The sequence below is a fragment of the Streptomyces sp. HNM0645 genome, assembly GCF_030056615.1.
GTDB classification, from domain to species: domain Bacteria; phylum Actinomycetota; class Actinomycetes; order Streptomycetales; family Streptomycetaceae; genus Streptomyces; species Streptomyces marianii.
Genome location: NZ_JASHLT010000047.1, coordinates 1 through 57671, shown reverse-complemented (window position 1 = coordinate 57671; position 57671 = coordinate 1). Strand labels below are relative to the sequence as shown.

The 57671-nt window shown below is 72.8% G+C and carries 49 protein-coding genes and 1 riboswitch (1 of these 50 running past the window's edge); of the genes, 18 read left to right on the top strand and 31 right to left on the bottom strand.

The features are described from left to right. Nucleotides 1–265 carry the beginning of a signal peptidase II gene (gene lspA / locus QMZ92_RS27865; protein WP_283300262.1) on the bottom strand. Its footprint begins 296 nt before the window's first position, so 265 of the gene's 561 nt are visible here — the first part of the coding sequence; the start codon lies at nucleotides 263–265; its stop codon lies off the left edge, out of view. A 103-nt stretch (nucleotides 266–368) separates the two neighbouring features. Then, entirely contained in the window at nucleotides 369–1583 is a 1215-nt protein-coding gene (locus tag QMZ92_RS27860) for a TraR/DksA family transcriptional regulator (protein WP_283300261.1), read from the bottom strand. Nucleotides 1584–2160: 577 nt separating this feature from the next. Here QMZ92_RS27860 and ileS point away from each other — a divergent pair. Further along, nucleotides 2161–5298, top strand: a complete 3138-nt coding sequence (ileS, locus tag QMZ92_RS27855) for an isoleucine--tRNA ligase (RefSeq protein WP_283300260.1) — start codon at nucleotides 2161–2163, stop codon at nucleotides 5296–5298. Nucleotides 5299–5640: 342 nt separating this feature from the next. Here ileS and QMZ92_RS27850 read toward each other — a convergent pair whose 3' ends face one another. From QMZ92_RS27850 to rsmH, 16 genes are all read right to left on the bottom strand, one after another. Further along, complete coding sequence (locus tag QMZ92_RS27850; protein ID WP_138055847.1) at nucleotides 5641–6723, bottom strand: DivIVA domain-containing protein; 1083 nt, start codon at nucleotides 6721–6723, stop codon at nucleotides 5641–5643. A 49-nt stretch (nucleotides 6724–6772) separates the two neighbouring features. After that, the gene (locus tag QMZ92_RS27845; RefSeq protein WP_017947448.1) at nucleotides 6773–7069 is read right to left on the bottom strand and encodes a YggT family protein; all 297 of its coding nucleotides are present in this window, start codon (nucleotides 7067–7069) and stop codon (nucleotides 6773–6775) included. 77 nt (nucleotides 7070–7146) lie between these two features. Continuing rightward, on the bottom strand, nucleotides 7147–7806 hold the full coding sequence (locus tag QMZ92_RS27840; protein WP_283300259.1) for a cell division protein SepF: 660 nt from the start codon (nucleotides 7804–7806) through the stop codon (nucleotides 7147–7149). Between the two features lie 134 nt (nucleotides 7807–7940). Then, complete coding sequence (locus QMZ92_RS27835) at nucleotides 7941–8660, bottom strand: YggS family pyridoxal phosphate-dependent enzyme (protein WP_283300258.1); 720 nt, start codon at nucleotides 8658–8660, stop codon at nucleotides 7941–7943. Beyond that, entirely contained in the window at nucleotides 8657–9382 is a 726-nt protein-coding gene (gene pgeF / locus QMZ92_RS27830) for a peptidoglycan editing factor PgeF (protein WP_283300257.1), read from the bottom strand. Before pgeF ends, QMZ92_RS27835 begins: the two co-directional genes overlap by 4 nt. A gap of 28 nt (nucleotides 9383–9410) precedes the next feature. After that, on the bottom strand, nucleotides 9411–10616 hold the full coding sequence (ftsZ, locus tag QMZ92_RS27825; protein ID WP_283300256.1) for a cell division protein FtsZ: 1206 nt from the start codon (nucleotides 10614–10616) through the stop codon (nucleotides 9411–9413). Nucleotides 10617–10896: 280 nt separating this feature from the next. After that, nucleotides 10897–11697, bottom strand: a complete 801-nt coding sequence (locus tag QMZ92_RS27820) for a cell division protein FtsQ/DivIB (RefSeq protein ID WP_283300255.1) — start codon at nucleotides 11695–11697, stop codon at nucleotides 10897–10899. 21 nt (nucleotides 11698–11718) lie between these two features. Next, nucleotides 11719–12807, bottom strand: a complete 1089-nt coding sequence (gene murG, locus QMZ92_RS27815) for an undecaprenyldiphospho-muramoylpentapeptide beta-N-acetylglucosaminyltransferase (RefSeq protein WP_138055840.1) — start codon at nucleotides 12805–12807, stop codon at nucleotides 11719–11721. A 6-nt stretch (nucleotides 12808–12813) separates the two neighbouring features. After that, nucleotides 12814–14190, bottom strand: a complete 1377-nt coding sequence (ftsW, locus tag QMZ92_RS27810; RefSeq protein WP_283300273.1) for a putative lipid II flippase FtsW — start codon at nucleotides 14188–14190, stop codon at nucleotides 12814–12816. A gap of 527 nt (nucleotides 14191–14717) precedes the next feature. Further along, nucleotides 14718–16145, bottom strand: coding sequence for a UDP-N-acetylmuramoyl-L-alanine--D-glutamate ligase (murD, locus tag QMZ92_RS27805; RefSeq protein ID WP_283300254.1), 1428 nt, complete (start codon nucleotides 16143–16145; stop codon nucleotides 14718–14720). Continuing rightward, the gene (gene mraY / locus QMZ92_RS27800; protein ID WP_138055838.1) at nucleotides 16142–17212 is read right to left on the bottom strand and encodes a phospho-N-acetylmuramoyl-pentapeptide-transferase; all 1071 of its coding nucleotides are present in this window, start codon (nucleotides 17210–17212) and stop codon (nucleotides 16142–16144) included. The genes murD and mraY overlap by 4 nt, the downstream gene beginning before the upstream one ends. Further along, nucleotides 17209–18645, bottom strand: coding sequence for a UDP-N-acetylmuramoyl-tripeptide--D-alanyl-D-alanine ligase (locus QMZ92_RS27795; RefSeq protein WP_283300253.1), 1437 nt, complete (start codon nucleotides 18643–18645; stop codon nucleotides 17209–17211). Before QMZ92_RS27795 ends, mraY begins: the two co-directional genes overlap by 4 nt. Nucleotides 18646–18648: 3 nt before the next feature. Continuing rightward, nucleotides 18649–20343, bottom strand: a complete 1695-nt coding sequence (locus tag QMZ92_RS27790) for a UDP-N-acetylmuramoyl-L-alanyl-D-glutamate--2,6-diaminopimelate ligase (RefSeq protein WP_502962156.1) — start codon at nucleotides 20341–20343, stop codon at nucleotides 18649–18651. Between the two features lie 17 nt (nucleotides 20344–20360). Then, nucleotides 20361–22319, bottom strand: coding sequence for a peptidoglycan D,D-transpeptidase FtsI family protein (locus QMZ92_RS27785; protein ID WP_283300251.1), 1959 nt, complete (start codon nucleotides 22317–22319; stop codon nucleotides 20361–20363). 4 nt (nucleotides 22320–22323) lie between these two features. Beyond that, complete coding sequence (ftsL, locus tag QMZ92_RS27780; protein WP_502962155.1) at nucleotides 22324–22908, bottom strand: cell division protein FtsL; 585 nt, start codon at nucleotides 22906–22908, stop codon at nucleotides 22324–22326. 60 nt (nucleotides 22909–22968) lie between these two features. Next, nucleotides 22969–23949 (bottom strand): 16S rRNA (cytosine(1402)-N(4))-methyltransferase RsmH, encoded by a 981-nt coding sequence (rsmH, locus tag QMZ92_RS27775; RefSeq protein ID WP_283300250.1) that lies wholly within the window; start codon nucleotides 23947–23949, stop codon nucleotides 22969–22971. 305 nt (nucleotides 23950–24254) lie between these two features. On the opposite strand from rsmH, the gene QMZ92_RS27770 reads away from it, so the two are divergent. From QMZ92_RS27770 to QMZ92_RS27755, 4 genes are all read left to right on the top strand, one after another. After that, on the top strand, nucleotides 24255–24797 hold the full coding sequence (locus tag QMZ92_RS27770; RefSeq protein WP_283300249.1) for a beta-class carbonic anhydrase: 543 nt from the start codon (nucleotides 24255–24257) through the stop codon (nucleotides 24795–24797). A 383-nt stretch (nucleotides 24798–25180) separates the two neighbouring features. Continuing rightward, nucleotides 25181–26233, top strand: a complete 1053-nt coding sequence (locus tag QMZ92_RS27765; protein ID WP_283300248.1) for an AAA family ATPase — start codon at nucleotides 25181–25183, stop codon at nucleotides 26231–26233. Further along, the gene (locus QMZ92_RS27760; protein WP_283300246.1) at nucleotides 26233–27576 is read left to right on the top strand and encodes a DUF58 domain-containing protein; all 1344 of its coding nucleotides are present in this window, start codon (nucleotides 26233–26235) and stop codon (nucleotides 27574–27576) included. The genes QMZ92_RS27765 and QMZ92_RS27760 overlap by 1 nt, the downstream gene beginning before the upstream one ends. Continuing rightward, on the top strand, nucleotides 27573–29990 hold the full coding sequence (locus QMZ92_RS27755; RefSeq protein ID WP_283300245.1) for a transglutaminase TgpA family protein: 2418 nt from the start codon (nucleotides 27573–27575) through the stop codon (nucleotides 29988–29990). The genes QMZ92_RS27760 and QMZ92_RS27755 overlap by 4 nt, the downstream gene beginning before the upstream one ends. Before the next feature lie 311 nt (nucleotides 29991–30301). Here QMZ92_RS27755 and QMZ92_RS27750 read toward each other — a convergent pair whose 3' ends face one another. The 3 genes from QMZ92_RS27750 to QMZ92_RS27740 all read right to left on the bottom strand — a co-directional run bounded on the left by QMZ92_RS27750 (nucleotide 30302) and on the right by QMZ92_RS27740 (nucleotide 32487). After that, on the bottom strand, nucleotides 30302–30694 hold the full coding sequence (locus QMZ92_RS27750) for an SCO2097 family morphological protein (RefSeq protein WP_283300244.1): 393 nt from the start codon (nucleotides 30692–30694) through the stop codon (nucleotides 30302–30304). A gap of 281 nt (nucleotides 30695–30975) precedes the next feature. After that, nucleotides 30976–31764, bottom strand: a complete 789-nt coding sequence (locus tag QMZ92_RS27745) for a methyltransferase (protein ID WP_283300243.1) — start codon at nucleotides 31762–31764, stop codon at nucleotides 30976–30978. A gap of 162 nt (nucleotides 31765–31926) precedes the next feature. Beyond that, complete coding sequence (locus QMZ92_RS27740) at nucleotides 31927–32487, bottom strand: SAV_6107 family HEPN domain-containing protein (RefSeq protein WP_283300242.1); 561 nt, start codon at nucleotides 32485–32487, stop codon at nucleotides 31927–31929. Nucleotides 32488–33098: 611 nt separating this feature from the next. On the opposite strand from QMZ92_RS27740, the gene QMZ92_RS27735 reads away from it, so the two are divergent. From QMZ92_RS27735 to QMZ92_RS27715, 5 genes are all read left to right on the top strand, one after another. Beyond that, nucleotides 33099–34046, top strand: coding sequence for an MASE1 domain-containing protein (locus QMZ92_RS27735; protein ID WP_283300271.1), 948 nt, complete (start codon nucleotides 33099–33101; stop codon nucleotides 34044–34046). 79 nt (nucleotides 34047–34125) lie between these two features. Then, nucleotides 34126–35265, top strand: a complete 1140-nt coding sequence (locus QMZ92_RS36535) for an ATP-binding cassette domain-containing protein (protein ID WP_502962154.1) — start codon at nucleotides 34126–34128, stop codon at nucleotides 35263–35265. Next, nucleotides 35237–37324, top strand: coding sequence for a YhgE/Pip family protein (locus QMZ92_RS27725; protein ID WP_283300241.1), 2088 nt, complete (start codon nucleotides 35237–35239; stop codon nucleotides 37322–37324). The genes QMZ92_RS36535 and QMZ92_RS27725 overlap by 29 nt, the downstream gene beginning before the upstream one ends. 28 nt (nucleotides 37325–37352) lie before the next feature. Then, nucleotides 37353–37961, top strand: a complete 609-nt coding sequence (locus QMZ92_RS27720; protein ID WP_283300240.1) for a TetR/AcrR family transcriptional regulator — start codon at nucleotides 37353–37355, stop codon at nucleotides 37959–37961. A 578-nt stretch (nucleotides 37962–38539) separates the two neighbouring features. Next, complete coding sequence (locus QMZ92_RS27715; RefSeq protein ID WP_283300239.1) at nucleotides 38540–40066, top strand: phytoene desaturase family protein; 1527 nt, start codon at nucleotides 38540–38542, stop codon at nucleotides 40064–40066. Between the two features lie 302 nt (nucleotides 40067–40368). Here QMZ92_RS27715 and QMZ92_RS27710 read toward each other — a convergent pair whose 3' ends face one another. From QMZ92_RS27710 to QMZ92_RS27685, 6 genes are all read right to left on the bottom strand, one after another. Then, nucleotides 40369–41274 carry a hypothetical protein gene (locus QMZ92_RS27710; RefSeq protein ID WP_283300238.1) on the bottom strand — a complete coding sequence of 302 codons (906 nt, stop codon included), beginning with the start codon at nucleotides 41272–41274 and terminating at the stop codon, nucleotides 40369–40371. A 52-nt stretch (nucleotides 41275–41326) separates the two neighbouring features. Next, nucleotides 41327–42244 (bottom strand): methylenetetrahydrofolate reductase [NAD(P)H], encoded by a 918-nt coding sequence (gene metF / locus QMZ92_RS27705; RefSeq protein WP_283300237.1) that lies wholly within the window; start codon nucleotides 42242–42244, stop codon nucleotides 41327–41329. 76 nt (nucleotides 42245–42320) lie between these two features. Then, entirely contained in the window at nucleotides 42321–42971 is a 651-nt protein-coding gene (gene thiE / locus QMZ92_RS27700; RefSeq protein WP_283300236.1) for a thiamine phosphate synthase, read from the bottom strand. Between the two features lie 118 nt (nucleotides 42972–43089). After that, entirely contained in the window at nucleotides 43090–43455 is a 366-nt protein-coding gene (locus tag QMZ92_RS27695; RefSeq protein WP_283300235.1) for an Rv2175c family DNA-binding protein, read from the bottom strand. 168 nt (nucleotides 43456–43623) lie between these two features. Then, nucleotides 43624–44808, bottom strand: coding sequence for an NAD(P)/FAD-dependent oxidoreductase (locus QMZ92_RS27690; protein ID WP_283300270.1), 1185 nt, complete (start codon nucleotides 44806–44808; stop codon nucleotides 43624–43626). A gap of 85 nt (nucleotides 44809–44893) precedes the next feature. Further along, nucleotides 44894–45235: an avidin-fold protein gene (locus QMZ92_RS27685; RefSeq protein ID WP_283300234.1), complete on the bottom strand. Its 342-nt coding sequence runs from the start codon at nucleotides 45233–45235 to the stop codon at nucleotides 44894–44896. A 52-nt stretch (nucleotides 45236–45287) separates the two neighbouring features. Then, nucleotides 45288–45400, top strand: a riboswitch (TPP riboswitch). Between QMZ92_RS27685 and thiO the strand changes: the two genes are divergently transcribed. The 5 genes from thiO (at nucleotide 45398) to QMZ92_RS27660 (ending at nucleotide 50489) form a co-directional block, all read left to right on the top strand. Continuing rightward, nucleotides 45398–46573: a glycine oxidase ThiO gene (gene thiO, locus QMZ92_RS27680; protein ID WP_283300233.1), complete on the top strand. Its 1176-nt coding sequence runs from the start codon at nucleotides 45398–45400 to the stop codon at nucleotides 46571–46573. It overlaps the preceding riboswitch by 3 nt. After that, nucleotides 46570–46785, top strand: coding sequence for a sulfur carrier protein ThiS (thiS, locus tag QMZ92_RS27675; RefSeq protein ID WP_283300232.1), 216 nt, complete (start codon nucleotides 46570–46572; stop codon nucleotides 46783–46785). The genes thiO and thiS overlap by 4 nt, the downstream gene beginning before the upstream one ends. A gap of 5 nt (nucleotides 46786–46790) precedes the next feature. Further along, on the top strand, nucleotides 46791–47588 hold the full coding sequence (locus tag QMZ92_RS27670; RefSeq protein ID WP_283300231.1) for a thiazole synthase: 798 nt from the start codon (nucleotides 46791–46793) through the stop codon (nucleotides 47586–47588). Nucleotides 47589–47700: 112 nt separating this feature from the next. Beyond that, nucleotides 47701–49620, top strand: coding sequence for a Stk1 family PASTA domain-containing Ser/Thr kinase (gene pknB / locus QMZ92_RS27665; protein ID WP_283300230.1), 1920 nt, complete (start codon nucleotides 47701–47703; stop codon nucleotides 49618–49620). A gap of 5 nt (nucleotides 49621–49625) precedes the next feature. Beyond that, nucleotides 49626–50489 carry a deoxyribonuclease IV gene (locus QMZ92_RS27660; protein WP_283300229.1) on the top strand — a complete coding sequence of 288 codons (864 nt, stop codon included), beginning with the start codon at nucleotides 49626–49628 and terminating at the stop codon, nucleotides 50487–50489. 53 nt (nucleotides 50490–50542) lie between these two features. Here the strand turns inward: QMZ92_RS27660 and QMZ92_RS27655 are convergent, their stop codons facing one another. After that, nucleotides 50543–51175 carry a sulfite oxidase-like oxidoreductase gene (locus QMZ92_RS27655; protein ID WP_283300228.1) on the bottom strand — a complete coding sequence of 211 codons (633 nt, stop codon included), beginning with the start codon at nucleotides 51173–51175 and terminating at the stop codon, nucleotides 50543–50545. A 156-nt stretch (nucleotides 51176–51331) separates the two neighbouring features. Here QMZ92_RS27655 and bfr point away from each other — a divergent pair, with 156 nt between their 5' ends. Then, nucleotides 51332–51811 carry a bacterioferritin gene (bfr, locus tag QMZ92_RS27650; RefSeq protein WP_269730900.1) on the top strand — a complete coding sequence of 160 codons (480 nt, stop codon included), beginning with the start codon at nucleotides 51332–51334 and terminating at the stop codon, nucleotides 51809–51811. Between the two features lie 57 nt (nucleotides 51812–51868). Here bfr and QMZ92_RS27645 read toward each other — a convergent pair whose 3' ends face one another. Both QMZ92_RS27645 and QMZ92_RS27640 read right to left on the bottom strand, forming a co-directional pair. After that, nucleotides 51869–52141: a (2Fe-2S)-binding protein gene (locus QMZ92_RS27645; RefSeq protein ID WP_283300227.1), complete on the bottom strand. Its 273-nt coding sequence runs from the start codon at nucleotides 52139–52141 to the stop codon at nucleotides 51869–51871. 163 nt (nucleotides 52142–52304) lie between these two features. Then, nucleotides 52305–53657, bottom strand: a complete 1353-nt coding sequence (locus QMZ92_RS27640) for a class II 3-deoxy-7-phosphoheptulonate synthase (protein WP_269730898.1) — start codon at nucleotides 53655–53657, stop codon at nucleotides 52305–52307. A gap of 102 nt (nucleotides 53658–53759) precedes the next feature. On the opposite strand from QMZ92_RS27640, the gene QMZ92_RS36530 reads away from it, so the two are divergent. Both QMZ92_RS36530 and QMZ92_RS27635 read left to right on the top strand, forming a co-directional pair. Then, on the top strand, nucleotides 53760–53816 hold the full coding sequence (locus QMZ92_RS36530) for a trp operon leader peptide (RefSeq protein WP_138057791.1): 57 nt from the start codon (nucleotides 53760–53762) through the stop codon (nucleotides 53814–53816). 94 nt (nucleotides 53817–53910) lie between these two features. Further along, nucleotides 53911–55830 (top strand): anthranilate synthase family protein, encoded by a 1920-nt coding sequence (locus tag QMZ92_RS27635; protein ID WP_283300226.1) that lies wholly within the window; start codon nucleotides 53911–53913, stop codon nucleotides 55828–55830. A 107-nt stretch (nucleotides 55831–55937) separates the two neighbouring features. Here the strand turns inward: QMZ92_RS27635 and QMZ92_RS27630 are convergent. After that, nucleotides 55938–57671, bottom strand: a 1734-nt coding sequence (locus QMZ92_RS27630; RefSeq protein WP_283300224.1) for an NlpC/P60 family protein, incomplete at its 5' end; no start/stop codon positions are given.

Below are 57671 nucleotides of genomic sequence, written 5' to 3'. Positions count from 1 at the left end.
TGACCGTGAACGCCTCGCCGAAGCCGAACGCCGCTCCGGGGTTGCGGACCGCCTCGAACCGCAGCCAGTCACCGATCACCTGGATCGGCTGGTGGTGCTCCAGCTTGGCGACGACCACCATCTTGGTGGCGAGGTCCAGCGCGTAGGCCACGGCGGCCACGGCGAACAGGGCGAAGATCCGGCGCCTGCCCCTGGGCCGCTCGGCGGGAGCCGCGGCCTCGTCGTCTACGTCCGGCGTACCGATGATGCGCTCCGCCTCTGCCACGTGAGTCCCTCAAAACCTAGGTGCTGACTGGTCACGAGGGTACGGCACACACGTGCGGGCCCGGCTCCGGACACCGTGCAGCGGCCCGGAGCCGGGAGCGGGCTCAGCCCCGACGCTCCTGCTTCTGCTTGTCCTCCACGCACAGCGTGGCCCGGGGGAACGCCTGCATCCGCGCCTTGCCGATCGGGTTGCCGCAGATCTCGCAGAGGCCGTACGTACCCGCGTCCAGCCGGTGCAGGGCCCGCTCGGTCTGCTCGACCATCTCGCGGGCGTTGGCGGCCAGCGCCATCTCGTGCTCCCGGGTGATGTTCTTGGTGCCGGTGTCGGCCTGGTCGTCCCCGGCGCCGTCCCCGGAGTCCCGCATCAGCCCGGTCAGCGCCTCCTCGGAGTGGCTGATCTCGGCCTGCAGCCGGGCCAGCTCGCTCTCCAGCTCGGCGCGCGCCTCGGCGACCTCCTCGGTCGTCCACGGGTCCTCCCCCGGCCGTACGGCGAGGTCTCCCGGTGCCGCGGCGACGCGGGCCTGCGGCACCGGCGACGCGGTGTCCTTCGTGGCCGTACCGGACCCGCCCGCGCTCTTCTTGGCTGCCACCGTCCTGGCTCCCGTCTGCTTCGCGGCCTCGACCGCTTCCCCGGCCGCCGTGGCGGCCTTCCTGGCGCCTGCCCTCGCAGTCGCCTTCCTGCCCGGCGCCTTCGCGGCCGCGGCCGCCGAGGGCGCCGCCGAGCGCCCCGCCGTCTCCGTGGCGGCCGCGGTCTTCCGCGCGGCCGCGCTCTTCCGCGTGCCCGCGGCGGTCTTCCTGCCCCCGGTAGCCTTCGAGCCGGCGGCCGGAGCCTTCGAGCCCGCGCCCGAGGCCCTTCCGGTACCCGTGGCCCCAGAACCGGCGCCGGCCCGCGCGGCGGCCCGCGCGGTCGCCTTCCTCGCCGCCTTCCGGCCCGGGTCCCTCGCCGGTGCCTCCACGGCTTCCTTCGCCGGCTCCGCGGCCGCTCCCGCCCGCCGCTTCCCCGCCTCCTCGGCCGGGTGCTCCCGGGCGCGGCCCTTCGAGCTCCTCGCCTCCTTCCCGGCGCCCGCGGACGGGCCGGCGGCGGACCGCTTGGCCGCCGCCGCCGTGGTCTTCCGCGCGGCCTTCCTGGCGGGTTCCGCCGGCTTGGCCCCGGCCGCGTCGTGCGCGTTCGCGCCGGAGGGGACCGTCTTCGTCACCCTCCTGGTGGTCTTCTTCGCGACGGCGCTCTTCTTGCCGTTCGTCTCCTTGGCCGCCGCCCCCGCAGCGGCGGTGGACCTCGCTGACGCCGTCTTCTTCACGGCGGTCTTCTTCGCCACCATGGCCGCGGCCCCTTCACATATTGTGATCTTGCTCGCGAATCGTGCTGGGACGATAAATCGACCCCAGCGCCGCGGCAACGGGGCACGCCGCCTGTCCGGCCCGCCCCGCGCCTTCCCCAACGCGAGCCTGCATCCGTTGTGCCCAGCTCCCCGCCCCCTAATCCGCCGGGCGAGTGCCACGCGGGACCCGCCGGGCCCCGTGTGGCCATTCGGGTCATACGCGGCCCGGCCTCCGGCCCGTCCGCCGGCCGGGAAATCCGGTCGGCCCCCACGCGCCCGGGCCCGTACACTGGGCGAAGCGAAAGGCGTGGATGGGGACGAGTAGCGTCGTACGCAGCCATGAGCGACCCGGGGACGGTGAGAGCCCGGGGGCGAGCGCGGTGCGAAGGATCACCCCGGAGCCGCCGGAAGAACGCCCTCGGGCAGCCCAGGGCCAGTAGAACCGGCATCGCGACCCCAATGAGGGGGCTGTCCGGCCGCGCGCCGGAGGGCCAAGGAGGGTGGTACCGCGGGAGCGCAGCGCATCGGCTCTCGTCCCTCCGACGGAAGAGACACACTCCGTTGGAGGAGCCCGTACATGACGCCGCCGCAGTACCGCCAGGTGCCCGCCCAGGTCGACCTGCCCGCGCTCGAGCACGCCGTGCTCGACTTCTGGCGCGAGAACAAGGTCTTCGCGAAGAGTCTCGAGCAGTCCGAGGGCCGCCCCGAGTGGGTCTTCTACGAGGGCCCGCCCACGGCCAACGGCATGCCCGGCGCCCACCACATCGAGGCCCGCGTCTTCAAGGACGTCTTCCCGCGCTTCCGGACCATGCGGGGCTACCACGTGGCCCGCAAGGCCGGCTGGGACTGCCACGGGCTGCCGGTCGAGCTCGCCGTCGAGAAGGAGCTCGGCTTCAACGGCAAGAAGGACATCGAGGCGTACGGCATCGCGGAGTTCAACGCGAAGTGCCGCGAGTCCGTGACCCGCCACACCGACGCCTTCGCCGAGCTGACGACCCGCATGGGCTACTGGGTCGACCTCGACGAGGCGTACCGGACCATGGACCCCGAGTACGTCGAGTCCGTGTGGTGGTCCCTGAAGGAGATCTTCGGCAAGGGCCTGCTCGTCCAGGACCACCGTGTCGCCCCCTGGTGCCCGCGCTGCGGCACCGGCCTGTCCGACCACGAGCTGGCGCAGGGCTACGAGACCGTCGTCGACCCGTCCGTCTTCGTCCGCTTCCCGCTGACCTCCGGCCCGCTCGCGGGCGAGGCGTCGCTGCTGGTCTGGACGACGACCCCGTGGACGCTGGTGTCCAACACCGCGGTGGCCGCCCACCCCGGGGTCACCTACGTGGTGGCCACGAACGGCGAGGAGAAGCTCGTCGTCGCCGAGCCGCTGCTGGAGAAGGCCCTCGGCGAAGGCTGGGAGGCCACGGGCCGGACCTTCACCGGCTCCGAGATGGAGCGCTGGGGCTACCGCCGGCCGTTCGAGTTCGTCGAGTTCCCGGCCCCGGCGCACTTCGTGGTCAACGCCGAGTACGTCACGACCGAGGACGGCACCGGTCTCGTCCACCAGTCCCCCGCCTTCGGTGAGGACGACCTGAAGGTCTGCCGCGCATACGGGCTCCCCGTGGTGAACCCGGTCCGCCCCGACGGCACCTTCGGGGAGGACGTGCCCCTGGTCGGCGGCGTGTTCTTCAAGAAGGCCGACGAGGCGCTCACCCAGGACCTGGACGCCCGCGGCCTGCTCTTCCGGCACGTCCCGTACGAGCACAGCTACCCGCACTGCTGGCGCTGCCACACGGCGCTCCTCTACTACGCGCAGCCGTCGTGGTACATCCGCACGACCGCGGTCAAGGACCGGCTCCTCGAGGAGAACGAGAACACCAACTGGTTCCCGGAGTCGGTCAAGAACGGCCGGTACGGCGACTGGCTCAACAACAACATCGACTGGGCACTGTCCCGCAACCGCTACTGGGGCACCCCGCTGCCGATCTGGCGCTGCGAGGAGGACCACCTCACCTGCGTCGGCTCGCTCGCCGAGCTGGGCGAGCTCACCGGGGCGGACCAGTCGGGCCTGGACCCGCACCGGCCGTTCATCGACGCCGTCACCTTCGCCTGCCCGCAGTGCTCCTCGACGGCGACGCGGGTGCCCGAGGTCATCGACGCGTGGTACGACTCCGGGTCCATGCCGTTCGCGCAGTGGGGCTATCCGTACCGGAACAAGGACATCTTCGAGAAGCGCTACCCGGCGCAGTTCATCTCGGAGGCGATCGACCAGACCCGCGGCTGGTTCTACACGCTGATGGCGGTCGGCACGCTGGTCTTCGACAAGTCGTCGTACGAGAACGTGGTCTGTCTGGGCCACATCCTCGCCGAGGACGGCCGCAAGATGTCCAAGCACCTGGGCAACATCCTGCAGCCGATCCCGCTCATGGACCAGCACGGCGCCGACGCCGTGCGCTGGTTCATGGCCGCCGGCGGCTCACCGTGGGCGGCCCGCCGGGTGGGCCACGGCACCATCCAGGAGGTCGTGCGGAAGACGCTGCTGACGTACTGGAACACGGTGGCCTTCCAGGCGCTGTACGCCCGTACCTCGGGTTGGGCACCGTCCGCCGCCGACCCGGCTCCGGCGGAGCGCACGGTGCTCGACCGCTGGCTGCTCTCCGAGCTGCACGCGCTGGTCGACCAGGTGACGCAGGCGCTGGAGGCGTACGACACCCAGCGTGCCGGCAAGCTGATCTCGTCCTTCGTGGACGATCTGTCGAACTGGTACGTACGCCGCTCGCGCCGCCGGTTCTGGCAGGGCGACGCGGCCGCGCTGCGCACGCTCCACGACGTGGTCGAGACCGTCACGCGGCTGATGGCCCCGCTGACCCCGTTCATCACGGAGCGGGTGTGGCAGGACCTGGTGGTTCCGGTGACGCCGGACGCCCCGGAGTCCGTGCATCTCACGACCTGGCCGGAGGCGGACCTCTCCGCCGTCGACCCGGAGCTGTCCCAGCAGATGGCGCTGGTCCGCCGGCTGGTCGAGCTGGGCCGTGCCACGCGCGCGGAGTCGGGTGTGAAGACCCGCCAGCCGCTGTCGCGGGCACTCGTCGCGGCCCCGGGCTTCGACTCCCTGTCGCCCGAACTGCACGCGCAGATCACCGAGGAACTCAACGTCTCCTCCCTGGCGTCGCTGTCCGAGGTCGGGGGATCACTGGTCGACACGACGGCGAAGGCGAACTTCCGGGCTCTGGGCAAGCGCTTCGGGAAGGGCGTGCAGGACGTCGCGAAGGCCGTGGCCGCGGCGGACGCGGCGGCGCTGTCTCTGGCGCTGCGGTCCGGCTCGGCCGTGATCGAGGTCGGCGGGGAGGAGGTGACCCTCTCCCCGGAGGAGGTCATCATCACGGAGACCCCGCGCGAGGGCTGGTCGGTGGCCTCCGACCAGGGCGCCACGGTAGCGCTCGATCTGGAGATCACTCCGGAGCTGCGGCGGGCGGGCCTCGCCCGCGACGCGATTCGGCTGATCCAGGAGGCGCGCAAGAACAGCGGCCTGGACGTCGCCGACCGGATCGCGCTCCGCTGGTCCTCCTCGGACGCCGAAGTCGCCTCGGCGCTCACGGACCACTCCGGGCTGATCGCGGACGAGGTCCTCGCGACGGACTTCGCGACGGGTGAGGGCGACGACGCGTACGGCTCCCCGTTCACGGACGAGGGTCTGTCGCTGACGTTCCGTCTCCGCAAGGCGTAACCCGCGCCGCGTCTCGCATCGTGGGTCCGGCCCCTTCGGGGCCGGACCCTTTCGCGTCGGGCGTCCGCGCGGCACGCGTCGGCGGCACCGGGCCTGCGACAAGGACCGTGGACCGGGGCGCGGCCCACCGTCCGCCGTCCGCGGTCCGTGGCTCCGCATGGCCGCAGGGGTCGCGCCTCGCACGGGGGACGTCAGGCCCATGTGCCCGGCCACGCCCCGGAACGCGGCGCCCCCCGCCGCACAGCCCGAGCACAAGAACGGGCCGGGCCCGGGACGTTGGTCCCGGGCCCGGCCCGTTTCAGCCTGCCGACGGCCGAGCGCGCTCCGCGCCGTGGCCCGCCGTCAGTTGTCGTCCTCGTCGATGAGGAAGCCGCGCATCGGCGACGGCGCCTGCTGCATCGGCTGCGGACCGCCCTGCGGCCGCACCGGCGCCATCGGCTGGGTCATCGCCGGAGACATCTGCTGCTGACCGCCGTACGACGGGGCGCCGCCCATGCCCTGGTTGCCGCCCATCGCCTGGTTCCCGCCGAAGGAGGGAGCACCGGCGCCGGCCGGAGCCATCGAAGGGGACGGGGGCAGCGACGCGGCCGCCGGGGTCCGCGGCGGGGCCAGCGAGTCGTCGGACTGGGTCTCCAGCTGGCGCAGCTGGCTCTCCAGGTACGACTTCAGTCGCGTGCGGTACTCGCGCTCGAAGCCGCGCAGGTCCTCGACCTTGCGCTCAAGCGTGGCGCGGGCGGACTCGAGCGAGCCCATCGCGACGCGGTGCTTCTCCTGCGCGTCCCGCTCCAGCGCGTCGGCCTTGGCGCGGGCGTCCCGCTCCAGGCCCTCGGCACGGGACCGGGCCTCGCCGACGATCTTGTTGGCCTCGGAACGGGCCTCCGCGATCGCCTGGTCGGCGGTCTGCTGGGCCAGCGACAGCACGCGTGCGGCGCTGTCGCCGCCCGGGCCCTGGCCCGGGAGCTGCGGGCCGCCGTGACCGCCCATGGGGCCGCCCATCGGACCGCCCATGGGACCACCCTGCATCGGGCCGGGCCCCATCGGACCACCCTGCGGGTGCCCCTGGGGACCGTGACCACCGGGACCGGCCGGCAGCTGAGGAGCTCCACCGGGCAGCTGGGGGGGACCCATCTGCGGGGGCTGCTGCTGGACCGGGGGTCCGGATATGGCGGCGGGCACGGGAGCGCCGGGACCGCGGCCGTCCTGCGGCTCCGGCGGCTTGCGCATGCCCTGCTGCTGCTGGTTCTGCGCGGCCGCACGGGTCGCCGCCGCCAGCTTCGCGCGCAGATCCTCGTTCTCTCGGAGGAGGCGCGTCAGCTCGGCTTCGACCTCGTCGAGAAAGGCATCGACCTCGTCCTCGTCATAGCCTTCTCGGAGGCGGACGGTCGTGAACTGCTTGTTCCGCACGTCCTCGGGGGTCAGCGGCATCTCTACTTCACCTCTACGTAGTCGTCGGCAGTCGGCAAGACCGTGTCGTTCACATCCCTCTCCCCACGCTGCTCACGACGGAGATCAGGATGTAAACGATGATCATCAGAACGAAGAAGGACAGATCGAGTGCCACGCCCCCGAGACGCAGCGGCGGAATGAACCGCCGCAGAAGCTTGAGCGGTGGATCGGTGACAGTGTAGGTGGCCTCCAGAACGACCACCATCGCCCTCCCGGGTTGCCACGAGCGGGCGAACTGGAAGACGTAGTCCATGACCAGCCGGAAAATCAGCACGATGAGGAAGCACATCAGAGCGATGTAGATCACCTGCAGTGCGACGCTCATCCCGCGCTTCCCTCTCCCCTGGCTCTCGTTGCCGGCCTTGCGGCCGGGTCGTTCCCTCGGTCGTGTTCTGGCTCGTTCTAGCTCTGGTTGAAGAACCCGCCCTCTGCGATGCGGGCCTTGTCCTCCGCCGTGACATCGACGTTAGCAGGCGAGAGGAGGAAGACTTTCTGAGTCACCCGCTCAATGCTGCCATGGAGGCCGAAGACGAGACCCGCGGCAAAGTCGACAAGTCGCTTCGCATCGGTGTCGTCCATCTCGGTCAGATTCATGATCACCGGGGTGCCCTCACGGAAGTGTTCCCCGATGGTACGGGCCTCGTTGTAGGTCCGCGGGTGCAGCGTCGTGATGCGGTACGGCTCCCGCTCGGACACAACCTTTGGCATGATCACCGGTGCGTTCTTCTCCAGACTGGGACGTTCAGGTGTGATGGATGCCACGGGGGCGATTCGTGCGGGACGTCCGGATTCCGCGGAGAGCGGAGTGGACAGTGGCGCGGACGCGGGCGCGGACGCGTGAGCCGGTCGCGGCGTGGACTCACGCGGCGCCGGGGGCTGGACCACGCGCACCGGCTCTTCCCGTTCCACCTGATGCGGGGGCTGGTGGCGCCGACGGTCCCGCTGGGGCTCCGGCTCCATCTCGGGTTCGAAGTCGTCGTCGGGGTCGAATCCCCGGCCGTCGTACCCATCGTCCTCCACGAGGCCGAGGTAGACCGCCATCTTGCGCATCGCGCCGGCCATTCTCTGAGTCCTCCGCTCTGTGGTGGATCGGCTTCGTTCGGCTACGTCACCAAGTGCCCGCGATCCACTCGGCCCGTCCGCCTTTCGACGGAAATGACCATATTTTCTACTGTGGTCCGACTTGCTTCGCGACGTTACCCGAGCCGGGGTCGGACTCCGAGCACCGCCGTACCGACGCGCACGTGTGTCGCTCCGGCCGCCACGGCCTGCTCGAGGTCCGCACTCATCCCTGCTGACACCATGTTCGCAGCCGGACGGTCCGCGCGCAGGCGGGATGAGATTTCCATCAGCCGCTCGAAAGCGGCCTGTTGACGCCCGGCGTAAGGCCCCTCGAGCGGGGCGACCGTCATCAGCCCGTCGAGCCGGAGCCCGGGGGCCCCGTCCACCGCGGCGGCCAACTCCCCGATGTCGCCGGGCGCGACGCCGCCGCGGTCGCCCTGCCGCCCGGACTCCGCGTCGAGGGCGACCTGGATGAGGCAGCCCAGTTCGCGTTCGGCGCGGACCGCCGCCGCGGACAGGGCACGGACGAGCTTCGGCCGGTCCACGGACTGCACGATATCGGCATAAACAGCAACGGAACGGGCCTTATTGGTCTGAAGCTGACCGACGAAGTGCCAGGTGAGCGACAGATCCGAGCAGGCAGCCGCCTTCGGGGCCGCCTCCTGGTCCTTGTTCTCGGCGACGTGCCGCACACCGAGTTCGTACAGCAGGCGGACGTCGCTCGCGGGGTAGGTCTTGGTGACCACGATGAGGGTCACCTCCTCCCGCTTGCGTCCGGCCGCGGCACAGGCGGAGGCGATACGTTCCTCCACGCGCGCGAGGTTCTCGGCGAGTTCGGTCCTGCGGTCGGTCATGCGTCGTCTCTTTCGCGGTCCAGCCAGACATATCCGGCGAGCCGCCCGGTGGTGCGGTCGCGTCGGTAGGAGAAGTGGTCTCCCGACTCCAGTGTGCAGACCGGCGACGCACTCCGGTCCCGTACGCCGAGCGCTTCGAGCTGGGCGTGCACTCCGGCGGCGACGTCCACGGCCGGAGTACCCCAGCTCGTCTCGGCCCAGGCCGCCGGCTCGGCCTCGGCGACCTGCGCCCGCATGGCCTCGGGCACTTCGTAGCACCGCCCGCAGACCGAGGGCCCGGTCCGGGCGGTGATGCGGGACGGTTCGGCGCCGAGCCGGACCATCGCCTCGACCGTGGCGGGCACCACCCCGGTCACCATCCCGGGGCGTCCGGCGTGGGCCGCGCCCACCACTCCGGCGACCGGGTCGGCGAGCAGTACCGGCGTGCAGTCGGCGGTGAGGACCGCGAGCGGAAGCCCGCGCCGGGAGGTGACCACCGCGTCGACGGCCGGGATGTCCGGGCCGGTCCAAGGCCCGTCGACGACGGCGACGTCCCGGCCGTGCACCTGGTTCATCCAGACGACGAGCCCCGGGTCGATGCCCAGCCGCCTGGCTGCGAGCTCACGGTTCGTACGGACGGCGACGGGGTCGTCACCGACCGCGCCGCCGAGATTGAGCTCGTCGTACGGAGCGGCGCTCACCCCGCCCCACCGGTCGGTGAAGGCGAAGTGGGCGCCGCTCACTCTGTTGTGCTCCCCTATCACTTCAAGATCACTTCAGGAAGTCCGGGACATCCAGTTCCTCGGCCGAGCTGTCGTACGGCCGGGCCGGCGGCACCTGCGGCGACGGGGACTGCGGGACGGAGGCCTCGCTCGCCGCGGGGGCCGGCTCCGCGGGGGCGGACTCCTCGCGCGGCGGCACGGTGCCGAGTCCGCCGAGCGAGCGGGCCGGCTCCGGCCGGGCGGCCGGCACTGGCTCCTCGCGCTTGGCGGAGGAGGAACCGATCACGTTGTCGCGGCGGGCGGGGGGCTGGCCGCCGTCGAAGCCGGCCGCGATGACGGTGACCCGCACCTCGTCGCCCAGGGCGTCGTCGATGACGGCGCCGAAGATGATGTTGGCCTCGGGGTGGGCGGCCTCGCTCACCAGCTGGGCGGCCTCGTTGATCTCGAACAGGCCGAGGTCCGAACCACCGGAGATCGAGAGCAGTACGCCGCGGGCGCCGTCGATGGACGCCTCCAGCAGCGGCGAGGAGATCGCCATCTCGGCCGCGGCCACCGCGCGGTCGTCGCCGCGGGCCGAGCCGATGCCCATGAGGGCGGAGCCGGCCTCGGACATGACGGACTTGACGTCGGCGAAGTCGAGGTTGATGAGACCGGGCGTGGTGATGAGGTCGGTGATGCCCTGGACGCCGGACAGCAGCACCTGGTCCGCGGACTTGAACGCGTCGAGCACGCTGACCTGGCGGTCCGAGATGGACAGCAGCCGGTCGTTCGGGATGACGATGAGGGTGTCGACCTCTTCGCGGAGCTCGGCGATGCCGTCCTCCGCCTGGTTCGCGCGGCGGCGGCCCTCGAAGGTGAAGGGCCGGGTGACCACACCGATGGTGAGGGCGCCGAGCGAACGCGCGATGTTGGCCACGACGGGTGCGCCGCCGGTGCCGGTGCCGCCACCTTCACCGGCGGTGACGAAGACCATGTCGGCCCCCTTGAGGACCTCCTCGATCTCCTCTCGGTGATCCTCTGCCGCCTTGCGACCGACTGCCGGGTTGGCTCCGGCCCCGAGCCCGCGGGTGAGTTCGCGGCCGACGTCGAGCTTGACGTCGGCGTCGCTCATCAGCAGGGCTTGCGCGTCGGTGTTGATCGCGATGAACTCGACGCCCTTGAGGCCGACCTCGATCATTCGGTTGATGGCATTGACACCACCGCCGCCGACACCGATGACCTTGATGACTGCGAGGTAGTTCTGCGGTGCTGCCACGTCGAAGGCCTCTCGCCTCGAGTTACGAGTCGCCGCTTCGCGGTGGTGGCCGCGCCGCGACGACGGATGCCGATTGGGACGGTCCGAAACGCCGACCCAAACCCTAACGTTGAAGTTTAGGGTTACCAGTGTCTCTGCTTCCTGGACTCTCTCGAACGAGACACTAAGTCGACAAGTGGCGTGCGTTCAACGAACACGCCGAACCTCCCGTTTTTCTTTTCACCCTATGTGATCAGCCGTTGCGCTGACCAACCAGGGTGTCGACCTGCGCATTTGTGCGTCAACTCGCCGACACCGCAGGGGCGGTGGGGGCGCTCACGTCGAAGCGCCGGGCGCGGGGAGCGGCCTTCATCAGGGCGCTCAGCGTACGGGCCTTGACCTCGCCGTCCTCGCTGCTGCCCCAGACCACCTCACGGTCGCGCGTCAACTTCAGAGTGAGGGAATCGTACGAAATGACTTGTACGCTCCGGAGGTCCCCGGCGATCCCGGCGGGGAGTTGGGAGACGACCAGGGCCGCCTCCTCCAGCAGCCGCCGGCCCCCGAAGCGCGCGACGCTGGGTGACTGATTCACCGCCATCTCCACGAGCGGTACGCCTTTGGGTGCTTTGTCCACCGTGGCGAACCGGACGCCCTTGGCGTCGACTTCGACGAACCGGGCACCCTTCCGCATGAGGAGAACGGGCACCCGCTCCGTCACCCGGAGCACGACTCCGTGCGGCCACGAGCGTTCGGCCTCGACCGAGTCGATGCGCGCGAGCCGGTCACGGAGCCGGGTCTCGATGCCGTCCAGATCCACGGAGACCAGAGGGGTTCCGAGCGGCACACCGGCCGCCTCCTCGACCTCACGGGGCGTCAGAACCCTTGTGCCGGAGACCTCCACCTGCTCGGCCCGGATCCAGGAGGAGCCGTACAGCACCCACAGGCCGCCGCCGGCGAGAACGGCGGCGGCGACCAGGGGGAGCAGGAACCGGGGGACGGGGAGCCGGGGGCGGCGCGGGGCCGGGCCCTTGCGGGTCCGGCCGGGCGACGACGGTCCGTTCGGCCTGCGGGTGCCGCGTTCGGCGGTCGTCGGTCCGGCCATGCTCCCTGCCCTTCGCCGTGCCTATCGGCGCGAGGCGATCGCCTCGTAGACCATTCCGACAAGCAGATCATCTGCGTCCCGGCGCCCGAACTCGGCCGCGGCACGGGACATCTCGTACAGCCGGTGCGGATCGGCGAGCACCGGGAGCACATGGCCCTGGACCCACTCGGGGGTCAGCTCGGCGTCGTCGACCAGCAGCCCGCCGCCGGCCTTCACCACGGGCTGCGCGTTGAGCCGCTGTTCGCCGTTGCCGATCGGCAGCGGTACGTACGCGGCGGGCAGGCCCACGGCGGAGAGTTCGGCGACCGTCATGGCGCCCGCACGGCACAGCATCATGTCGGCTGCGGCGTACGCGAGATCCATCCGGTCCACGTACGGTACCGGGATGTAGGGCGGCATCCCGGGCATGTTGTCCGCGTGCGGCAGTTCGTTCTTCGGCCCGACCGCGTGCAGGACCTGGATACCGGAGCGCTGGAGCAGCGGAGCGACCTGCTGGACCACCTCGTTGAGGCGGCGGGCGCCCTGCGAACCGCCCGAGACCAGCAGTGTCGGCAGATTGGGGTCCAGGCCGAAGGCGGCACGCGCCTCGGGCCGGACGCGGGCCCGGTCGAGGGTGGCGATGGAGCGGCGCAGCGGGATCCCGACGTAGCGCGCGCCCCGCAGCTTGCTGTCGGGCGTCGACACGGCGACCGCGGCGGCGTACCGGGAACCGATCTTGTTGGCCAGTCCGGGGCGGGCGTTGGCCTCGTGGACGACGATAGGCACCCCGAGCCGCTTGGCGGCCAGGTATCCGGGCAGCGCGACATACCCGCCGAAGCCCACGACGGCGTCCGCCTTCGTGCGCTCCAGGATCTGCTCGGCGGCCTTGATCGTGCCGCGCAGCCGGCCCGGGACGGTGATCAGCTCGGGCGTCGGTTTGCGCGGCAGCGGCACAGCGGGGATCAGCGCCAGCTCGTAGCCCCGCTCGGGGACGAGCCGGGTCTCCAGGCCGCGCTCGGTACCGAGGGCCGTGATGCCCATCGTCGGATCCTGTCTCCGCAGGGCGTCCGCGAGGGCGAGCGCGGGCTCGATGTGGCCGGCGGTCCCCCCGCCGGCGAGTACGACATGCACCGAAATTCACCGCTCTCCGGACGGACGTTCCTTGACGCGCCGTCTCATCGTCTTCCATCTCATCCCGGGCCGCACGGCCAGGGCCGCCTTCGCCGCGGGATCCTCCCGCGCGAAGGCGATCAGCAGTCCGACCGCGAACATGGTCGGCAGCAGGGCGGAGCCTCCGTAGGAGAACAGCGGGAGGGGGACGCCGGCGATCGGCAGCAGTCCGAGCACCGCACCGATGTTGACCACGGCCTGGGCCGTGATCCAGGTGGTCACGCCTCCCGCGGCGTACCTCACGAAGGGGTCCTCCGTGCGTCCGGCCACGCGGATACCCGCATAGCCTAGAGCCGCGAAGAGAGCGAGCACCGACAGTGTCCCCGCGAGGCCCAGTTCCTCCCCGGTGATGGCGAAGATGAAGTCGGTGTGCGCTTCGGGGAGTTGACCCCATTTTTCCACGCTCGCCCCGATACCCGAACCGAACCAGCCGCCCGAGGCCAGGGCGTAGATCCCGTGCACGGCCTGCCAGCAGCTGTCGTCCGGGCCGGGGTCGGTGGCGCCGACGCACTGGAAGCGGGCCATCCTGTTCGCGTTGGTCTTGATCAGGACCGCGCCGATGACCGCGGCGACGGACAGCACGCCGACGAACAGCCTGGTCGGGGCGCCGGCCAGCCAGAGCAGCCCGAAAAGGATCGCGGTCAGGATGATGGCGGTGCCCATGTCGCCGCCGAGCATGATCAGCCCCAGCAGTATGAAGGCCACCGGGACCAGCGGGACGAGCAGGTGCTTCCACTGTGCGAGCAGCCGTTTGTCCTGCTTGCGGGCGAGCAGGTCGGCGCCCCAGAGGATCAGGGCCAGCTTGCCGAACTCGCTGGGCTGGAGCTGGAAGGGTCCGCCGAGCGAGATCCAGTTCTGGTTGCCGTTCACCGACTGCCCTATCCCGGGGACCTGCACCAGGACCATCAGACAGGCGCTGACGACGAGGATCGGGTAGGCGAGGCCCCGGTGGAGCCGGAGGGGCATCCGGGAGGCGATCAGGAGCAGTCCGGCGCCGATCACGGCGGCGAGGAACTGCTTGCGGAAGAAGTACGAGGAGGGCAGCGAGTACTTCAGCGCCGTGATCATCGAGGCGGAGTAGACCATCACCAGGCCGAGCACGGTGATCAGCAGACCGGCGCCGAGGATCACGTAGTAGGCGGTCAGTGGCCGGTCCCAGGCCCGGCGGGCCTGCTCGTACAGCCGGCGCAGTCCGCCGCCGCGGGGCGGGCGGGTCCGGCCGCCGCCTCCGCCCCAGCCGTACGCCGGGCGCGGCGCGGACCTGGCGGCCCTGCCGCGCAGTGCTACTCCGGGCAGTCCGGCCAGAGCCGGCGCGGGGAGTCCGGCGAGGGCCGGGGCGGGCACCGGGCCCCGGCCGAACGCGCGCACCCGCCGGACGAGCGGCTCGCACCGGGAGGGCGACGCGCCGGGCGGCTCCGCAGCCCCGCCGCCGCGCGCGGCGCGACGGGTCGTGGGGGCCGACGTGCCGCGCGCGGCGGCCGGGTCGGGGTGCGCGGCAGAACCGTTCGCATCCCTGGCGAGGGACCCGCCGAGGGGCGCCGCAGAGTCGGCCGCGCGCGTGCCGACGGCCCGGTCCTGGTGCACTGCGGGGCCGTTCACGACCGTGTCCGCGGGCCGGCCGGCGCGCACCGCAGAGCCGCTTGCCTCCCCGTCCGGGGCCACTCCCGGGCCCACCCCGGAACCGGTCGTGTCCGCGGCAGCCGCGTCACGCCTCCCCCGGCCCGGATCCGCGGCGGTCGACGTACGGCCGGTGGGTTCCGGAGCGCCGGGGCGGCGGGGGTCGGGCGTCGTGGTCGCGTCGGGTGGCATGTCGCTGTCCCCTCCAGGTCGTGGCCCACGCCGCCGGGTCGTGGCGGCGGGGCCAGGGCCGGTCAGGCGCGCTCGGCGGCGAGGCTGCGGACCGCGTCCGCGAACGCCTCGCCTCGCTTGTTGTAGTTGGCGAACATGTCCATCGAGGCGCAGGCGGGGGCCAGCAGGACCGTGTCCCCGGGCCGTGCGATGCGTGCCGCTTCGCGGACCGCCGCCGACATCGCCCCAGTGTCGGTCCGGTCGAGGTCGACCACCGGGACCTCGGGCGCGTGTCGCGCCAGGGCTTCGGCGATCAGCGCCCGGTCCGCGCCCATCAGCACCGCGCCGCGCAGCCGGCCGGCGGACTTCTCGACGAGTTCGTCGAAGGCCGCGCCCTTGGCGAGGCCGCCCGCGATCCAGACGATCGGGTCGTACGCCGCCAAGGAGGCTTCCGTGGCATGGGTGTTGGTGGCCTTGGAGTCGTCCACGTAGGCGACGCCGTCGACCTCGGCCACGTGCTCGATGCGGTGCGCGTCGGGCCGGAAGGCCCGCAGCCCCTCCCGCACCGCCGCGGGCTCGACACCGAACGCGCGGGCCAGCGCGGCTGCGGCGAGGGCGTTGGCGATGTTGTGGGGGGCCGGCGGGTGGACGTCGGAGACCTGCGCCAGCTCCTGTGCCTGCTTCTGCCGGTTCTCGACGAAGGCACGGTCGACGAGGATGCCGTCCACGACTCCGAGTTGGGAGGGTCCGGGCGTACCGAGGGTGAAGCCGATGGCGCGGCAGCCCTCGACGACGTCCGCCTCCCGCACCAGGTCCTCGGTGGCGGGGTCGGCGGCGTTGTAGACGCAGGCGACCGTGTTGCCTGCGTAGACACGGCCCTTGTCGGCGGCGTACGCCTCCATGGAGCCGTGCCAGTCGAGGTGGTCCGGCGCCAGGTTGAGGACGGCGGCGGAGTGGGCGCGCAGCGAGGGGGCCCAGTGGAGCTGGTAACTGGAGAGCTCGACGGCGAGCACGTCGTACTTCTCGTCGCCGAGCACCGCGTCCAGCAGGGAGACCCCGATGTTGCCGACGGCCGCGGTCCTCAGACCGGCCGCCTCCAGGATCGCGGCGAGCATCCGCACGGTCGTCGTCTTGCCGTTGGTGCCGGTGACCGCGAGCCAGGGAGCGGCTTCCCTGCCGTCCAGGCCGCGCAGCCGCCAGGCGAGTTCGACGTCGCCCCAGACCTCGACGCCCGCCTCCGCGGCGGCCGTGAACAGGGGCTTGTCGGGCTTCCAGCCGGGCGCCGTGACGACCAGCTCGGTACCCTGCGGCAGGGTGGCGGCGTCGCCGAGGCGGACGGTGACCCCCTCCGACTCCAGCTCCGCCGCCTGGGCCCGCGCGCGCTCGTCGTCGCCGTCGTTGACGACCGTGACGACCGCACCGAGGCCGTGCAGGACGCGGGCGGCCGGAATGCCGCTCACGCCCAGCCCGGCGACGGTGACGCGCTTTCCCCGCCAGTCCTGCGTGCTCACTTGTCGGCCGCCCAGCCCGCGTAGAAGATGCCCAGTCCCACGATGACGCACATGCCCTGAATGATCCAGAAACGGACCACGACAAGGACTTCGGACCACCCCTTGAGCTCGAAGTGGTGCTGCAGCGGGGCCATCCGGAAGACGCGCTTCCCGGTGAGCCTGAAGGAACCGACCTGGATGATCACGGACAGGGTGATCAGGACGAAGAGGCCGCCGAGGAGCGCCAGGAGCAGCTCCGTGCGGGAACAGATCGCCAGACCCGCGAGCGCGCCGCCGAGGGCCAGGGAGCCCGTGTCACCCATGAAGATCTTCGCCGGCGAGGTGTTCCACCACAGGAAACCGAAGCAGGCTCCCATCAGCGCCGCGGCCACGACCGCGAGGTCGAGGGGATCCCGCACCTCGAAGCAGGCGGCGGGGTTGGTCAGGGTCATCGCGTTGGCGCAGGACTCCTGGAACTGCCACAGGCCGATGAAGGTGTACGCGCCGAAGACCATCACGGAGGCGCCGGTGGCCAGGCCGTCCAGGCCGTCGGTGAGGTTCACGCCGTTCGACATCGCGAGGATCATGAACAGCGCCCAGACCACGAACAGCACCGGACCGATCGTCCAGCCGAAGTCGGTGACGAACGACAGCTTGGTGGAGGCCGGCGTGTTGCCGCGGTTGTCCGGGAACTGCAGAGCCAGCACCGCGAAGGCGATGCCGACGATCAGCTGGCCGGCCATCTTCGCCTTGGCCCGCAGACCCAGGGACCGCTGCTTGACGATCTTGATGTAGTCGTCGAGGAAGCCGACCAGTCCCATGCCCGCCATCAGGAACAGCACCAGCAGACCCGGGATGGTCGGGTCCTCGCCGGTGATCACCTTGGTCAGGGCGTACGCGATCAGCGTGGCCAGGATGAAGGCGATGCCGCCCATGGTGGGCGTACCCTTCTTGCTGCCGTGGCTGCGCGGGCCGTCGTCACGGATGAACTGGCCGTAGCCCTTGCGGGCCAGCAGCTTGATCAGCAGCGGGGTACCGATGAGCGTCAGGAAGAGCCCGATGGCTCCCGCGAAGAGGATCTGCCTCATCGGCCGGCGACCTGCCCCTCGGTCGAACCGGTGTCGGCGAGCAGCGCCTCGGCGATCCGCTCGAGCCCGGCCGACCTGGAAGCCTTCACCAGCACGACGTCTCCCGGGCGCAGCTCTCTGCGCAACAGGTCGACCGCCGCCTGCGCGTCGGACACGTGCACCGACTCCTCACCCCACGAACCCTCGTTATATGCGCCCAGCTGCAGCCAGGACGCTTCCCTGCCCCCGACCGCGACGAGCTTGCTGACGTTGAGCCGGACAGCGAGCCGTCCGACCGCGTCGTGCTCCGTCAGCGCCTCGCCGCCGAGCTCGGCCATCGGACCGAGCACCGCCCACGTGCGCCCCCCGGCGGCCTGGGCGGCCGCGCCCATGGCGGCGAGCGCGCGCAGTGCGGCTCGCATGGACTCGGGGTTCGCGTTGTAGGCGTCGTTGACGACCGTCACGCCGTCCGAACGCTCGGTGACCTCCATACGCCAGCGGGAGAGGGTGCCCGCCTCCGAGAGCGCGGTGGCGATCTCGTCGACGGACATGCCCAGCTCATGGGCGACGGCGGCCGCGGCGAGCGCGTTCGACACGTGGTGCTCACCGTACAGCCGCAAGGTCACGTCGCTGCACCCGGAGGGTGTGCGAAGGAGGAATGCGGGCTGTCCGCCCGGCATGAGCCGGACGTTCTCGGCACGTACGTCCGCTTCGTCCGACTCCCCGAACAGCACCACGCGCGCCTCGGTACGGGCGGACATGGCGCGTACCAGGGGGTCGTCGGCGTTGAGGACGGCAACTCCGCCCTCTGCCGCGGGAGGCAGCGTCTCGACCAGCTCGCCCTTGGCCTCGGCGATCTGCTCGCGGCCGCCGAACTCCCCGATGTGGGCGCTGCCCACGTTCAGCACGACGCCCATGCGGGGCGGGGTGAGTTCGGTGAGGTAGCGGATGTGGCCGATGCCGCGGGCACCCATCTCCAGTACCAGGAACCGGGTTTCGTCGGTGGCGCTGAGCGCGGTCAGCGGCAGCCCGATCTCGTTGTTGAGGGAGCCGGGGGTCCAGACGGTCGGCGCCATCCGGCGCAGTACCTGGGCGATGAGGTCCTTGGTGCTCGTCTTGCCGGCGGAGCCGGTGAGCGCCACGACGGTGGCGCCGAGGCGTTCCACGACGGCGCGGGCCAGTGCCCCGAGGGCCTTCTGGACGTCGTCCACGACGATCGCGGGGACACCGACGGGACGCGAGGCCAGCACGGCGGCCGCGCCCGCGGCGACCACGTCCGCGGCGTAGTCGTGGCCGTCGACGCGGGCACCGGCGAAGGCGACGAACAGGCTGCCGGGCACGACCTCACGGGAGTCCCGGACGACGGGCCCGGTGACACGCACGGACGGATCCGGTATGTCGCACGGCCGCCCGTCGACGATCCGGGCGATCTCGGCGAGGGAGAGGGCGATCACGGCTCATCCCTCACTGTTCTTGTGGCTGTGCTCGATCGCCTCGCGAAGCACCCGGCGGTCGTCGAAGGGGCGGACCACCCCGGCGACGTCCTGCCCCTGCTCGTGTCCCTTGCCCGCGATCAGCACGGTGTCGCCGGGCGCGGCGCGGGCGACGGCCGCGGCGATGGCGGCGGCCCGGTCCGCCTCCACGAGGACGTCGCCGCGCTCGTGGGCGGGCACCTCGGCGGCGCCCGCGAGCATCGCGGCGAGGATCGCGAGGGGGTCCTCGGAGCGGGGGTTGTCCGAGGTGAGGACGGCGGTGTCGGCGTAGCGGGCCGCGGCGGCGCCCATCGGGCCGCGCTTGGTCCGGTCGCGGTCGCCGCCGCAGCCGAGCACGATGTGCAGCCTGCCCTCGGTGACCTTGCGCAGGGAGCGCAGGACCGATTCGACCGCGTCGGTCTTGTGGGCGTAGTCGACCACCGCGAGATAGGGCTGGCCGGCATCCACGCGCTCCAACCGGCCGGGGACGCCCGGTACCGCGGCGACACCGTCGGCCGCGGTCTGCGGGTCGATGCCTGCGACGGCGAGGGTGACGATCGCGGCGAGCGTGTTGGCGACGTTGAAGGGGCCCGGCAGCGGTGCCTGGGCGCGCACCCGCTCGCCCTGCGGGCCGATGACGGTGAACGTGGAGCCCAGCGGGCCCACTTCGACGTCGTCGGCGCGCCAGTCGGCGTCGGGGTGGCCCTCGGCGGAGAACGTGACGACGGAGATCGAGGACTCCGTCACCAGGCGCTGGCCGTACTCGTCGTCGAGGTTGACGACGCCCAGCCGGGCGCGGGCCGGAGTGAACAGCTGGGCCTTGGCCTGGAAGTAGTCCTCCATTCCGGAGTGGAACTCCATGTGCTCCGGCGAGAGGTTGTTGAAGACGGCGACGTCGAAGACGCAGCCGTCGACCCGGCCGAGCACCAAGGCGTGGCTGGAGACCTCCATGGCGACCGACTCGACGCCGCGTTCCCGCATCACGGCGAACAGGGCCTGGAGATCGGTGGCTTCGGGGGTGGTGCGCTCCGACTTGATGCGCTCCTCGTCGATGCGCATCTCGACCGTGCCGATCAGGCCGGTGCTGCGGCCGGCGCCGCGCAGACCGCCCTCCACGAGGTACGCCGTGGTGGTCTTGCCGGAGGTGCCGGTGATGCCGATCTGCAGCAGCGCCTCACCGGGGCGTCCGTAGATCTCGGCGGCGAGCTCGCCCATTCTGCCGCGCGGGTTCTCGGTGACCAGGACGGGCAGTCCGGTCGCGGCGGCGCGGTCGGCGCCCGTCGGGTCGGTGAGGATCGCGGCTGCGCCGAGATCCCTGGCCTGGGCGACGTAGTCGGCGCCGTGCAGCCGGGCACCGGGCAGAGCGGCGTACACGTCTCCGGGGCGCACCGCGCGGGAGTCGTGCGTGATGCCGGTCACCGCGCCGGAGCCCGGGGGCTCGACCCCCAGCCGGGCGGCCAGATCTGCGAGGTCGATCGGACGGACCTCGGCCGGACGGGGAGGGGCGGTTCGGTACTGATCAGCTTGTGGCACGGCGGTGAGCGTACCGGCAGTACCGGGACCGGCGCTAAATGAGGGGCCCCGCCGGGGGCCGCGGGCACCCGGGGACGGGCTCGCGGCGGGCCGGGGCGAGGCGGCCCCCGGGCGGCGGTTCCCGGGGTCCGGCGTGATGGTTCTCACTGGCTGTTCCTCCCGGGTCACGCGCCGGGGTCGAAAGCGACCGGCAGTCGCGCGGGAGCCGCGCCGGTCGGCGCGACCTGCTGGGTCTTGAGCGCGAACTCCATGACCTTCTTGTAGATGGGTCCGCAGATCTGGCCGCCGAAGTAGCTGCCGCGGGTCGGGTTCTGGATGGCGCAGTAAACGGTGATCTGAGGTTCGTCGGCGGGCGCGAATCCCGCGAAGGAGGCGGTGTAGCCCCGGTAGCGGCCGAGCTCGGGGTCGACCCGGTTCGCGGTGCCGGTCTTGCCGGCGACCCGGTAGCCGGGGATCCGGGCCTTGGTGCCGGTGCCCTCCTCGTCGCCCACGACCGATTCGAGCATGGTGGCGAGGGTCTTCGCGGTCTTCTCGCTGACCACGCGGGTCTTCTCCGGCGCCTCCGCCGGGTTGAAGCGTCCGTCGGGCCCGCGGGTGCCGCGCACCAGGGTGGGCTCGATGCGCACGCCGCCGTTGGCGATGGTCGAGTAGACGGAGGCCGCCTGCATGGCGTTGACCGACAGGCCCTGGCCGAACGGGATCGTGTACTGCTGGGAGGTCGACCAGTCCTGCGGCTTGGCGAGGATGCCGGGGGTCTCGCCCGGGTAGCCGAGGCCGGTGGGGCTGCCGATGCCGAACTTCCGGAGGTAGGAGTAGAGGACGCGGTTGGCCTGGCTCTGGGTCTTCCCGAGCTGTCCGGTCGCCAGGATCGTCCCGATGTTGCTGGACTTGGCGAGGACCCCGTTGAGCGTCAGGTACCACGTGGGGTGGTCGATGTCGTCCTTGAAGAGCCGGTCGCCGCGGTGGAGCCGGTTGGGGACGGTGACATGGGTGCCCGGGGTGGCGGCCCGCTCCTCCAGCACGGCGGCCATGGACATGACCTTGCTGGTGGAGCCGGGCTCGTAGACGTCCTGGAGGGCCGCGTTGCCCATGGCGGCGGGGTTGGCCCGCGCGATGTCGTTGGGGTTGAAGCCGGGCGCGTTGGCCATCGCCAGGACCTCGCCGGTCCTGGTGTTCTGGACCACCACGTAGCCGCGGTCGGCCTTGGACTTCGTCACCTGCTCGCTGATCGCGCGCTGGGCGGCCCACTGGATGTCGCGGTCGATCGTCAGCTCGATGTCGGAGCCGGGGACGGCGGGCTTCTCCCGGGTCCCTGCGGTAGGCACCCGGCGTCCGCCCGACTGCGCGTAGGTGATGCTGCCGTCCTTGCCCGCCAGCTCCTCGTCGAGCATGGACTCCAGGCCGCCCGCGCCGCGGCCGTCGGCGTTGACCCAGCCCAGTATCCCGGCGGCGAGATCGCCGTTGGGGTAGACGCGTCGGCTGCTGGTCTCCTGGAAGACGCCGGCGAGCACGTTGGCGCCGGGCCCGCCCTTGGCCTTGTCGGCGGCGGCCTTCCGGGCGAAGACGGCCTTGAGGTCCTTGATCTGCTTCCAGACCTGCGGGGTCTGGCGGCGGGCGAGGACGGTGTACCGGGACTTGGGGGCCTTGAGCTTGTTCGCGAGCTCCGCGGCGTCGGCGCCCAGGATCGGCGCCAGCAGCGCCGCGGCCTGCTCCGGCGCGTCCGGGGCCTTGCTCTCCCCGGGTGTGAACATCTTCGGGTCGGCGGTGATGTCGTGCGCGTCCACGGTGGTGGCCAGCGCGATCCCGGCACGGTCCGTGATCCGGCCGCGCTCGGCCGTCAGCTTGTGGCTCGTGTAGCGGTTCTTCTCGGCCATCGCGGCGTACGTGCCGGCGTCGACGGCCTGCACCTGCAGCAGCCGGATCACGAACGTCAGCATGACGAGCGTGAGCGCGAGGCTGACGAGCCTCAGCCGGGGGCGGGGGTTGCCGAGCCGGATCCGGCCGGGCGCCGCAGGCCGCCGGGGCGGCGTGGTGCGGCGGGGCGCGGGCCGGATCCGGCCGGCCGGTCCGCCCCGGCGCGCGGGGCCCGGAACACGGCGCCGCGGTGGTTCCTTGGATGGCACTGCGTCACCTGCCGGGGGTCGTGGGGGGCGGCTTCGGCGCGCCGGACGCGGCGGGCTGCGCCGACGCGGACGGTGCCGCGGGCACCGCGGACGCGCCGGCGGCCGACGGCTTCGGCGAGGCGGGGACCGGCGCGGGCGCGCCGGATGCGGGCGGCGGCGGGGCAACGGGGGGCCCGACCGGCCGCTGCGACGGATCCGGCCGCCGGACGGCCGACGGGTCGGCCTTCGCCCGCTTCGGGACGCCGCGGACCGTGCCGTCGGGGCCGAGGAAGGCGGGGTTGCCGCCGGGGACCATGCCCAGCTCGCGGGCCCGCCGCTCCAGTGCGTCCGGGGCGGAGCGCTCGTCCACGTCCCGCTGCAGCGCCTGTTCCTGGTCGGTGAGTTCGGTGGTCTTCTTCCTGAGCTCGCTCAGTCGGAACGAGCCCTCGTTGAGGGAGGTGTTGAGCAGCAGCAGGGTGATCAGTCCACCGCCGAGCAGGACGACGACCAGCAGGACGAAGGGGGTGCGGGCCGCGGTGCTCGGCCCGGACGGCATGAGCCGCACGAGCCGTGCGGCACGCCCCTTGAGCTGTCCGGCGGCCTTCCTCACCCCGAGTCCTCCCTCACCGCGGCTGTCGTCACCGGTCGCGCTCCCTCGGCGCGGCGGCCGTCACCGCACGTCCTCGCGGATGCGCTCGGCGCCGCGCAGCCGCGCGGGCGCTGCTCGGCGGTTCTCCGCGACCTCTTCCTCGGAAGGGAGTTCGGCGCCGCGGGTGAGGAGCTTGAGCCGCGGCTGGTAGCGCTCGGGGACGACGGGCAGTCCGGGCGGTGCCGTACTGGCGGCACCTTCCGCGAGGACCTGCTTGACCAGCCGGTCCTCCAGCGAGTGGTACGAGAGGACCGCGATCCGACCGCCGACGGCGAGTGCCTTCACCGCGGCCGGGATCGCCCGCTCCAGTACGGTCAGTTCGCCGTTGACCTCGATGCGCAGGGCCTGGAACGTGCGCTTGGCCGGGTTGCCGCCGGTGCGCTTGGCGGCCTGCGGGAGCGCGTCGCGGATCAGCTCGACCAGCCGGGCGCTGTTGGTGAACGGTTCCTTCTCCCGTTCCCGCACGATCGCGGCCACGATCCGCTTGGCCTGCTTCTCCTCGCCGTACGCACGCAGGATGCGGACCAGCTCGCCGGGCGGGTAGGTGTTGAGGACCTCTGCGGCGCTGACGCCGGTCGTCTGGTCCATCCGCATGTCGAGCGGGGCGTCCTGGGCGTAGGCGAAGCCGCGGTCGGCCTCGTCGAGCTGCATCGAGGAGACGCCGAGGTCGAACAGGACGCCCTGGACGGCGGGGATGCCGAGCCGGTCGAGGACGTCGGGCAGCTCGTCGTAGACGGCGTGCACGAGGGTGGCGCGGTCGCCGAACGGCGCGAGCCGCTCACTGGACAGCCGGAGCGCCTCCTTGTCCCGGTCGAGCGCGACGAGCCGGGCGGCCGGGAAGCGGGCCAGCAGCGCCTCGCTGTGCCCGCCGAGGCCGAGGGTGCAGTCGACGACTACGGGGGCCGGGCCTTCGGCGGGACCGCCCCCGCCAGGACGCTCCAGGGCCGGCGCCAGCAGGTCCAGGCACCGCTGGAGCATCACCGGGACGTGTCGCTGGCTCAATGCGCCCTCTCAGGTCCGGCGCGGGCGGTGGCCGGGCCGTACGTTTGCCGCACCCGCGGGGAAATCGCGGAAAAGTGCTGGATGTGTCCGTGAACTGCGCGTCACTTTAGTCCACTGGTCGTGCCGGTCAATCAACCGGCTGGCGCGTCGCAGCGGCGGCCGGCGAGGGGTCCGGGAGCGGGCGACCCACCCGAACGGACACGGTCCGCCCGTGCCTGTGGGTTAGCTCACAACAAGCCGCGTTGACGTTCTTTGTCCCCTCTCACAGCGAGCTGCGCAGGCCGGTGACCATTACCGTCGAAGACATGTCGACTTCCGCGCACCTCCCCGCAGAGACCGCCGTCGCGAGCGGCACGGTCACCGACCGGCTCGTCGAAGCCAACCAGCGCTACGCCTCTGGCTTCACCGACCCCGGCATGGACGCCAGGCCGGTGCTCCGGGTCGCCGTGGTGGCCTGCATGGACGCCCGTCTCGACCTCCATGCCGCACTGGGCCTGCAGCTCGGTGACTGCCACACGATCCGCAACGCGGGCGGAGTGGTCACCGACGACGTGATCCGCTCCCTGACCATCAGCCAGCGTGCGCTGGGCACCCGCAGCGTCATCCTCATCCACCACACCGGCTGCGGCCTGGAGAGCCTGACCGAGGACTTCCGGCACGAGCTGGAGGACGAGGTCGGCCAGCGGCCCTCCTGGGCGGTCGAGGCGTTCCGCGACGTGGACCAGGACGTGCGCCAGTCGATGCAGCGGGTGCGCACCTCGCCGTTCCTGCTGCACACCGGCGACGTGCGCGGCTTCGTCTTCGATGTCACGTCGGGCCTGCTGCGGGAGATCGACCCCACCGGCTGAGTCCCGTCCCGGACGGTGCCGCGCGAGCCCGCAGCGCGGCGCCGTCCGCCTGTCCGCGCCCGTGACGGCGCGGGACGGGAGGGTCCGCACCTCTCCGCACGGGATGTCCGAACGCCGTCGGACGGGATGTCCCCACGGCGTCGCACCGGGCCGCCGCACCGGCCCGGCGTGGGGTGGATCACAGCTCTGCGTGAACGGCCAAACACGGCAACCTCAGACATATGGCGCCCACTTGTCCACAGGCGAGTGACACGACGCGGCAACGGCAACAAGAATGCGGGTGTGGCACCTTCGCGGAACCGACCGGAGAAGGTGTCCGTGTTTCGGGGTGGGCCGTGCCGCAAGTAGTGCACCGGCCCATGGAACGGGCCGAGGAGGGCCGGGTGACGACCTATGACGATCGAGCGAGCCTCACGGATCTGACCACCACAGCGGAGCGCGTCCGCACGTCGGTGGAGGGTGTGATCGAGGGCAAGCCTGAGGTCGTACGGCTCTCGCTGACAGTGCTGCTCGCCGAGGGGCATCTCCTCATCGAGGACGTGCCGGGCGTGGGCAAGACGATGCTGGCGAAGGCACTGGCGCGGTCGATCGACTGCTCGGTCAGGCGCATCCAGTTCACGCCGGACCTGCTGCCGTCGGACATCACCGGCGTGTCGATCTACGACCAGCAGAGACGGGACTTCGAGTTCAAGCCCGGCGCGATCTTCGCGCAGATAGTGATCGGCGACGAGATCAACCGGGCGTCCCCCAAGACCCAGTCCGCGCTGCTCGAGTCCATGGAGGAGCGGCAGGTCACCATCGACGGGCAGACGTACGAACTGCCCACTCCCTTCATGGTGGTGGCCACGCAGAACCCGGTGGAGATGGAGGGCACCTACCCGCTGCCCGAGGCCCAGCGGGACCGCTTCATGGCCCGGGTGTCGATGGGCTATCCGACACCGGAGGCCGAGCTGCAGATGCTCGACGTGCACGGCGCGGTGTCCCCGCTCGACGACCTCCAGCCGGCGGCCCACGCCCATGACATCGTGAAGCTGATCGACGCGGTGCGGACGGTCCATGTCGCCGACTCCGTCCGGCGGTACGCGGTGGAGCTGGTCGCCGGGACCCGCAACCACCCCGACCTCCGGCTGGGCGCCTCGCCCCGCGCCACCCTGCACCTGCTGCGTGCCGCCAAGGCCTCGGCGGCACTGACCGGCCGTGACTACGCACTGCCGGACGACGTCCAGTCCCTCGCCGTCCCGGTGCTCGCCCACCGCCTGCTGCCGACGGCCCAGGCGCAGCTGAACCGCCGCACCGCCGAGCAGGTCGTGCTGGAGATCCTCCAGCACACGCCCGTGCCGACCTCAGGAAACGACACCGCGTACGGAACCGGTGCCCGCCAGGCGCCCGGCAGCCCGGCCTACGGCCGGCAGCGACCCGGCGTCCGGCGGCTCTGATGACGGCCGGGAGCCCTGCCGCCGGCGATGAGGAGAAGGGCGGTCTGCGGTCGGCTCTCGGCGGGCTGACCACGCGCGGCCGCTCGTTCCTGGCGGCCGGGGTGGCCGCGGCGGTGTGTGCCGTGGTCCTCGGGCAGAGCGATCTGCTCCGGGTCGGGCTGCTGCTCGCCGTGCTGCCCCTGATCTGCGTGGCCGTGCTGTACCGCACCCGCTACCGGGTGGCGGGCAGCCGGAGGCTGTTCCCGTCCCGGGTTCCCGCCGGGTCCGAGGCGCGGGTGCATCTGCGCCTGGACAACGTCTCCCGGCTGCCCACGGGGCTGCTGATGCTCCAGGACCACGTGCCCTACGTACTGGGGCCCCGGCCCCGGTTCGTGCTGGACCGCGTGGAGCCCGGAGGCCGGCGTGAGGTGTCCTACCGGGTCCGGTCCGACCTGCGCGGACGCTATCCGCTCGGTCCGCTGCAACTGCGCCTGAACGACCCGTTCGGCATGTGCGAGCTGACCCGTTCCTTCAGCTTCGCCGACACCCTCACCGTGATCCCCCGCACCGAGCCGCTGCCGCCGGTACGGCTCTCGGGGGATGCCACGGGCTACGGCGACGGACGTCAGCGCACCCTCGCCCTGGCCGGGGACGACGACGTGATCCCCCGGACCTACCGGCACGGGGACGACCTGCGGCGCGTGCACTGGCGTTCCACCGCCCGCTACGGCGAGTTGATGGTGCGGCGCGAGGAGCAGCCGCAGCGGGCCAGGTGCACGGTGCTGCTCGACACCCGGCGCAAGGCCTACCGGGGCGCCGGGCCCGACTCGGCCTTCGAGTGGGCGGTTTCGGGCGCGGCCTCCGCCCTGGTGCACATGCTGGAGCGGGGCTTCTCGGTCCGGCTGCTGACGGACACGGGCACCTCGGTGCCCGGCGACGGCGGGGACGGCCTCGCCGGCTCCCCGCAGGAGTCCGCCGAATCGGCCGGGATGATGCTGGACACGCTCGCGGTCGTGGACCACTCGGACGGTCCGGGTCTCTCGCGCGCCTACGACGTGCTGCGCGGCGGCGGCGAGGGGCTGCTGGTCGCCTTCTTCGGCGACCTGGACGAGGAGCAGGCGGCGGTGGCGGCCCGGATGCGGCAGCGCGGCGGGAGCGCGGTCGCGTTCGTGACGGACAGCCGCCTGTGGACGGCGAACGGAGCGGTGGACGACGCGGTGGAGGCACGGCTGCGCGAGGCCGGGTGGACCGTGGTCGCCGCCGGGCCGGGCGCGGCGCTGCCCGAGCTGTGGCGGCAGGCGGCGCGCGAGCGCGCGGACTCCGCCCCGGCCGGTACGACGGGTCTTTCGGGGGGATGGTCATGAGCGGCCGTGGCAGGCTCGCCCTGTGCGCCTACGGCGCCACGCTGCTGGCGGCGGCCGCGATGGTCCCGCTGGTCGATCCATGGACGTGGCTGCTGCAGGCCGCGTTCCTGTCGGCACTGGTCAGCGGGGCCGGTGCGGCGGCGCGGCGGGTGCCGCTGGCACGGCCGCTGACGGTGGCGGCCCAGGCCGTGCTGGCGCTGCTGATGCTCACTCTGGTCTTCGCCCGCGAGCACGCCGTGCTCGGGCTGGTCCCCGGGCCGGACGTGCTCACCAGGTTCGGCGAGCTGCTGGCCGCCGGTGCACAGGACGTCGGCCGGTACGCGATCCCGGCGCCGGCGACCGACGGCATCAAGCTGATGCTGATCGGCGGGGTGCTGTTGATCGGCCTGGCCGTGGACGCGCTGGCCGTGACGTACCGCAGCGCCGCCCCCGCGGGTCTGCCCCTGCTGGCGTTGTTCTCGGTGGCCTCCGGTCTGTCCGGGGGCGGGGCGGGCTGGTGGTGGTTCCTGCTGGCGGCCTCGGGCTATCTGATGCTTCTGCTGGCGGAGGGCCGGGACCGGCTGTCCCAGTGGGGCCGGGTCTTCGGCGGCGCCCCGCCGCGCGGCAGGAGCGGGTTCGACGGCGGGGACGGGACCGCGCACGCGCCGGTGCGCACCGGCAGGCGCATCGGTGCGGCCGCGCTCGGCGTCGCCCTGGTCGTCCACTGGTCGCTCCCGGCCCTGGGCGGCGGGCTGATCGGCCAAGGCGGCCGCGGTTCGGGCACGGGCTCCGGCGGCGGCACGATCAACGCAGTGAACCCGGTGGTGACGCTGCAGGACAGCCTGAACCAGCCGGAAAGCCGGGAATGGCTGAAGTACAAGACGAACGCGAACGGCACCGGTGACATGTATCTGCGGATCATGGCACTGGACCAGTTCGACGGCGGGGCTTGGAAGTTCTCGGTCCGCAAGGTCACCGACATCCCCGCCGAGCTGCCCCGCCCGGAGGGCCTCGCCGGTGGTGTCGGCACGACCGAGATCAGGACGAACATCTCCGCCGCGGGTGCCTACAAGCAGGGCTGGCTGCCCATGCCGTACCCGGCGACCAAGGTGGCCGTGGACGGCAGGTGGCGCTTCGACCCGGCCCGGCGCACGATCGTCGGAGACCGGGGGCAGACGACCGGCGGCCTGCAGTACTCGGTGACCAGCCTCCAGGTGAAGCCCACCGCGAAGCAGCTCGCCGAGGCGCCGAAGGCCCCCGCCGCGCTGCTGGAGGAGTACACCGAGGTGCCGGACACGCTGCCGGCCGATGTGAGGTCCACGGCCCTGCGGGTGACGCGGGGCGCCGCCAACGACTACGAGCGGGCGGTCAGGCTCCAGGACTGGTTCGCCGCGGACGGCGGCTTCACCTACGACACCGAGGTGGATTCGGGCGGCGGCGTCGGGGCGATCTCGCGCTTCCTGAGGAACAAGGAAGGGTTCTGCATCCACTTCTCGTTCTCCATGGCCGCCATGGCGCGGACCCTGGGGATACCGGCCCGGGTGGCGGTGGGCTTCACGCCCGGCACCCCCGCGGCGGACGGTGCGATGTCGGTCAGCAACCAGGACGCCCACGCCTGGCCCGAGCTGTATTTCGAGGGCGTGGGGTGGACCCGGTTCGAGCCGACGCCGACCCGGGGCAGCGCACCCGACTACACACGTGCGACCACCCCGTCCGGCGGGCCGAGCAGCCCGCCGGAGCCGGAGGCGGGGGCGTCCCAGGCCGTTCCGGCCGCCCCGTCACGGTCGTCCGACTGCTCCCCGCAGGAGCGCCGGCTCGGCGAGTGCGGGGCCACTGCGCCGCAGGACGTCGCGGTGTCCGAGGACGAGGGCCCGTCGCTCGGCACGGTCCTGGTGTGGACCGGGGCGGTCGCCGCGCTGCTGGTGATCCCGCTGCTGCCGATGCTCTGGCGGACGAGACTGCGCAGGGTCCGGCTCGGCTCCGAGGGGCGTACGGCCGAGGAGGCCGCGGCACGGACGCTTCTGGTCTGGCGGGAGATCACCGACACCGCCTGGGACCACGGCATCCCACCGGACGAGTCGCTGTCGCCGAGGAAGGCGGCCGCGCGCATCGTCCGGCTCGGCCGGCTGGAGGGCGCACCCGCGGACTCGGTCCACCGGGTGGCCCATGCGGTGGAGCAGGTGCTGTACGCGCCGAGGCCCGTCCCGGGCACAGGGCTGGCCGAGGACGCCGGACGGGTGCGGGTGGGCTTGGGCGAGCGGGCCGGCCGCGTCGCCGCGCTGCGGGCGCTGCTGCTGCCCCGTTCCACGGTGCGCGTCGTATGGGCGTGCTCGGAGCGCTGGAACACCCTGGCGGAACGCGCCGCCGCCATCCGGCGGCGGTTGCTGGACCGCGCGACCGCGCAACTGCGGAGACCGCTGCGGCAGCGGGGCTGACGGGCCTGCGGCCGGGCCCGGTGGGACGTGTTTCCCGCCGGGCCCGGCCCTCGTCGCAGCGGGGCGGGCGCGGGCGGGCGCCGTGCTCGTCGGCGGAAGCGATGCCCGCGGGTGGCGGGAGCGGTGCGCCACGGAGGACGGCGGGGCGATGCCCGCGGGCGAGTGCCCTGCCCGTGGCGCATCCGGAAGCGCGGGGCTCCCGGGGCCGTCCGCGGCGAACGACGCCCGCACCCGGGCGGAGATACGCGTGAGGGGTGACCGCCATGCGGTCACCCCTCAGCGATGTCGGAGTGCGTGGACGTGGTCGGGGCTCAGTGGCCCTGCTCGTCGCGGCGGCGCTGCCACCGCTGCTCGATCCGGTCCATCATCGACCGGCGCTGCCTGGGCTGTCGGCGCGTGGCCTCGGCCCCGGGGTCGCTTTGCTCACCCGGCTTCGGCGCCTTGCGCCAGCCGGTGACCGCCAGGACCGCACAGCCGAGCATGACGAGAAAACCCACCACGCTGATCCAGATCTGCTGGGCGACCATTCCGGCCATGAGGAGCGCGATACCCACCAGGAAGCCGGCGACCGCTTGGTAGACCCGTCGTCGGGTGTACGTACGCAGCCCGCTTCCCTCAAGCGCTGTCGCGAACTTGGGATCTTCGGCGTACAGCGCTCGCTCCATCTGCTCGAGCATTCGCTGCTCGTGCTCCGAGAGCGGCACGGAGTCCTCCTAGTCGTCGGTCGCGGGGGGCGACCGGTATGCGGCCCTTTCAGGATAGGCAGGGAATCGCCCCCGTGAAACCCGCCGAGTGCCCGATTGCCCTGAGGGGCCTGCCATGCCGGATCGACTGCTGAGGCGTTGATTCCCCAACCGCCTGTCCGTCATGCCGGATCGTGTCCCCCGATCATACGGGGCGAACGCCTCGATCGGGGGGCCTGTGGCGTACTCCATGTGCAGCTGCGTGGCTGATCAGCGGCGGGCCCGCGCCGGGAAGCCGGTGATCAGCCGCGCTTCTCACCGAGGACGTGGAGCTGGGTGGCGACGGCGTGGAACGCGGGCGACTCGGCGGCGGCCTCCTCCAGCTTCAGCAGGGCCTCCAGCGCACCCGGCTCGGTGTCCACGAGCACCCCCGGGACCAGGTCGGCGAAGACCCGGACACCGTGCACGGACCCGATCTCCAGGCCCGAGTCGCCGACGAGTTGCGTGAGCTGCTCGGCCGTGAACCGGCGGGGCGTCGGGTCGCCCTCGCCCCAGCGCCCCGCCGGGTCGCCGAGCGCCCGCCGGGCCTCGGCGAAGTGTCCGGCCAGGGCCCGGGCGAGGACGGCACCGCCGAGCCCGGCGGCGAGCAGGCTGAGGGCGCCCCCGGGGCGCAGCGCCTCCACCGCGTTCCGCACGCCCTCGGCCGGGTCCTCGACGTACTCGAGCACACCGTGGAACAGCACGGCGTCGAAGCCGCCGCGCTCCACGACGTCGAACAGTCCGTGGACATCGCCCTGAACCCCGCGCACCCGCTCGGCCACCCCCGCCTCGGCCGCCCAGCGCTCCAGCGCGAACAGCGCGTTGGGGCTGGGGTCGACCACGGTGACGTGGTGGCCGAGGCACGCCGCGGGCACGGCGAAGTTGCCGGAGCCGCCGCCGGTGTCGAGGACGTCCAGGGCGTCACGGCCGGTCGCCTTGACCCGGCGGTCCAGGGCGTCCCTGAGCACCTCCCAGACCACGGCCGTGCGAAGGGAGGCGCGGGACGGGGTCTCCCCACGGCGAGGCCGAACAGGGGGCGTCTGGTCCGACACGGCAGTTGACTCCTCGGCGCGGGTGCCGCCCCTGCTGACGGGGCGTGAACGGTGCAGGCTGGCTCCACCCTATTGCCTCGGCCGGGCGCCCCGGTCCCCCGCGGCGCCCCCGGGCCGGCCGGACCCGCCGTCCCGCCCGTCGTCACCCGGCCCCGGGCCCTCTCATCCCGCGGCGTCCTCCGGGCACACCCCCGGGGCCCCCGGACCGTGCTGCTCGGGGCTGGGCTGCGGCAGCACCGGCTGGAGCACCAGCATCCGCTCCACCAGCCGCAGGAACAAGGCGACGTCGCGGAGCAGGTCGTCGGCGTCGCGGCTGCCTACGGCGCCCCGGATGCCCGCCTCGGCGCGGGCCCGGCGCTCGGCGCCGGAGGCGAAGAGCGCGCTCCACTCCGTGAGCTCCGGGGCGATCTCCGGCAGGACCTCCCAGGCGGAGCGTATACGTGCGCGCCGGCGCGGGCTGGTCTCCGGCCGCCCTCGGGCGGCGAGGACGGCCGCCGCGGTGCGCAGCGCGGCGAGATGGGCCCTGGCGTACCGCTCGTTGGGCGTCTCCAGGCACGCGGCCTCCGTCAGGCCCGCCCGCGCCTGGGCGAGCAGGTCGAGTGCGGCAGGGGGTGCGGACGAGCGGCGCGGCACGGGGTGGACGTCGGTCGCGGGACCGGTCGGCGAGGGGGCAGGGCCGCCTGCGCGGAGCCGGCGTGCGGCAGCGGCGTACGAGCTGGCCATGACGAGCCTCCTGTCGTCGGGTGACGGCACTCCGGCCGTCCGTGAACCATGGTGGGGGGCACCACTGACAATTCGCCCTGACCTGGGCTTGTCCCGGGCGAAGGGGGGTGTACTCCCCGCGCTGGTCGGCGCCCCGCGCCTCCCGGGCGGGCCGGGTGCCGATGGCGTGGGCGACCGCGGGCGGCGGCTACGGCATCGCTCCGGACCGCGGCGGCCCGCGCCCTCGGGATCGTCGCCGGCGACGCGGTACCCCGTGCCGCACCGCAGGCCGACGGAGCCGGGCGTGCTCGTCCCGCTCACCGACGGGGTGGTGGAGGGCCCCCACGTATCCGATGGAGGCCGGTCTGGCCGAGGTGGCCGAGCCGGCCGGGAAGGTGCGGACCGGCTCCCACGTCGTCCCCGAGGTACTCGCCTCCGCGGTGATCGAGGCGGCCGACCTGACCGGCCACCGGGACGACACCGCGGTGCTCGCGGTCCGCTTCCACCGACCTGCGGCCCCGAACACCGGACCGGTCCGGGACGGCCGCCCCGCCCGGGCCCACTTGCCCCGCCCCGGCACCCTCCGGGGCGGCCGACTCGCCGCCGCGGCAGCGGCGAAGGACACTGCTGTCGTGCGCAATGAGGAGATCCGGCGGTACGCCTCGTCGGCGCTGCGGATCCTCGCTGTGGCCGCCGTCTACTACGGCTCCGCCAGGCTCGGGCTGCTACAGCAGCTGGTGCGCGGCCAGGTCACCCCGCTGTGGCCGCCGACGGGCGTGGCACTCGCCGCGCTGCTGTTCTTCGGGCCACGGGTCTGGCCCGGCATCGCGCTCGGGGCCTTCCTGGTCAACTTCTCCATCGGCCCGACCGCCTTCGCGGTGCTGGCCATCGTCGCCGGAAACACCGCCGCGCCGGTCTGCGCGTACCTGATGCTGCGCCGCGCGGGGTTCCGGCAGGAACTGGACCGGCTCCGGGACGTGCTGGCACTCGTCTTCCTCGGGGCGCTGGGCGGGATGCTGGTCAGTTCGACCGTCGGCACGGCGACCCTCGTCCAGGCCGGGGCGCTGGAGCCGGAGGGCTTCTGGCCCGCGTGGTCGGTGTGGTGGACGGGCGACGCGATGGGCGTGCTGGTGGTCACTCCGTTCCTGCTCGTACTGCGCCGGGCGCGGTGGCCGGTCCCCGCCGGACCGGCACGCTGGGCGGAGGCGACGGCGCTCGGGCTCTGCACCCTGGGATTGACACTGCTGGCGACCTCGACGCGCAACTCGTCGCTGCTGTTCCTGGTCTTCCCCTGCCTGATCTGGGCAGCCTTCCGGTTCCAGCTCGCGGGGGCCGCACCGTGCGAGCTGCTGGTGTCGACGCTCGCGATCACGGCCGCGGCCGGGCAGCTCGGGCCGTTCGCCGGGCGGGACCTGTTCGCGAACATGGTCACGTTGCAGGCCTTCAACGGGGTCACGGCACTGACGGCGCTGCTGATGGCGGCCGTGATCACCGAGCGGAACCAGACCCACGAGGAGATCAGACGCGTCTGCGCCCGGCTGGCCGAGATCGTCGCGGGAATCGAACCGCGCGACCGCTGAACCCTCCCTCCGTTTTGCTTCGTTCCCCGGCGCGGAGTAAGTTTTGCACTGACCAGTCAGTTCAATAGGGGGAGGCCGCGTGGACAGCCCGCACGGGGCAGCCGTACGAGCCGAGGGCTTCGGCCTCAAGGGGCCGCGCGGCTGGGCGTTCCGGAAGGTGGACGTCGAGGCCGGCCCGGGCTCGCTCGTCGCGATCGAGGGCCCGTCCGGCTCGGGCCGCACCTGTCTGCTGCTCGCGCTCACCGGACGCATGAAGGCGGCGGACGGGTACGCGGAGGTGGGCGGGCTGCGGCTGCCGCGCAAGATGGCGGCCGTCCGGCGGATCAGCGCGCTGGGGCCGGTCCCGGGGGTGAGCGATCTCGACCCGGCGCTCACCGTGGCCGAGCACCTGCGGGAGCGGGCTCTGATGCAGCGGCGGTTCGACGGTTCGCTCCGGGCGCTGCTGAGGCCACCGGGGGAACGGGCCGCGGCGGCCCGGGCGCGGATCGAAGAGGCCCTGGGCCGCGTCGGGCTCGACTTGGACGCCCTGCCGAAGGCGGGGCGCACGGCGGTGCGGGATCTCGAACGGCTGGATACCCTCCGCCTGTCCGTGGCCCTCGCCCTGATCGGCCGTCCGCGGCTGCTGGCCGTCGACGACGCCGACCTCAAGCTCTCCGAGGCGGACCGGGCGGAGGCGTGGGACCTCCTGCGCGGCATCACCGCCGGGGGCACGACCGTGCTCGCGGTCTGCAGTGAGGCGCCCCAGGACGCGGTCGTGGTCCGTACGGGCGCGGGGGCGCCGCACCCGGCAGCTGCGGACGAGCCGGGCGGCGGTGCGGCGGACCGCACACCCGGCACACCCGGCACACCCGACGCGCTCGACGCGCTCGACGCGCTCGACGCGAAGAGCGGGAACGGCGCCGAGCACGGGGGCGGCGCCGAGGCCGCGGAGGCCGCCGGCGCACCGAAGCCCCCGGCGGCCGGGGACGGAAACCCGCAGAAGGCCGCCACCGGGACCACCGGGGAGACGGCCCCCGCCGCGGAGCCGGCCGCGTCGGCGAAGGGCGCGAAGGACGCCGGCACCGGACCCGGCGCCGCGGCAGGTACGGCCGCGGACGCGGACATGGGCACCGCGGCGGACCCCGCCGACCGCACCCGCGCGCACGACGGCGGGACCGAGACCACGCACGACACCGAGGAGGGGGCGGCCGATGCGCTCGCCGAAACTGGCCGCGCTTGAGCTGAAGCGATTCGGCAGGGGCAGGCTGCCGCGCGCCGCGCTCGTGGCGATACTGCTGCTTCCGCTGCTCTACGGCGCCCTGTACCTGTGGTCGTTCTGGGACCCGTACAGCCGCCTCGACAAGATCCCCGTGGCGCTCGTGAACGACGACAAGGGCGCGACCGCCGCCGGGAAGAAGATCGCCGCGGGCGACGAGATCACCGAGGGCCTGCGGGAGAGCGACGTCTTCGACTGGCACGAGGTGAGCGCCCGGGACGCCCGCGAGGGCGTCGAGAACGGTACGTACTACCTGTCCCTGACGATGCCCGCCGACTTCAGCGAGCGCATCGCCTCCGCCTCCGGCGACGCCCCGGAGACCGGGGCTCTGGAGGTGCGGACGAACGACGCGAACAACTACATCGTCGGGCAGATATCCCGCACGGTCTTCGCCGAGGTGCGCAAGTCCGCGTCCAAGAACGCCTCCCGCTCCTTCCTCGACAAGATCTTCATCTCGTTCTCCGACATCCACGACGCGACCGAGAAGGCCGCGAAGGGTGCCGACAAGCTCAAGGGCGGCATCGGCAAGGCGAAGGAGGGCTCCAAGGAGCTCGCCGACGGCCTGAAGGACGCCAAGGACGGCAGCGGGAAACTCGCGGGCGGCATCACCCGCCTCGACAACGGCGCCGAGAAGCTGGAGAAGGGCGCCCGAGAGGTCGCCGCCGGCACCCAGCGGCTGGCCGACAAGGTCAACGGCATCGCGGCCGACGTCCGGCCCTACATCAAGGACAAGGGCGCCACGATCGGCGAGCACGCGCGGTTCGTGGAGAACGGCGCCCGCGCCGCCCGCAGCCATCTCGACCTCCTCGTGACCACCGCCCCCGCCGCCGCGACCAAGGCGCACGACGCCGCCGACAAGGCGGCCGCGCTGCACAGGTCCCGCTGCGAGGACGCCGTTCTGCCCGACCCCGCCGTCTGCTCCGTGCTGGAGAAGGCCGAGACCGCGACGGCCGACTCCGCCGCGGTCGCCGACGACGTCGTCGAGCTGGTGCAGGACAACAGCGGCGAACTCGAGCAGCTCGAAGCCCGGCTCGTCAAGATCCAGAAGTTGGCCAAGGACCTCGCCGACCGCTCCCCCACGCTCGAGGACGACGTCGAGAAGGCCGTCGCGGACGTCAACCGGCTGAACTCCGGAGCGCACAAGGTCGCCAAGGGCGCCGGCGACCTCCACGAGGGCCTGGGCAGCGCTCGCACCGGGTCCACCGACCTCGACACCGGCGTGGGCAGGCTCAAGAGCGGTGCGCACGACCTCGACGGCGGCATGTTCAAGCTCGTCGACGGCTCGGGCGAGCTGGCCGGCGGGCTGAATGACGGCGTCGGCAAGATCCCCGACTACGACAAGCAGGAGCGCGACCTCCGCACGGACGTGATGGCCGACCCGGTGCAGCTCGCGTCCCAGTCCCTGCACAAGGCGGACAACTACGGCACGGGCTTCGCCCCGTACTTCATCCCGCTCTCCCTCTGGGTGGGCGCCATGGTGGCGTACATGCTGATCCAGCCGCTCAACCGGCGCGCCCTCGCCGCAGGCGCCTCGGCCTGGCGGATCGCCTTCGCGGGCTGGCTGCCGGTCGCCGCGATCGGACTGCTCCAGGTCGGCGCGCTGATGGCCGTGCTCCACTGGGGTCTGGGGCTGGAGATGGCCCGCGCCACCGGGACGGTCGGCTTCCTCGCCCTGGTCGTCTGCTGCTTCGCCGCGATCATCCAGTGGCTCAACGCCCGCTTCGGCGCGGCCGGCCGGATCCTGGTGCTCGCTCTGCTGATGCTGCAGCTGACCTCGGCGGGCGGCACCTACCCCGTCCAGACGAGCCCGCCGTTCTTCAACGCCGTCCACCCCTTCCTGCCGATGACGTACGTGGTCGAGGCGCTGCGCCGGCTCATCACGGGCGGCGGCGTCGGGCCGGTGTGGCAGGCCGTGGCCGTCCTCGTGGCGTTCACCGCCGGGGCCCTCGCCCTCACCGCACTGTCGGCACGTCGCAAGCAGGTGTGGACGTTCGACCGTCTTCACCCCGAGCTGAGCCTGTGAGACGGGTGGACCTGTGAGAATCGGCACCATGAACAGCAGCAGCACCCGGAGACAGGCCACCCGCGCCAAGCTCTACGAGGCCGCGGTGACCCTCATCGCCGAACAGGGCTTCTCCGCCACCACCGTCGACGAGATCGCCGAGCGGGCCGGCGTCGCCAAGGGCACGGTCTACTACAACTTCAAGAGCAAGACCGAGCTCTTCGAGGAACTGCTGCGGTACGGGGTCGGCCTGCTGACCTCCTCGCTGCAGGAGGCCGCCGACGAGGCGGAGCGGCGGGGCGGCACCAAGATCGAGGCCCTGGACGGGATGATCCGGGCCGGCCTGGTCTTCATCGACCGCTACCCGGCCTTCACCCAGCTGTACGTCGCCGAGCTGTGGCGCACCAACCGCGCCTGGCAGTCGACGCTGATGGTGGTCCGTCAGCAGGCGGTCGCCGTCGTCGAGACCGTCCTCAGGGAAGGGGTCGAGCGCGGCGAGCTGAGCGAGGAGATCGACATTCCGCTGACCGCGGCCGCGCTGGTCGGGATGGTGCTGGTGGCGGCGCTCGACTGGCAGGCATTCCAGCGGGAGCGGTCGATCGACGACGTGCACGCGGCCCTCTCCCGTCTGCTCCACGGGCGGGTCAGCGGCTGCTGACGCCCCGTCCCCGTGGGGTCACGGGCACTCCCCGGTGGGCCGTGACCGCACCGCCCGCCGAGGGCGCGAGGGCACGAACGACGAGTGCCGGTGGGGCGGAGCTCGATCCCCCGAGCTTCGCCGCACCGGCGTTTCCCCTTCGTTCCCCCGTTCCCCCGCTGCCCTGTACCGCTGTTCCCCCGGGTCCGGGCAACCCCCGTTCGCAGGTGCGCCGCGCCGTTCCGCCGCCCCGTGCCGGCGGTGCCGGCGCCGCGCCCCTCCGTGGCCTCCACTCTTCCGTCCGCGCCGGTCGGCCCCATCCGCGCGCCTACTCATCTCCCCCACTAGGTACGGATACTCAGAGGCCCGTGCTCATCCCCTCCCGCTCCGGGTGCGGGCTGGTCACGACCGCGTCCGCGTCCACCCGGTGGCGGCGATCACCGCGGCGACGCTGCTCGTGCCGGGCCGTGGCACCGGTCCTCCCGGCCCCGAGGGATCCGCCTCTCCCTCCAAGCGCCGGGAGGCGCCCCGCGGCGCCGCGGGCCTGTGGGGACCACCGCCCCGGTTGACTGTCGGAGGCTGCCGATACAGTCCCTGACATGGCACGGATTGTGGTGATCGGCGCCGGGATGGGCGCCATGGCGGCAGCCGCCCGGCTGGCCGTTGCGGGACACCGGGTGACGGTGTTCGAACGGACGGACACGTACGGCGGCGCGGTGCGCCGGTTCGAGCGCGCCGGCTTCGCCTTCGACACCGGTCCCGGTCTGCTCCATCTGCCCGCCGTCTGGCGGGATTTCTTCGTGAAGACCGGCAAGGAGCCGCTGGAGAAGTGCGTGGAGCTGGTCCAGGTGGACCCGGCGAGCCGTCATGTCTTCGCGGACGGCACGGCCGTGACCCTGCCGAACGCCTCGCGTGCGGGGGTCGTCGCTGCGCTGGACGGAGCTCTCGGCACCGGAGCCGGCGAACGCTGGGGCGAGTTCCTGGGGCGTGCGCGGGACGCCTGGGACCGGTCGCGGCGCCCGCTGCTGGAGGAGCCCCTGCCCCCGGAGACCTCCCGCTTCGCCCGGGACCCGTACCCGGCGCTCAAGGGCGGCCTGTTGCGGCGCCCGGCGCGCACCCTGGCCGAGGTGGGCAGGCGTGAGCTGCGGGACCCGCGGCTGGCGGCGCTGCTGGAGAGCCACGCCCTGGCGTACGGCTTCGACCCCGCCACCGCGCCCGCGTCCGCCGCCGTCCTGCCCTACATGGAGCAGACCTTCGGCAGTTGGTACGTGCGGGGCGGGATGCGGGCACTCGCGGACGCGGTCCACGAGCGGTGCCTCGCGCGGGGGGTGGAGTTCGTCCTCGGCACCGAGGTGACGGAGATACGGATCGAGGGCGGCCGGGCGGTCGGCGTGGAGCTGGCGGACGGCAGCACGGCCGAGGCCGACCACGTGGTCACGGGCGCGCCCGTGCCCGCGCTGTACCGGGACCGGGTCCTGCCGTGGGTCTCCCCGGACGAGTGGCCGCACCACCAGTCGGCGGTGCGGACCGGGCGGGTCACCGTCTGCCTGGCACTGCGCGGCGCCCGGCCGGCGGACGCGGCGCACCGGACGGTGGTGCACTCGCCCGACCGGGCCGGGGAGTCGGCGGCGCTGTCCGCGGGGCGGCTGTGCGACCGTCCGACGGTCGTGGTGCTGCGGCCCGACGACGAGCGGCTGCGGCCCGGCGGCCACGAGGCGGTCACGGTGACCGCGACCGTTCCCGCCGGGACCGGCGACCGGGTGTCGGCCCCCTCGTGGGGCGAGCACGTGACGGACGGGGACGCCACGGGCGTGGAGGCGTTCGCGGACCGGATGACGGCAGTCGCGGAGGCGGCCGTTCCCGGTCTGCGGGAGCGGCTTCTGTGGCGCGAGGTGCGCACACCCGCCGACACCTTCCGGGAGACGGGCACGCCCCGGGTGCCCGGGCCGGCACTGGCCGGAGCGGGCGGGGCACTGCTGCCCGCGGCGAACGTCTCACCGGTGCCCGGGGTGTACTTCGCGGGCGGCTGGTCGCATCCCGGCGGCGGACTCGCGCACAGCGGAATGTCGGGCGCGCTGGTGACCGGCCTCATCGTGGAGGGGGCGGACTTCCGCGGTTCGCAGTGACCTGGTCGGGGGCCCTTCCGGCGGGGACGCGCTCCCGGGCGACCGGGCGTCGCGGGCCCGGTCGTGCGGTTCGGTATCGCGGCGCCCGGGCCGGGCGAGGGCGTGGAACGCGCTCCACCTCCCGCCCGCGAGCGGGCCCGAACAGCAGCCCGCCCCGGGCCTGCGACAGCCGGAGCGCTCGGAAGGACGGGGCGCGGACGGCACCCTCCGGTCCCGGCGCCCGGGGTGCCGAGCCCGCCCCCGCGTCCCCGGTTCCGAGGGCCCGGCTGCGCGTGCCGACGCGTCGCCGGGTCGGGGACGGCTCAGTAGCGGTAGGCCTGGCCGTCGGGGTCGCTCTGGTAGCCCTGGTCGTAGCCGTACTGCGAGGGCTGCTCCGCCGGCGGCGGTGCCTGGTCCCCGTCGCGCTGGAGCGGCACCCACACACCGCCCGGCGGCGTCTCGTTGTAGCCCTGCGACGCGTACGGGTCGGCGTACTGCTGCTGGCCGCCGTAGCTCTCGTACGAGCCGTAGCCCTGCGCTGCGCCTGCGTACGGTTCGGACCAGGCGGCGTACTGCTGCTGGCCGCCGCCGGTGCCGTAGTCGTACGACCCCGCGTACGCGTCATGGGTCGTCCCCGCCGGCTGCTGGTAGTCGTGGCCCTGGGAGTAGGCGTCGGCGTAGCCGGTGGAGTAGCCGCCGTAGTGGGCGTCCTCGCCGGCCTGGGCGTGGTTCGCCGCCTGGGCCGCGTCGGAGTAGACGCCGTACTGCCCGGTTTCGTCCGGGAGCGGCTGCGGCTCGTATACGGCCGTGGTATCGGCGGACGGGGACCCGTCCGGGTCGGGGCCGGACGGACGGGGACGGCCGGAGTCGTCGTAGGAGCCCTCGTAGGAGTCCTCGTAGTCGATGCCCGTCACCTCCAGCACGGGGTCACGGTCGACGGGGGCGGAGGACCTCCGGCGGCGGCTGGATCCCGGGCTGCCGCCCAGCGCCCAGCCGGTGGAGAAGCCGCGCCGGAAGGAGAGAGTGACGTACGTCTGGCCGACCGCGAAGGCCGCCGCACCCACGCCGATCACGATGATGTTCGGCATCAGCACACCGACGACCACGCCCAGGAAGCCGACGAAGGCGACCAGCCGCCAGCGCAGCCGCGCCTTGTACTGCAGCAGCACCTCGCCGAGCAGCCACAGCGCGACAATGCCGAACGCGATGTAGAGCACCGTCCAGCCCATGCCCGCCCCTCTCCTACGGCCTCCCGCCCGGGGTTGCGACGGGTGCGGCCGTTCACGACTGCTGGTGCAGTCCGAGATTCTCGTAGATTTCGAGCGTCGCGGTGGAGTTGTTGAGCGTGATGAAGTGCAACCCGGGGACGCCCTCCGAGAGCAGCCGTGCGCAGAACTCCGTCGCGAACTCGATACCGATGGAGCGTACAGCGGCGGGGTCGTCCGCGACGGCGCGGATCCTCTGTTCGAGTTCGGCGGGGAACGACGCGTTGCTGAGCTGGGCGAACCGTTCGATCTGCCTCACGTTGGTGACGGGCATGATCTCGGGGATGATCGGGGTCTCGCAGCCCGCCTCCGCGACGCTGTCGCGCAGCCGCAGATAGTCCTCGACGCGGAAGAACATCTGGGTGATCGCATAGTCCGCACCGGCGCGGCACTTGTCCACGAAGTGCCCGATGTCCGTCTGCCAGTCGCTGGAGCGGGGGTGCATCTCGGGGAAGGCCGCGACGCCGACGCAGAAGTCGCCCGACTCCTTGATCAGCCGGACGAGCTCCGCCGCGTACCGCACACCGTCCGGATGCTCGACCCACTCGCCCATCGGGTCGCCGGGCGGGTCGCCGCGGACGGCCAGGATGTTCCTGATCCCGGCGTCCGCATACTGGCCGATCATGTTGCGCAGTTCCGCGACGGAGTGGTTGACCGCGGTGAGGTGCGCGACCGGGGTGAGCGTGGTGTCGGCGGCGATCTGCTGAGTGGCCTTGACCGTGCCCGCGCGGGTGGATCCCCCGGCTCCGTAGGTCACCGAGACGAAGTTGGGCTGTACCGCCTCGACGCGCCGCAGCGCGTTCCAGAGGTTCCGCTCGCCCTTCTCCGTCTTGGGCGCCCAGAACTCGAAGGAGTACGAGGTCTTGTCGGTGGCGAGCAGCTCGCGCACGGTGCGTGCGCGATCCGTCCGGGTGGAAGCTGTGCCGAGGGCCATAGTCGCAGGTTATCCACAGGGCAGCGGTCTCCCAACCGGATTCCACCCATCGGACACGGACCGCGCATGAAACGGCCTACCGCGCATGGGCACGTATCCGCTCGGCGAGACGGGCGGCGGCCTCGGCGGGGTCGTCGGCCTCCGTGATCGCCCGGACGACGACGACCCGGCGGGCACCTGCCTCCAGCACCTCGTCGAGGTTGCCGGCGTCGATCCCGCCGATCGCGAACCAGGGGCGGTCCTGGCCGAGCGAGGCCGTGTACCGCACCAAGTCGAGGCCGGGGGCCGGCCTGCCCGGCTTGGTGGGTGTGGGCCAGCAGGGACCGGTGCAGAAGTAGTCGACACCGGGCTCGGCGGCCGCCGCGTCGACCTCCTCCCGGGCGTGCGTGGAGCGCCCGATCAGCACCTCGGTGCCGAGGATCGCCCGTGCCGCGGGCACGGGAAGGTCGCCCTGGCCGAGGTGCAGCACGTCCGAGCCGACGGCGTGGGCGACGTCGGCCCGGTCGTTGACCGCGAGCAGCTTCCCGTGGCGGCGGCAGGCGTCGGCGAACACGGCGAGGTGCTCCAGCTCCTCGCCGGCCTCCATGCCCTTGTCGCGCAGTTGCACGATGTCCACCCCTGAGGAGAGGACGGCGTCCAGGAACTGCGGCAGGTCGCCCTGGCGCCTGCGGGAGTCCGTGCAGAGGTAGAGCCGGGCGTCGGACAGCGCCGCTCGGGACGAGGACATGGGTGGTAACCCCCGGGTGGGTCGGCGGTGCGCGCACCGGGTGCCGGGCGGTCCGGGCCCGGTGTGCGCACCGCATCCAGATCGTGTGGCGTAACGCGGCGACGTGCTCAGGACGTCGTCAGACGGCGAGCGCCTGGGCCCGGCGCTTCACCTCCGTGCCGCGATTCTCGCTGAGCGCCTCCGCGGGGGTCCCCGGCAGGGTGGGGTCCGGAGTGAAGAGCCACTCCAGCATCTCTTCGTCGGTGAAGCCGTCGTCCTTCAGGAGCGTCAGGGTGCCGGAGAGGCCCTTGACCACCCTGCCGCCCTTGATGAAGGCGGCAGGGACCTGGAGCGTCCGGTTCTCACCGCGGCGCACGGCGATCAGCTGACCCTCCTTGACCAGCTGCCGTACGCGCGTCACCTCGACGTCGAGCTTTTCCGCGATGTCGGGCAGGTGGAGCCAGGCGGGGACGAGAGCATCGATCTTTGCGTCAATCTCGGTCACGGGACCAAGCGTGCCATCCCGGACCGACAGTCGGTAGCCGGGCCCGGTCCGGCTGCGGCCTTCAGAGGGACACGGGCCACCTGACCGCCGCCTCGGGAGCGCTTCGGGAGCCCTCGGAGTCGTCCCTCCGCGGCCCGGGGCACGCCCGCCCGGAACGGCGGTCCACGGTCACAGCACGGCGGCCTTCAGGGGGACGGCCGGGTCGGCGGCGCGCCCTGCGTCGACGTGGGCGCCGACCTCGATGAGCCTGCGCCCCTGGGCCAGGTCCCGGGGTCTGCCGACCGCCAGCAGGGCGACCAGAGCCCCGTCCCTCAGCCACAGCACCGACCAGGAGGCACCCTCCGGGTCCCCTCGGCGCACGAGCGCGTCGGCCGCGCCGTGATGCCCGGCGTACTGCACGAACCGGCCGAACTGCTCCGACCAGAAGTACGGCACCGGGTCGTAGATCTCCCCCGGCTCGCTCCCCCCGCCCGTATCCGCACCGACGATGTTGGCCGCGACCGTACGGGGACCCTGGAGCGCGTTGTCCCAGTGGTGGACGAGCATGCGCCGCCCGTATCGGCCGGACGGGAAGGAGGCGCAGTCCCCGACCGCGTACACGTCGGGCAGCGAGGTGCGCAGTCGCTCGTCGGCGGTGACCGAGCCGTCGGGGCCCAGGCCGATGCCGGAACCGGCGAGCCAGCGGGTCGCCGGCCGGGCGCCGATGCCGACGACGACGGCGTTCGCGGGCAGCCGCCGGCCCCCTTCGAGGACCACGGCGCCCGGCTCGACGGCCGCGACCCGCGCACCGGTGAGCAGTTCGGCGCCGGCCTCGGCGTACCACGCGGCCATCGGGGCGGCGACCTCGGCCGGCAGGGCTCCCGGCAGCGGGCGGTCGGCGGCCTCGACGACGGTGGCCTCGCAGCCCGCCTCGCGGGCGGCGGTGGCGAACTCGGCGCCGATCCAGCCCGCGCCGACGACCACGATGCGGTGGCGTCGCTCCAGCACCGGGCGGAGCCGCTCCGCATCGTCGAGGGTGCGCAGCAGATGGACTCCCGGGACCCCCTCCGTGCCGGGGAGGGTGACCGGCTCCGCTCCGGTGGCGATGACGAGGACGTCGTACGGGACGGGCCCGGCGGGCGTGTCGAGCTCGTGCTCCTCGGGGCGCAGGCCCGTGACCTCGAGGCCCAGCCGGAGCTCGACGTCGAGCGCGTCGAAGTCGACGTCGAAGGCCGAGTCCTCGGCCTTCCCGAGCAGGACGGCCTTGGACAGCGGGGGCCGGTCGTAGGGCTGGTGCGGTTCGGCGCCGATGAGGCCGATACCGCCGGTGAAGCCCTGTTCGCGCAGGGCCACGGCGGTCTGCACACCGGCCATGCCCGCCCCGACGATGACGACTCGGCGGCTCGGCGCCGTCTGCTCGCTCTCACTCACCCGGCCACCCTAACCACCTGACTACACGTCAGGAAGGGAGCTCCTCCACGACGCTCGTGCCGCACCCCTGCCGGGACTCCCACTCCCAGGTCTCCTCCAGCCGCACCCGCCCGTCGGGGAGGTCGACGACGGTGGACACGCAGTGCCCGGAGGAGGTCGTCCCGTCCTGCCCGAGCTGGACGTAGCGGAAGTCCAACCGGTCCCCCTCGCGGGTGCCGACGAGATGGCCGCGGACCACGTCGCCGCCGGCGTACTCGGCCCAGATCCGGCCGCCGTCCTCGTGGTACGTGAACCGTGTCCGGGCGCCGACCTGGCCGGGCGCCTGGTCGGCGACCGGGGCGAGGACGAGTCCGTCGAGCGAACGGGCCACGGTGGCGGCTCCCTTACCGGGGGTCGGCGACGAGGGCTAGGCTGGCCACCGTACTGCTACTCGCGGGAGCCCGGAGCACCGGGCTGAGAGGGAGGCTGAGGCGGCCTCCGACCGTACGAACCTGATCCGGGTCATGCCGGCGAAGGGAGGGTCCGGACGCCCATGCATCCAGGACATTCACCAGGACACACCACGGACGTCCTCGTCGTCGGGGGTGGCGTCATCGGCCTCGTCACCGCGTGGCGGGCGGCGCAGCGCGGACTGCGGACCGCGCTGGCCGACCCCGAACCGGGCGGCGGGGCGGCACAGGTCGCGGCGGGCATGCTGGCGGCCGTCACGGAGCTCCACTACGGCGAGGAGACGCTGCTCGGGCTGAACCTGGCCTCCGCGGAGCGCTATCCGCGGTTCGTGGCGGAGCTCGAGGATGCGAGCGGCGAGGACACCGGGTACCGCTCCTGCGGGACGCTCGCCGTGGCCCTCGACGCGGACGACCGGGCACATCTGCGCGAACTGCACGCGCTGCAGCGGCGCTTCGGGCTGGAGTCGGAGTGGCTCTCCGGGCGGGAGTGCCGGAGGCTGGAGCCCATGCTGGCGCCGGGAGTGCGCGGTGGGCTGAGGGTGGACGGCGACCACCAGATCGATCCCCGGCGGCTGGCCAGGGCGCTCGTGGTGGCCTGCGAGCGGGCCGGCGTGGTGTTCCACCGGAGGTGGGCGGAGCGGCTGTCGGTGGTACGGGACCGGGCGGCCGGAGCCGTGCTGGCCGGCGGCGACGAGATCGCGGCCGACCGGGTCGTGCTGGCCGCGGGCAGTCTCAGCGGCCGGTTCCCGGGCGTGCCCGCGGACGCGCTCCCCCCGGTGCGCCCGGTCAAGGGGCAGGTGCTGCGGCTGACCGTGCCGCCCGCGTACGCCCCGTTCCTGTCGCGCACGGTCCGGGCCGTGGTGCGCGGCAGCCACGTCTATCTCGTACCGCGCGAGAACGGCGAGCTGGTCGTGGGCGCGACCAGCGAGGAACTCGGCTGGGACACCACGGTCACGGCGGGAGGCGTGTACCAGCTGCTGCGCGACGCGCACGAGTTGGTACCCGGCATCACCGAGCTTCCGCTGACCGAGACCCGGGCGGGACTGCGCCCCGGCTCACCGGACAACGCCCCGGTGCTGGGTCCCGCCCAGCTGCCCGGTCTGCTGCTCGCCACCGGCCACTACCGCAACGGCGTCCTGCTCACCCCCGTGACCGGCGACGTCATGGCGCACGCCCTGCTCACCGGTGAACTGCCCGACGAGGCCCGGGCCTTCACCCCACGCCGCTTCTCCCCCGTCCAGCAGGAGGTGTCCGCATGACCGGGTCCACGCACACCGTGTCCGTCAACGGGCAGCGGCGCGCCGTCGCGGCCGGCACCACGCTCGACGCGCTGGTGGCCACGCTCACCGTCGCGTCTTCCGGGGTTGCCGCCGCCGTCAACGAGAGCGTCGTACCCCGTGGCGAGTGGCCCGGGACGCTGCTCGGCGAGGGCGATCGCGTCGAGGTGCTCACCGCGGTGCAGGGAGGCTGACCGACATGGCCGACGACCGCTTCGTACTGGGCGGGACGGAGTTCTCGTCCCGGCTGATCATGGGGACGGGCGGGGCGCCCAGCCTCGACGTGCTGGAGCGCGCACTGGTCGCCAGCGGCACGGAACTGACCACGGTCGCGATGCGCCGCCTCGACCCGACCGTGCAGGGCTCGGTGCTGTCCGTGCTGGACCGCCTGGGCATCCAGGTGCTGCCGAACACCGCGGGCTGCTTCACCGCGGGCGAGGCCGTGCTGACCGCACGGCTCGCCCGGGAGGCGCTCGGGACGTCCTGGATCAAGCTGGAGGTGGTGGCGGACGAGCGGACTCTGCTGCCCGATCCGGTCGAGCTGCTCGACGCGGCGGAGGTGCTGGTGGACGACGGCTTCATCGTGCTGCCCTACACCAACGACGACCCCGTGCTTGCGCGGAGGCTGGAGGACGTGGGCTGCGCCGCGATCATGCCGCTCGGTTCCCCCATCGGCTCCGGGCTCGGCATCCGCAACCCGCACAACTTCCAGCTGATCACCGAGCACGCCCGGGTCCCGGTGGTCCTGGACGCGGGCGCCGGCACGGCGTCGGACGCGGCGCTGGCGATGGAGCTGGGGTGCTCCGCGGTGATGCTGGCCTCCGCGGTCACCCGGGCGCAGGAACCGGTCGTGATGGCCGAGGCCATGCGGCACGCGGTCGAGGCGGGCCGGCTGGCCCACCGTGCGGGCCGTATCCCGCGCCGCCACTTCGCCGAGGCCTCGTCCCCCGTCGAGGGACGGGCGGCGCTGGACCCGGAGCGCCCCGCCTTCGGGTGACGGCGCCCGGCCCCGCGGACGGCGCCCGTTCGTCGATGACGCACGTCACAGGTGCGCTGCAGCCCTCGGCCGGGGGCCGGGGCCGGGTGTCCGGGCTCGTAGACTCACCTGCGTGGATACGACCCTTCAGGACCCCCTCGTCGGGCAGGTGCTCGACGGCCGCTACCGCGTCGACGCGCGTATCGCCGTCGGCGGGATGGCCACGGTCTACCGGGCCGTGGACACCCGGCTCGACCGGGTGCTCGCCCTCAAGGTGATGCACCCGGCGCTCGCGGCGGACGCCTCGTTCGTCGAGCGGTTCATCCGCGAGGCGAAGTCCGTGGCCCGGCTGTCCCACCCCAACGTCGTCGGCGTGTACGACCAGGGCGCCGAGGGCGCGTACGTCTATCTGGCGATGGAGTACGTCGCCGGGTGCACGCTCCGCGACGTGCTGCGGGAGCGGGGCGCGCTCCGCCCGCGGGCGGCCCTCGACATCCTGGAGCCCGTGCTGGCCGCGCTGGGCGCCGCGCACCGGGCCGGGTTCGTCCACCGGGACATGAAGCCCGAGAACGTCCTGATCGGGGACGACGGGCGGGTCAAGGTCGCCGATTTCGGCCTGGTCCGGGCCGTGGGCTCCGTGACCAGCACCACGGGATCGCTGCTCGGGACCGTCTCCTACCTCGCGCCGGAGCAGATCGAGGCAGGCACGGCGGACACCCGCGCCGACGTGTACGCCTGCGGAGTCGTGCTCTACGAGATGCTCACCGGCGGCAAGCCGCACTCCGGCGACACCCCGGCCCAGGTGCTCTACCGGCACCTCAACGAGGACGTGCCACCGCCGTCGGCCGCCGTGCCCGGGCTCGCCCCGGAGCTGGACGGCCTGGTGGCCCTCGCCACCGCCCGGGATCCCGAGTCGCGTCCCGACGATGCCGTCGCCCTGCTCGGCCGGACCCGCGAGGCCCGTGCCGGACTCGGCGACGACCAGCTCGACGCCGTACCGCCGCAGGCCAGGACGCCGGGCGAGGAGTCCGCCGGCTCCGAGGATCGGACGAGCGTGATCGCGCGGCCGCTGCCCACCGGCGAGGCCGTCGACCGGACGAGCCGGCTGGAGATGCCGCCCGCCGGTTCCCCGCCGTCCCGTCCGGGTGGCCGGCGGCTGCCGGCGTCGCGCCGGGGGGTGCTCGCCACCGTCGTCGCCGTGCTGCTGGTCCTCGGGGCCGGGGCGGGCGTCTGGTACATCAATTCCGGCCAGTTCACCCGCGTGCCCACCGTCCTCGGCCAGACCGAGGCCGCGGCGAAACAGCGGCTGTCCGCCGCCGGCCTGGACGTCGAGGCCGTCAGGAGGGACTTCAGCGACGCCTACGACCGGGGCACCGTCATGGACGTGAGCCCCGACCCCGGGCAGCGCATCCGTCACAACGGCTCGGTCACGCTCGTCGTCTCGCGCGGCCCCGAGATCGTCAAGGTTCCGGAGCTCGAGGGCCTCAAGCTCGCCGACGCCAGAAGCACCCTCCGCAAGGCCGGTCTCGCCCCGGGCGTGGTCACCAGGGAGTTCAGCGACGAGGCCGCCCAGGGCACGGTGATCGGTTCCGACCCGGCCGCCGGCACCGAGCGCCGTCCGGACTCCGCGGTCGCGCTCGTCGTCAGCAAGGGCGCCCCGGTCGACGTCCCGGACGTCACCGGCGACTCCGTCGCGGACGCCACGAGCACCCTCGAGGACGCCGGGCTGAAGGTGAAGGTGGCGCCGGAGCAGGTCCACTCCCCCCAGGAGGCGGGGACCGTCGCCCGTCAGTCGCCCGCCGAGGGCGGACGGGCGGCCGGCGGCGACACGGTCACCCTCACGGTCTCCAAGGGACCGCGGATGGTCGAGGTCCCGGACGTCACCGGGGACTCGCTGGACGACGCCCGGCGCGAGCTCGAGAAGGCGGGCTTCGAGGTCAAGGTCGAGCGGACCTTCCCCTTCCTCGGCAACACCGTCGAGCGCCAGTCCGTCGAGGGCGGCGAGCAGGCCGCCGAGGGCAGCACGATCACGATCACGACCAAGGGGCTCTAGCGACCGTGCACAACCCCGTAGGCGCGCATGTGCCCGTGGCCGGCGGCCTGGCCAGGACGGGTCTGGCGTACGCCCGTGAGATCGAGGCCGAGGCCGTCCAGGTCTTCGTCGCCAATCCCCGCGGCTGGGCCACCCCGGTGGGGAACGCCGCGCAGGACGAACTGTTCCGCACCGGGAACGCCACCGCCGGCACGCCGGCGTTCGTGCACGCCCCGTATCTGATCAACTTCGGCTCCCACAGCGCGGTCACCGCCGAGCGGTCCGTGGAGTCGCTGCGCCACTCGCTGCGCCGCGGCCGGGACATCGGCGCGGTGGGTGTGGTGGTGCACACCGGCTCGGCGACCGGGGGCAGGACCCGGGAGGCTGCCCTCGCGCAGGTGCGGGAGCTGGTGCTGCCACTGCTGGACGAGCTGACGCACGACGACGACCCGGCCCTGCTGCTGGAGCCGACGGCCGGGCAGGGCTTCTCGCTCTGCTCGCTGGTCACGGACCTCGGTCCGTACTTCGAGGCCCTGGAGGCCCACCCCAGACTGGGCGTGTGCCTGGACACCTGTCACGCGTTCGCCGCAGGTCACGACCTGGCCGCTCCCGGCGGAGCCGGGCGGCTGCTGGATCTGCTGGTCGAGACGGTGGGCCCCGGCAGGCTGAGGCTGATCCACGCCAACGACTCCAAGGACGTCGTCGGAGCGCGCAAGGACCGCCACGAGAACATCGGTGCCGGCCACATCGGCGAGGAGGCGTTCGGCGAGCTGATGCGCCACCCCGCCGCGGAGGGCGTGCCGCTGATCATCGAGACGCCCGGCGGCCGCCACGGCAAGGAGACGTACGCGGCGGACGTGGCCCTGCTGAAGAAGCTCCGCGACACCTGAGCCCGGGCACCGGCGGCCGATGTGCGCCGCCGGTGCACAGGTTGGAGATCAGACTAGAACTCGGGCCCGTCGCCCGGCTCCTCCTGGTAGGAGTAGCGCTGCTCGCGCCACGGGTCGCCGATGTTGTGGTAACCCCGCTCCTCCCAGAAGCCCCTCCGGTCGGCCGTCATGTACTCCACACCGCGGACCCACTTGGGGCCCTTCCAGGCGTACAGATGCGGCACGATCAGTCGCAGAGGGAAGCCGTGCTCGGCGGTGAGCAGCTCGCCGTCCTTGTGCGTGGCGAAGATCGCGCGCTCGGAGAGGAAGTCGGAGAGGCGCAGATTGGCGCTGAAGCCGTACTCGGCCCAGACCATGACATGGGTGACCGCCGGGGCCGGCGGGGCCAGCTCGACGATCGTCGATGCGGGCACTCCGCCCCATTCGGCCCCGAGCATGCTGAATTTCGTCACGCAGTGGAGGTCGGCGACGACCGTCGAGAACGGCAGCGCGGAGAACTCCTCGTGGTTCCAGCAGCGCTTGTCGCCGTCGGCGGTGGCGCCGAAGACCCGGAACTCCCAGCGGTCCGGCTTGAACTTGGGGACGGGCCCGTAGTGGGTGACCGGCCAGCCGCGCTGCAGCCGCTGTCCCGGAGGTAGCTCGGACTGTTCTGACGCCCGGTGTTCCCGGCTCTCCGGCTGACCCATGCCCTCAATGGTGACAGACCAGGAGGGGTGGTCATGACCAGGTCTGGGCCGATTCGGGCAACTCCTACTAAGGAGGCACTTACTGGACGGCCTTCGATCACGGTGCGAGGATGCGCGCATCCTGCCCGAGTCACATGTACGGAAGGAGCCTCTGCGATGCAGGGCGACCCCGAGGTCATCGAGTTCCTCAACGAGCAGTTGACTGCCGAGCTGACCGCGATCAACCAGTACTTCCTGCACGCCAAGATGCAGGAGAACTTCGGCTGGACCAAGCTCGCCAAGTACACCCGGGCCGAGTCGTTCGACGAGATGAAGCACGCCGAGGTGCTCACCGACCGCATCCTGTTCCTGGAGGGACTGCCGAACTACCAGCGACTGTTCCACGTACGGATCGGACAGACGGTCACCGAGATGTTCCAGGCGGACCGGCAGGTCGAGGTCGAGGCGATCGACCGGCTACGGCGCGGCATCGAGGTCATGCGGGGGAAGGGCGACATCACGTCCGCGAACATCTTCGAGTCGATCCTGGCGGACGAGGAGCACCACATCGACTACCTCGACACCCAGCTGGAACTGGTCGAGAAACTCGGAGAGCCGCTCTACATCGCCCAGGTCATCGAACAGCCGGAGTCCTAGGAACCGCCCGTCCGGATCGCTACGGGCCGGGGCCGGGCCATCGCTACGGGCCCGAGGCTAGGCCGCTTGACGCAGCCGGCCGGGCGAGACCGTCTCGGTGGCCACCCGGGTCGTGCCCTCGGACAGTGCGGCAGCGCCGTTGCCCTGCTCCAGCAGTTCGCGGCGCGGGCAGGCTCCCCGGCCGAGGATGCCCTGGATGCGGCGCACGCAGGAACCGCAGTCGGTGCCCGCCTTGGACACCGAGGCGATCTGGCGGGGGCTGCAGGCACCGGCCTCCGCGTGCTCCTTCACCTGCTTCTCCGTGATGCCGAAGCACGAGCAGACATACACGCGGTTCACCTCCCGGCGGGATCGAGTTCGACTGTGGCGCCCGTCCCGATTGATCGGTGAGGCTAACCTAACCTTACCCGCTGCCCGCCGGTACCAAAAGCCCCGGGTACGACGGTGGGGCGTGGATCACACGGATCCACGCCCCACCGTCGTGCCGGTCGGCTCACTGGTCGCGGTACATCTCCGCGACCAGGAACGCCAGGTCCAGCGACTGGCTGCGGTTCAGCCGGGGGTCGCAGGCCGTCTCGTAGCGCTGGTGCAGGTCGTCGACGAAGATCTCGTCGCCGCCGCCCACGCACTCGGTGACGTCGTCGCCGGTGAGCTCGACGTGGATGCCGCCCGGGTGGGTGCCCAGCGCCTTGTGCACCTCGAAGAATCCCTTGACCTCGTCGAGCACGTCGTCGAAGCGGCGGGTCTTGTGGCCGGAGGCCGCCTCGAAGGTGTTGCCGTGCATCGGGTCGGTCACCCAGGCCACGGTGGCACCGGAGGCGGTGACCTTCTCGACCAGCTCGGGGAGCCGGTCGCGGACCTTGTCGGCGCCCATGCGGACGACGAAGGTCAGCCGGCCGGGCTCGCGCTCCGGGTCCAGCCGCTCGACGTACTGCAGCGCCTCGTCGACGGTCGTCGTCGGACCGAGCTTCACACCGACGGGGTTGCGGATCCTCGACGCGAACTCGATGTGCGCGCCGTCCAGCTGGCGGGTGCGCTCACCGATCCAGACCATGTGGCCCGAGACGTCGTACAGATCGCCCGTCCGCGAGTCGACCCGGGTGAGGGCCGACTCGTAGTCCATGAGCAGGGCCTCGTGGGAGGCGTAGAACTCGACGGTGCGGAACTCCGCCGGGTCCGTGCCGCAGGCCTTCATGAAGTTCAGCGCGTTGTCGATCTCGCGCGCGAGCTGCTCGTAGCGCTGCCCGGACGGGGACGACTTCACGAAGTCCTGGTTCCAGGCGTGCACCTGGCGCAGGTCGGCGTAACCGCCGGTGGTGAAGGCGCGCACGAGGTTCAGCGTCGACGCCGAGGCATGGTACATCCGCTTAAGCCGCTCGGGGTCCGGGACCCGGGCCGCCTCGGTGAACTCGAAGCCGTTGACCGAGTCGCCCCGGTAGGTCGGCAGCGTCACGCCGTCACGGGTCTCCGTCGACTTCGAGCGCGGCTTGGAGTACTGACCGGCGATCCGGCCGACCTTCACGACCGGCACGGACGCGGCGTACGTCAGCACCGCACCCATCTGGAGCAGGGTCTTGAGCTTGTTGCGGATGTGGTCGGCGGACACCGCGTCGAAGGCCTCGGCGCAGTCGCCGCCCTGGAGCAGGAACGCCTCGCCCTTGGCGACGGCTCCCATCCGGGCACGCAGCTGGTCGCACTCGCCCGCGAAGACGAGCGGCGGATACGACTCGAGGTCCGCGATCACGTCGCGCAGAGCCTCGGCATCGGGGTACTCGGGCTGCTGCGCCGCGGGCAGGTCTCGCCAGGTGTTGCCACCGGTTGCGGTGGGCTTAGCGTTCACGGTCACCCCGACAACATTACGTGGTGAATCGGCCGGTCCGGGTCGCGGCCCAGAAAGTGAGACGGCGGCCACCGGCGGACGGGACACCGGTGGGGTAGGGTTCCGGGCATGTTCGCGCAGACGACCCAGAACCGGTGGTGGACCGCTCATCCGGCGGCCCACTGATCCGATCGCGCGCACAGTTTCGCGAAGGCCGCCCGAGGGGCGGCCTTTCCCGTTTCCGCGGGCCGTTCCTCCCCACCACGGAAGGAACCCCACCATGCACGTCCTCGACCGGTTGCTGAATCCCGGTGCCCCTCCGTTCGCCCTGCTGCGCCGGCGCACGCCCGGCCGCGACCACGACACCGTCGAGGTGCTGACCGGCCCGGTCCTCGAGGTCGAGCGGCTCGCCGACCTCCCGGTGGGCGAGCGTCCTTCGCTGGCGCTGGTGCCGTTCCGGCAGATCCGCGAGCGGGGCTTCGACGTGCGCGACGACGGCACACCGCTGTCCGTGCTGGTCGCCGAGGAGTCCTGCGAGCTGCCGCTCGACGAGGTGCTGGGCCGGCTTCCGGCGCACGCGGTCGACGTCGAGGGCGGCGGCTTCGACATCGGCGACGAGGAGTACGCGGAGACCGTCCGGCGCGTGGTGGAGGACGAGATCGGGCGAGGCGAGGGCGCGAACTTCGTCATCCGGCGCACGTTCACCGGGCGCGTCCCGGACTTCGGCAGGGCCGACGCCCTCGCGCTCTTCCGGCGGCTGCTCGTGGGCGAACGCGGCGCGTACTGGACGTACGTCGTCCACACCGGCGACGGGAGGCCCTCCCCGGCGGGGCGGCCCGGCCGGGAGACGGGCGGACGCACGCTCGTCGGGGCGAGCCCGGAGGTGCACGTGCGGATGTCCGGGGGCACGGTCGTGATGAACCCGATCAGCGGGACGTACCGCTATCCGGCGGGCGGACCGGCGGTCGACGGGCTGCTGGACTTCCTCTCCGACCGCAAGGAGACCGACGAGCTCTCCATGGTCGTCGACGAGGAGCTCAAGATGATGTGCACGGTCGGCGACATGGGCGGCGTGGTCGTCGGGCCCCGCCTCAAGGAGATGGCCCATCTCGCGCACACGGAGTACGAGCTGCGGGGACGCTCCTCGCTCGACGTCCGCGAGGTGCTGCGCGAGACGATGTTCGCGGCCACGGTCACCGGCTCGCCGGTGCAGAACGCGTGCCGGGTCATCGAGCGGTACGAGGACGGCGGGCGCGGGTACTACGCGGGCGCGCTGGCGCTCCTCGGCACCGACGCGGGCGGTGCGCAGACCCTCGACTCGCCGATCCTGATCCGCACCGCCGACATCTCCGCCTCCGGCGAGGTACGGGTGCCGGTCGGCGCGACGCTGGTCCGCCACTCGGACCCGGCGTCCGAGGTGGCGGAGACGCACACCAAGGCGGCGGGCGTGCTGGCCGCGCTGGGGGTCCGCCCGGAGCCGGCACGGGAGGAGGAGGCACGGCCGCGGCCGGCCGACGACCCCCGGGTGCGGGCGGCCCTGGACGCCCGGCGGGCGGACCTGGCGCCCTTCTGGCTGCGGATGCAGTCCCTGCCGGAGCGCGTCTCGGGGCGTGCGCTGGTGGTGGACGGCGAGGACACGTTCACCGCGATGCTGGCCCATCTGCTGCGGGGAGCGGGGCTCGAGGTGACCGTACGCCGCTTCGACGAACCGGGGGTGCGGGAGGCGGCGCTCGCCCACGACGGCCCGGTCGTCCTCGGCCCGGGCCCGGGCGATCCGTCGGACGCGGCCGACCCGAAGATGCGCTTCCTGCGCTCACTCACGGCGGATCTGCTGCGCGGCCACCGGGGCGGTCTGCTGGGGGTGTGCCTCGGCCATGAGCTGATCGCGGCCGAACTGGGGCTGGACATCGCCCGCAGGAGTACACCGTTCCAGGGGGCGCAACTGCGGGTCGGACTGTTCGGCGCGGAGGAGACGGTCGGCTTCTACAACAGTTTCACGGCCGTGTGCGACGACGAGGCGGCGGCGGAGCTGTCCCTGCACGGCGTCGAGGTGAGCCGTGCACCGTCGGGTGAGGTCCACGCGCTGCGCGGGCCGGGTTTCGCGGGCGTCCAGTTCCACCCGGAGTCGGTGCTGACGCTGCGCGGGCCGGAGATCGTGCGCACGCTCCTCGACGCGGTGGTTCCGGAGCGGGCGCCCTGACCTGCCGGGGCGCGGTACCCCGGCGGGCTGCGGCGGGCTCCCGAAGGAGCCCGGTCCGTGCCCTCCGGGGTGGCCCGGCAGCGGACGGCGGGGGACGCCCCGCGACCTCAGAAGCGACGGATGACGCGCAGGCTCCTGCTGTACAGCTCGGCTCCGGCGTCCAGCACGGACAGCGCGCCGAGGTCCGCCATCGTCGGCCCGTCGGGAGTCTTGCGGCTGGACGCGAAACGGCGTCTGCCGTCCTGGTCCCGGCCCAGGTAGATGCCGACGTGGTCGATGGTCCCGCGGTCGTCCCCCACGCCGTCGTCCCCACCGGCGCTGCCGTAGGCGTCGAAGTACACCAGGTCGCCGGCGCGCAGTCCGTCCAGCGGCGGCGGGGCCTGGCCCGGGACGCCGTCGGCCGTGAAGCCGGCGACCACCACGCCCGGGCCCTTCGCCGCCTGGTCGGCGGACTCCCTCGGCAGGTTGGTGCCGTCGAAGTCCCGGTAGTTGACCATGGGTATGCCCAAGTGGTGCCCGTACACCATCCGGACGTAGCCGGAGCAGTCGAGGAAGCCCGCCCATCGCTTCTGCGGGCCCGAGTTCTCCGGCTGCGCCGGCGCCTCGCCGTTGGGGAAGGTCCAGGTGTCCAGGCCCATGTACTCCCAGAAGTCGGCGCCGATCTCGCGGGTCCCGTCGCCGGCCGTCGTGCTGAAGGGCCCGTACCCCGCCTCGCCGAGGACGCGCGTGCCGAGCACCGGGTCGACCGCGCCGGCCGCGTGCGGCAGGAACATGGCCGCGTAGCCGAGGGCGTCGGGGGAGGTGTCGCCCGCCCAGTCGCGGAGCCGCCGTTCCAGGGCGGGGGTCAGGGCGCCGTCGAAGGGCGTCTCCAGCAACCGCACCCACAGGTCGTGCGTGACCTCGGGGGGCTCGGGCCGGCGGCCGGCGACGGTGAACTCGCCGACCAGCACCTTCACCGGAAGGGCGGTGCCGCCCTTGTTGGCGAGGACCCGGATGCCGGTCCCGCCCGCGCCGAGTGTGCCGTCCGTCTCGGCGGCCTGCCAGGTGGCGGGCTCGTCCTGGCCGTCGCGCCAGGCGCGGCAGCGCAGTGCCGTCCCCGTGCGCTCCAGGCGGAGGCGCCAGCGGTCACCGGGCCGGAAGCCGGATCCCACCGGGACGGGGCCGTCGAGCACCGTCGTGGCGTTTCCGGCCGCCATCTCCAGGGTCAGTCTGACCTCGCCGGTCGTGAGGAAGGACAGCCGGGCGCGGTAGTTCTGTCCGTCGCCGGCGTACGCGCAGCAGACCGCGGCCGAGACGGCGTCACCGGCCGGGGCCCTGTCGAGGGTGAGCACGGCGGTCACATCGACGTCCCCGAGGTCGTCGGAAAGCGTGGCGAAGTGACTGAACCCGTCCTCCCTCAGGACGACGGTGCCGCTTCCCCCCTCGACGCGAAACTCCGCCCGGCCGGTGCCGGGGGTCGCCCATCTGCCGCCGCCGGGCGACGTGCCCCAGCCGGGGACGGCCCGGTCGAAGCGGTCGGTGAAGGCCTTCTTCTGCTCGGTGAAGGTGCGCCGCGGCCCGTGCACGGTGACGGTCTGCGCCCCCTTGGTGAGCGTGGCGAGGGGGCCGTACGCGTCCGAGACCTCGTAGGTCTCCGGACCGGCCGCACCGGTCCTCCGCGCGGTGAGCGGTCCGCCCAGCCCCGCGCGGAAGAAGCGCCCGTCGTTCACGTCCTGACGGTGCACCCACACGGTCGCGGGCGGCTGGGCGCCGGGCGCGGCGGCAACCGCCGCGGGGGCGGCCACGGGCGCGCGGGACGCCTTCTCCGGGGCGCGGGCGAGCGCCGCGGACGGGACCACTCC

What these genes read in the sequence shown, in the direction of transcription:
- QMZ92_RS27715 (WP_283300239.1), top strand. Translation starts at nt 38,540, where the DNA reads ATGGCACGGATTGTGGTGATCGGCGCCGGGATGGGCGCCATGGCGGCA.
- QMZ92_RS27690 (WP_283300270.1), bottom strand. Translation starts at nt 44,808, where the DNA reads ATGGCCGGTGTGCAGACCGCCGTGGCCCTGCGCGAACAGGGCTTCACC.
- QMZ92_RS27670 (WP_283300231.1), top strand. Translation starts at nt 46,791, where the DNA reads ATGGCCGACGACCGCTTCGTACTGGGCGGGACGGAGTTCTCGTCCCGG.
- QMZ92_RS27655 (WP_283300228.1), bottom strand. Translation starts at nt 51,175, where the DNA reads ATGGGTCAGCCGGAGAGCCGGGAACACCGGGCGTCAGAACAGTCCGAG.
- ileS (WP_283300260.1), top strand. Translation starts at nt 2,161, where the DNA reads ATGACGCCGCCGCAGTACCGCCAGGTGCCCGCCCAGGTCGACCTGCCC.
- thiS (WP_283300232.1), top strand. Translation starts at nt 46,570, where the DNA reads ATGACCGGGTCCACGCACACCGTGTCCGTCAACGGGCAGCGGCGCGCC.
- QMZ92_RS27725 (WP_283300241.1), top strand. Translation starts at nt 35,237, where the DNA reads ATGCGCTCGCCGAAACTGGCCGCGCTTGAGCTGAAGCGATTCGGCAGG.
- QMZ92_RS27720 (WP_283300240.1), top strand. Translation starts at nt 37,353, where the DNA reads ATGAACAGCAGCAGCACCCGGAGACAGGCCACCCGCGCCAAGCTCTAC.
- thiE (WP_283300236.1), bottom strand. Translation starts at nt 42,971, where the DNA reads ATGTCCTCGTCCCGAGCGGCGCTGTCCGACGCCCGGCTCTACCTCTGC.
- metF (WP_283300237.1), bottom strand. Translation starts at nt 42,244, where the DNA reads ATGGCCCTCGGCACAGCTTCCACCCGGACGGATCGCGCACGCACCGTG.
- QMZ92_RS27845 (WP_017947448.1), bottom strand. Translation starts at nt 7,069, where the DNA reads ATGAGCGTCGCACTGCAGGTGATCTACATCGCTCTGATGTGCTTCCTC.
- QMZ92_RS27850 (WP_138055847.1), bottom strand. Translation starts at nt 6,723, where the DNA reads ATGCCGCTGACCCCCGAGGACGTGCGGAACAAGCAGTTCACGACCGTC.
- QMZ92_RS27760 (WP_283300246.1), top strand. Translation starts at nt 26,233, where the DNA reads ATGACGGCCGGGAGCCCTGCCGCCGGCGATGAGGAGAAGGGCGGTCTG.
- bfr (WP_269730900.1), top strand. Translation starts at nt 51,332, where the DNA reads ATGCAGGGCGACCCCGAGGTCATCGAGTTCCTCAACGAGCAGTTGACT.
- mraY (WP_138055838.1), bottom strand. Translation starts at nt 17,212, where the DNA reads ATGAGGCAGATCCTCTTCGCGGGAGCCATCGGGCTCTTCCTGACGCTC.
- QMZ92_RS27710 (WP_283300238.1), bottom strand. Translation starts at nt 41,274, where the DNA reads ATGGGCTGGACGGTGCTCTACATCGCGTTCGGCATTGTCGCGCTGTGG.
- QMZ92_RS27840 (WP_283300259.1), bottom strand. Translation starts at nt 7,806, where the DNA reads ATGGCCGGCGCGATGCGCAAGATGGCGGTCTACCTCGGCCTCGTGGAG.
- thiO (WP_283300233.1), top strand. Translation starts at nt 45,398, where the DNA reads ATGCATCCAGGACATTCACCAGGACACACCACGGACGTCCTCGTCGTC.
- QMZ92_RS27635 (WP_283300226.1), top strand. Translation starts at nt 53,911, where the DNA reads ATGCACGTCCTCGACCGGTTGCTGAATCCCGGTGCCCCTCCGTTCGCC.
- QMZ92_RS27860 (WP_283300261.1), bottom strand. Translation starts at nt 1,583, where the DNA reads ATGGTGGCGAAGAAGACCGCCGTGAAGAAGACGGCGTCAGCGAGGTCC.
- QMZ92_RS27835 (WP_283300258.1), bottom strand. Translation starts at nt 8,660, where the DNA reads ATGACCGACCGCAGGACCGAACTCGCCGAGAACCTCGCGCGCGTGGAG.
- QMZ92_RS27755 (WP_283300245.1), top strand. Translation starts at nt 27,573, where the DNA reads ATGAGCGGCCGTGGCAGGCTCGCCCTGTGCGCCTACGGCGCCACGCTG.
- QMZ92_RS27740 (WP_283300242.1), bottom strand. Translation starts at nt 32,487, where the DNA reads ATGGCCAGCTCGTACGCCGCTGCCGCACGCCGGCTCCGCGCAGGCGGC.
- QMZ92_RS27770 (WP_283300249.1), top strand. Translation starts at nt 24,255, where the DNA reads ATGTCGACTTCCGCGCACCTCCCCGCAGAGACCGCCGTCGCGAGCGGC.
- QMZ92_RS27820 (WP_283300255.1), bottom strand. Translation starts at nt 11,697, where the DNA reads ATGGCCGGACCGACGACCGCCGAACGCGGCACCCGCAGGCCGAACGGA.